The following is a 57671-nucleotide window of genomic DNA, read 5'->3' on the forward strand; positions in this document are numbered from 1 at the left end:
GGTGATGACCTGCTCTACGGTGGCAGCGGTAACGACATTCACGACGGTGGTGCGGGCAATGACACGCATTGGGAGAGCCTGGGTGATGACGTGTACCTGTTTGGCCGGGGTGATGGTCAGGATGTGATCACGCAGTACTACAACAGCGGCGGGACGGATGTGATCCGGCTGAAAGCTGGGGTGGCTCCAGAGGATGTGAAGTTGTATCGGTCGAGCACGGTGAACGGGGGCTACGATCTGATCTTGAGCATTGTCGGGACGACGGACAGCATCCGGGTTCAGAACTGGGTGAATAATCTGAGCGTACGGATTGAGCGGGTCGAGTTTGCTGACGGGACGGTGTGGGATACGGATGTGCTGTGGGCGGCGCCGTTCGAAGGTGGTGAAGGCGCCGATACGATCAGTGCTGCCGCGACGGGAAGTGTCTTGCGCGGGTTGGGGGGCAACGACACCTTGAAGGGTGGTGTCGGTTACGACATCCTGGAAGGCGGCGAAGGTAATGACATCTTGAGTGATACCTCCGGCAAGGGCTTGTATAACGGTGGCGCCGGCAATGATCACTTGACCGGCGGCTTGGCGGCTGAGATATACCTTGGCGGACAAGGCAACGATACGCTGGTCATTGGTGCTGGCGATGATGTCATCCTGTTCAACAAGGGCGATGGTCAGGACATCCTTGCCGCCGGCAGTAGCGGGAACGGAACGCTTTCGCTTGGTGGTGGTACGGCTTATGAGGATCTTTCCTTTGTTCGGGATAGTGATGATCTCGTCTTGAAGATCGGCGAGTCTGATCAGATCACTTTCAGCAATTGGTACGCTTCGACATCGTCGCGCCCGGTTGCCAGTTTGCAGGTGATCGCCGAAGCGATGGATGGGTTCTCTGCCGGCGGTAGCGATCCACTTCGCGATCAGAAGGTTGAAACCTTCGATTTTTCCGGTCTTGCCGACGCTTTCGATAGCGCGAGAACCGCCAATCCGGGGGTTACCTCCTGGGCTTTGAGCAACGCCTTGAGCGAATTCCATCTTGGTGGCTCGGATGCGGCCGCGATCGGCGGTGATCTGGCTTACCACTATGGCCGGAATGGTTCGCTTGCCGGCATCGGGGTGGATGCTGCGCTGGCGACGTTGGCAGACAGCAAACTGGGTACTTCTGCTCAGGTGCTGAATGCGCCGGCAAGTTTGCAAACTGGCGTTTTCCGCTTGTCCTAATCGGTGCGCTTCGGGAGGCGGCATTGAGCCGCTTCCCGGAATTTTCTGAGGCGGAAAATGTCTTTTTTGTTGCCAAAATCCGAGATTGACCCGGTTGAGTTTCGGGAGCCCTTGCTCCGCTTGCAGGAAACAGCACCGTCGCCGCTTGGTCGGAAAGTTCTCTGGGGTTTGTTGTTGTTTTTAGCTGCCTTGCTGCTCTGGGCGCTGATCGGGCGGCTCGACATCGTGGCGGTGGCTGAGGGCAAGTTGGTGCCCGAGAGTTACCTGAAGATCGTTCAGCCGGCCGAGGCCGGGATCGTCAAGGAAATTCTCGTGCGCGAGGGGGAAAGTGTCCGGGCTGGACAGGTGCTGATGCGGATGGATGCGCTCTTTTCGGATGCGGATGTACGTTCGATCGAGGCGGAACATCAGCGCAAGCGCTTGAATCTGCGGCGCATCGAGGCCGAATTGTCGGGGGCTGAATTCAAGGTTGAGGAGGGCGATCCGGCGGGTTTGGCTGAGGAGATCGCAGCGCAGTTTCTGGCCAACCGCAGTGCATTGGCCGCTGCCCTGGCCGAGGAGCGTTCGCGGATGATCAAGGCCGGTCAGGAAATGGCTGCCGCCGAACAGGTGAGGAAACGGCTGGAGGAAAGCCTGCCGTATTACCGCGAGCAGGACAAGGCCTACGAAAAATTGGTCAAGGATGGCTTTGCCGGGAGCCTGATGGGCAGCGACAAGCGCCGGGAGCGCCAGGAGAAGGAGCAGGAGTTGCAAACCCAGCGCTTCGTCATTGAGTCGGCAAGGGCAAGTATTTCGCAATCAGAGAAGCGGCTGGCGCAGATCGATGCCGACTACAGGCGACAACTGCATGCTGAACGTAACGAAACCCAGAGCGAATTTGACCAGTTGACCCAGGAATTGGCGAAACAGACCCATCGCCGGCAATTGCTCGAGTTGAAGGCATCGCAGGATGGTGTGGTCAAGGACCTAGCCACACACAGTAGTGGTACTGTCGTTCAGCCGGGCACGGTACTGCTATCGCTGGTACCCAAGGGGGAAATTCTGCGCGCCCAGGTGTGGGTCAGCAATGCTGATATCGGTTTTGTTCGGGTGGGTCAGCCGGTTAAGCTCAAGTTCGCCGCTTTTCCGTTTCAGAAATATGGGATGGTGACGGGGAAGGTTCTCCACGTCAGTGCGGATGCTGCCGATGCCGAAGCACAAGGGGAGCGCCTTGGTAACGGTTCACCGCTGGTCTACAAGGCCTTGATTGGCTTGGAACGGATGGCGCTGGGGATGGACGGCCAACATTTTGATTTGTCAGCGGGGATGCAGACAAATGCCGAAATCTGGCTGGGTGATCGTACGGTGATGGAGTATCTGTTGTCACCGGTGCGCAAGGCTTGGCATGAGGCAGGGCGGGAGCGCTGATTGGCACTGCCTGATAGGTCTGTATATATCTTATCGATATAACGAAAACATTTTTCATTCTTTCTGTGTGAGTCGGCGAGCGCTAATCTGTCGGCCTTGTTGCCTGGATCGCTCCCGATGTCTTTGCCCGAACACCTGCACGCCGCTGTCGTCGGCCTTGTCCTGATCGGTCTGTTCGCCGCCTTCGTGCGCGAATGGCTGAAGCCGGACGTGGCCGTCATGCTGGCCGTGGCCGTGCTGCTGGCGCTGGGGCTATTGTCGGCCAAGGATGTGACCGGTGTGTTCGGCAACAGCGCGCCGATCACCATTGCCTGCCTGTTCATCATCAGCGGTGCGCTGTCGAAAACCGGCTGCGTCGACCGGCTGGGCGACTGGCTGGGGCATCTGGCCGGGCAGAGCGAGTTTCGCTTGTTGCTGGCCTTGCTGGTGGTAGGTTTGCTGGTATCGCCGTTCATCAACAATACGCCGGTGGTGATGGTGATGATTCCGGCGGTGATCGCCATGGCCGGGCGCTTCAATATCGCGCCGTCGCGGCTGCTGATCCCGCTTTCGTACGCGACCATCCTCGGCGGTCTGATCACCATGGTCGGCACCTCGACCAACATCCTCGTCGATGGCGTCGCCCGGGCGCACGGGCTGGCACCGTTCACCATGTTCGAGATCAGCGCGCCGGCGATCGTCATGGCGCTCGTTGGTTGTGCCTTCATGGCGCTATTCGCGCAGCGCCTGTTGCCGGTGCGCGAGACGCTGACGCAGCAATTCACCGGCAGCGGCGACCGGCTGTTCATGACCGAACTGTTCGTGCCGGCCGATTCGCACCTGATCGGCAAGACGCTCAAGGAAACCAAGCTGGCCAACGGCGTCATCCAGGTACTCAACCTGTGCCGGGGTGAAGAAGAGATTGCCAACCCGGACCCGGCGACGCGCATCGAGGCCGGCGACCGCATCGTCGTGCATAGCCGCAGCAGCGACATGATGGCGCTGCGCAGCACCGACCTGGTCGGTCTGCAGGTGCAGGCCGGGCAGCACGACCTGGAGACGCTGCGCCGGCGCGACGTGGTCATGGTCGAAGCCATCGTCGGCCAGACCTCGCGTTATGTGCTGCGCCCGATCCGCGACCTCGACCTGCTCGCCCGTTACGGCATCCACCTGATCGCCGTGCATCGGCGCGATGCGTCGTTTTCGCAGATCGGCGACGATTTCCAGTTGCAGGTTGGCGACGTGCTGCTGGTCGAAGGTACGCCAGCGCAGATCAAGCGTTTCTGCGACAACGGCGACCTGTTCGCCATCACCGAAGGCCGGCAGGTGACCAACCGCACCGCCAAGGCGCCGATTGCGCTGGCCACCATCGCTGGCGTCATGCTGCTGGCGGCGTTCAACGTGATGCCGATCGAGGGGCTGGCGATCATCGGCGCGGCCATCGTCGTCGCCACCGGCTGCATCCGCGCCGACGAAGCTTACAAGTCGATCGAATGGCCGATCCTGATCCTGATCTTCGGCATGCTGGCGATCAGCATCGCGATGCGCAATTCCGGTCTGGCTGATCTGCTGGCCACGCAACTGGTGGTACTCGGCGACGGCTTGTCGCCCTGGCTGATGCTGTCGCTGGTCATCCTGCTGACATCGATTGCCACCGAATTCATCAGCAACAATGCGATTGCCGTGCTGTTCACGCCGGTGGTCATCGGTGTTGCCGAACAACTCGGCGTCGACCCGCGTCCCTTCGTCGTCGGCGTGATGTTCGCCGCCAGTTGCAGCTTCGCCACGCCGATCGGCTACCAGACCAACACCCTGGTCTATAGCGCCGGCAATTACCGCTTCGCCGATTTCGCGCGCATGGGCATTCCGATGAATCTCATCTGCTGGGCCATGGCCAGCGTGCTGATCCCGCTGTTCTGGCCGCTGCACGGCTGAGCTTGTGGCATCATCCGGTTGAACCGACCGGAGGATGAAGTTTGGCCGACCTCGATGCCCTGACTGCGGAACTGCTGGCTTTCCGCGATGCCCGCGACTGGCGCCAGTTCCACACGCTGCGCCAGTTGATCGTCTCGCTCAACCTGGAAGCCAGCGAACTGCTCGAACTGACGCAATGGCAGAGCGACGCCGAAATCGACGCCTTGCCGGCCGATCCGCTGTCCGCCGAAGCCCTGCGCGACGAGTGTGCCGATGTGCTGCTCTACCTGTTGCTGATCGCCGACAAGACGGGGATCGACCTGCTCGCTGCGGCGCGCAGCAAACTGCGCAAGAACGCCGAAAAATACCCGGTGGACAAGGCGCGCGGTTCGCGGGCCAAGTACACGGAACTGAAATAGGCCGCCATGCCCAACACCGGTTTTTATCGTGACCTGACGCCGTTGCCCAGTTTCGAGGCGGCGATGGATACCCAGGCCCACGTCGATCTTCCGGACGACTGGTGGGTGGTGATCGCCGATGTCGTCAATTCGACGCAGGCGATTGCCGAGGGTGCCTACAAGAAGGTCAATACCGTCGGCGTGGCCTGCATTGCGGCGATTGCCAACATCGACCGGCGCCTGGAACTGCCCTTCATTTTCGGTGGCGACGGGGCGACCTGCGCGATTCCGGACAGCCTGCGCGAGCCGGCCATCGTCGCCCTGCGCGGCGCCCAGCGCCTGGCTGCCGACAGCTTCGGTTTGAAACTACGTGCCGGGCTGGTGCGTGTCAGCGACTTGCGCGCCGACGGGCAGTGGACGCGGGTGGCGCGGATCGCCTTGTCGCCGCTGGTGATGCTGCCGGTGTTTTCCGGGCGCGGCTGGGAAGCGGCCGAGTCGCGGGTCAAGGCCGGGCAGGGCGCGCTCATGGTCGATCCTGACGGGGGCCCGGCTGCAGCCAGTTTCGAGGGCTTCGAATGCCGTTGGCAGAACGTGCCGAGCTTCCGCGACGTCAAGCTGTCGCTGATCGTGGTCGCCACCTCGGCCGACGCGGCGAGCAACCAGCAGACCTACCAGCAGGTGCTGGCGACCATACACGAGATATTCGGCGATCCCGGCGCGCATCATCCGCTGCGCCTGGACGGTATGCGCCTTGCCTTCTCGCCAATGAGCCTGGCCGGCGAAACGATGGTGCGTACCTATGGCCGGAGTCTGCTGACGAAATTCGGCTACGCCCTGCGCATGCTGCTGCAGAATGCCGCCGGCTGGTGGCTGTTCGCGCGCAACATCGATACCAGGGCTGTGCGCTGGAGCCGTTACCGCGACGACATGGTGCGCAATACCGACGTGCGCAAGTTCGACGGTGCGCTGCGCATGGTGCTCGACGCCAGCGAAGCGCAGGCGGACGAACTCGAACGGCGGCTGGCGGCGGCACATGCCGCCGGGCAACTGGCCTGGGGCGTGCACAAGTCGCGCGAGGCGCTGATCACCTGCCTGATCGAGTCGCACGAAGGTCGGCACATGCATTTCATCGACGGCAGCGACGGCGGCTACGCGCTGGCGGCGCGTCAGCTCAAGGCTCGGCTGGCCGAGCGCGACTGAGCAATCAGCTCGACTGGCTTTCCAGTGTGTATCGGGCGCCCGGCCCCTGGGCCAGCAGCGCGGCCAGCGGCGGCAGGGTCTCGTGGAGGGTCTTTTCCAGCGTCCACGGCGGGTTGATGATGAACATGCCGCTGCCGTACATGCCGAAACCGTCGCGCGGCGCGGCCTTGACCTCGAGCGTGGCGTTCAGCCAGTTGGCGGCGCCCAGGCGCTTGAGCCGATCCGGCAGCTGGCGAGACTCCGGCTTGATCAGCATCGGGTACCACAGCGCGTAGGTGCCGGTCGGGAAACGTTTCATCGCTTCCTGCAGCCCCTTGATCACGTTGGCGTAGTCGTCGCGCGTTTCGTACGACGGGTCGATCAGCACCAGCGCGCGGCGCGGCGGCGGGGGCAGCAGCGCCTTCAGGCCGGCGAAGCCGTCGCCCTCGGTGATGCTGACTTGACGGCCGGCGCCACGGAAGCACTCCTGCAGCAGCTTGCCGTCACTGCTGTGCATCTCGTACAGGCGCAGGCGGTCGGATTCGCGCAGCAGCTGGCGGGCCAGCCAGGGCGAGCCCGGGTAGTGCTTCAACTGGCCGTCCGGGTTGAGCATGCGCACGAAGTCGAGGTAGTCGGCGGCGGCCGGCGGCAGGCCGGTGGCGTCCCACAGGCGGCCGACGCCGTCGCGCCATTCGGCCAGCTTGCTGGCGTGGGCGGAGTCGAGCGCGTAGCGGCCGGCACCGGCGTGGGTGTCGATGATCCAGAAGGGCGCAGGTTTTTCGCCCATGTACTGGGCGATCTGCAGCAGGATCAGATGTTTGAGTACGTCGGCGTGGTTGCCGGCGTGATAGGCATGGCGGTAACTGAGCATGGCAGGCAGTATACTTCGCCGCCATGCCCATATACGAAAGCATTTTCATCCTCGTCGTCGCGGCCTTGATCTGGTTCTGGCTGGATTCGCTGAAGGCCCGCGAGATCGGTACCCGCGCCGCGCAGGCGGCGTGTGCCGGCGAGGGGTTGCAACTCCTCGACGACACCGTGGTCGGCCGGTTGCGCGGCCTGGCCCGCAACGACGACGGCCACCTGCGCCTGCGCCGCAGTTTCGAGTTCGAATACAGCGACAACGGCGACAACCGCCGACGCGGCAGCGTCATCCTGCTCGGCCACGAAGTCGAGCTGCTGCACCTGCGTCCCAACCTCTACGAGATACCCAAGTCCAATGAAACCCGGCATTGAAGAAATCGAATTCCATGGCATTCCGGCCCTGCGCCTGATCGGTCCGCAAGGCAGCAGCGCCGTCATCAGCCGGCTCGGCGCCCAGGTCCTGTCGTGGATCACGCCCGACGGCCGCGAGCGCCTCTACCTTTCGCCGCAAGCCGTGTTCGACGGCAGCGTTGCCATCCGTGGCGGTGTTCCGGTCTGCTTCCCGCAATTTTCCGACCGTGGCGAACTGCCCAAACACGGCTTGGTCCGTACCCGCGAATGGCAGGTCAGTGCCCGCCGCAGCGGCGACGATTACGCCCTGGTCACGCTCGAAACCAGCGACGACGAGGCCACCCGTGCGCTGTGGCCGCATGCCTTCCGCCTTGAACTGACGCTGATGATCGAAGCCGACCGCATCGACCTCGAACTGTGCGTGGTCAATACCGGCGCGCGCGAGTTCGAATTCACCGCAGCCCTGCATACCTATCTGCGTGCGATCCAGGTCGAGGATGTCGCCCTTGAAGGCCTGCACGGCCACGATTACCGCGACGCGGCCAACGGCGACAAAGTCGTCCGCGAGACCGGCACCGAACTGCTGGTCGAAGCCGAAACCGACCGTGTCTATCGCCAGGTCCGCCGCCCGCAACTGCTGCGCGCCGGTAACCTCAGCCTGGGCATCCAGCAACAGGGCTTTCCCGATGTCGTCGTCTGGAACCCGTGGGTGGAAAAATGCGCAGCGCTCGCCGACATGCCGGCCGACGGCTGGCGCCACATGCTTTGTGTTGAGGCGGCGGCCGCCGATACGGTGCAACAACTGGCCGCCGGTGACGAGTGGTACGGAAGGCAGACGCTGGTCGCGGTGTAGGTCTTTGTCGTATTGCCGACCGCTTGTGCCTTTGCAGGTCATTGATTTCATGTGATTTGCCGGTGGTCCTGGTCTTGCTTTCCATGATCCATGGAGCTCGATCTGCCATCGGCCAGTGCCGACCCCGCTTTCCGCCGGATTCCACCGCATCTGCTCGACGGTTTCGTCGCGCACGATTTGCCGCGCGGGTGCCTGTTCGCGACCCCGGGCGATCTGCGCAACCAGGTACTGATCATCGAAAGCGGGCGCCTGCGGGTCTATCTGGCCGGTGAAAACCGCGAACTGAGTTTGAGTTTTCTCGAACCCGGCGACATCTACACGACGCACACGCCGACCTATGTAGAAGCCGTCGTGACGACCCGGGTCTGGCTCATGGAAACGGTGGCTTTTGCCCGCAAGCTGGCCAGCGATCCGTCGGTCACCCCGGTGATGATGCGCGTGCTCGGCCGGCTGCTGGTCAATGCCGTCAACCTGATCGAAGACCTGGCGTTCCGTGAAGTACCGGCACGCCTGGCGCGTTTCCTGACCGGCATGGCCGAACGGCGTGGGCGACCGCTCGACGGGGGCATCTGGCTGTTGCCGCTCGACCTCGGCACCGAGGACATCGCCAGCTTGCTCGGCTCGACCCGGCAAACGGTGTCGTCGCTGCTCAACCAGTGGGAACGTGAAGGCATCCTGCAACGCCAGGGGCGGCGCGTTTTCTACATCTACCAGCTCGATACCTTGCGTCGCCTGGGGACACCAATCTGAAAAACTGTCGGCCAGCCGACGGACCTCGTGCGCCTGCCGATTTACAGTGAGGGCGGTTTCACTCACGGAGGCATCCATGGAATCGACTCGGCAAATCCCCAGCCAGATAAGCACCGACCGCTACCTCACTTTCGACGGCATCGACTGCGCCGGCAACGCCCGGCGGGTGATGGGCTACATCGCCTGCAACGTGGCGGCGCAGGGCGGCGATCACCGTTTCTGGCATTACTTCATGGCCAAACGCACACCGAAAAGCGGTCCGGCACCGGACGATCTCTTCCTGGTGCATTCGCACATCAACCAGATTCGCGAATTCTTCGAGCAATGCGGTGACCGCGAAGCGCTCGAACTCCTGCTGCAGGTCGAGGAAGAGTGCTGCTGAGTCAGCCCAGCCAGCGGCTGGCAAAAGTTTCGGGGCTTTCCGGGCGGCCGAACTGGTAGCCCTGGCCTTCCTGGCAGCCGAGCTGGCGTAGCGCTGCCGCCTGAGCATCGCTCTCTATCCCTTCGGCGATGGTGCTCATGCCCAGCGTGCGGCCCATGGCGACGATGGTGGCAACGATGGCGTGGTCGTTCGGATGGTCCTGCATGTTGCGGACGAAGGACTGATCGATCTTCAGTTTGTCCGCCGGCAGTTGTTTGAGGTAGGCCAGCGACGAATAGCCGGTGCCGAAATCGTCGATTGCCAGCGTGAAGCCGGCGTCGCTAAGTTGCCCGGCGAGTTCGATGGCCAGGTCGATGTTGCGCATCATGCCGCTTTCGGTCAGTTCCAGTTCGAACAGTTCGGGTGACAGCCCGAAGCTGCGCACGCGTCTTTCGACCCATTGCGGGAAGGCGGCATCTTCCATTTGCTGGGCGGCGATGTTGATCGCCATGCGCCCCGGGAAACGTGCGCCGGCCGACTGCCAGGCCAGCAGTTGCCGGCAGGCGGCATCGATGACCCAGTGGCAGATCATCAGCATCATGCCGCGTTCCTCGGCAATCGGGATGAAGACGCCGGGGCTGATCGGGCCGTGTTGCGGATGTTGCCAGCGCATCAGCGCTTCGGCGCCGATCAGCGTCTGGGTGGCCAGGTCGAACTGCGGCTGGAAGACCAGCGACAACTGTCCGTCGTCGCTCTGCAGCGCGGCTTTCAGGTCGCGGGCGAGGGCGATGCGCTCGGCCAGACCGCTGCTCATGTCGGCGTTGTAGAACATGTAGCGCTGCGGGCTGCTCTTGGCCCGGTACATGGCGATGTCGGCATTGCGCAGCAATTCGTCGGGGGTCGCGCCGTCGTTCGGGAAGATGGCGATGCCGATGCTGACACCGAGCGAGAAGGTATGCCCGCTACTGGTCAGCGGCTCGTTCAGGGTCTGGCCCAGGCGTTCGGCGATGAAGGTTGCGCCGGCATGATCGGTGGCTGTCGACACCACGGCGAATTCGTCGCCGCCCAGGCGAGCCAGCAACTCGTTATGGCGCAGGACCAGGCGGAAACGGTTGGCGACTTCGCGCAGTACGGCGTCGCCGATTTCATGCCCCTGGGTGTCGTTCACTTCCTTGAAGCGGTCGAGATCGAGGAAGAGGACGGCGAGCCGGCTGTCGTTGCGCAGCGCCTGGCCGATCGACTGCTGCAGGCGGTCGAGGAAGAGGGCGCGGTTGGGCAGTTCGGTCAGCGGATCGTAGAGCGCCAGTTGTTCAAGGGCCTGTGCCGCCTGCTTGCGATCGGTGATGTCCTGCAGGCTGAATTGCAGCAGCAGATGGTCGCCGTGGTGGAAGGGCATGAGATGGACTTCGGCGTCCCAGTGTTCGCCGTCCGGGCGGCGGTGGCGCCATTCGAAGACCTGCGGGCCGCGCTCGATGACCTGACGGATCTTCTCCTCGCAGGCGAGATGGCTGAACGTGCCGTCAGGCTGATAGGGCGCCGAGACGTCGCGGACGCTCAGGCCGATGACGTTTTCCCGCTGGCCCAGCCGGTAGATGTCGGCCGCCGCCTGGTTGCAGTCGATGAAGCGGCCGTTTTGCGGATCGAGGACTACCAGCGGGATGCGCGAACCGAGGAAGAGCACCTTGTTGTAGGCCTCGCTGTCGCGGATCTTTTCCTCGGCATCGTGCAGGGCGGCGATCTTTTCCTGCAGCAGCCAGCGCATTTCCTCGTGGGCGTTGGCCAGTTGCCGGATTTCCTGGATCGGGCTGGCCAGCAGGGGTGGTGTGGCGAAGTCGAGCTGGCCGATGCGGCTGCTTGCCGTTGCCAGTTCTTCGAGCGGGCGGGCGATGCGCCGCGCCTGCTGGCGGACCACCCAGGTGGCGAGCACCAGCATGAACAGCAGGCCACCGCCGACGATGCTGCCGGCCGGCAGCCAGTCGGGGGAGAAGTCGCTGGACGGGGCCAGGGTGACCAGCAGCAGTCGGCTGTCGCCGAGGGGGTAGTCGGTAATGCGCGCGAACCAGTCGGTCCCGTTGACGGCAATCCGGTGGACGCGGGCATCCGGCTTGCGCAGCCATTCAGCAACGGCCCGGTCGAGTACCGGCAGGCCGAGCGCCGCATGCGGTTGCAGGGCATGTTTGAGCCATTCCCCGGTTTGCGTGCCGGACGGTGCGGCGGGCAGGGCCAGGGTGCGCAGATCGTCGGTCAGGACCAGGGCCAGACCGTTCTGTCCGACCTTCTCGTGCATCGTGGTCAGCGACAGGTCGCGCAGCATCAGGTCGATGCCGATAACCAGCGTCCGCTCGTCGTCGAGGCTGATCCGGCGGGTCGCGGTGATGCCCGGGTCGCCGGTGGTGTAGAAGGTGTAGGGCGCAGTCCAGCGGGTGCCGCTGCCGAGCATCGCCGCTTCGTACCAGCTGCGCCGGCGCGGGTCGTAGTCGAGGGTTTCCCAGTATTCGCGAACCTGGCCGCTGGCGTCGCGGTCGACGAAGCGATGCCGTTGCCCCCAGCGCGGCAGGTCGGTCAGCCGGTTGCGCCAGCCGCCGTCGGCGAGTTGCAGCAACATCCAGCCGTGGCCGTCGCTATCACCAGCGACGATGGAGGTGGCCTTGGGCTGCGCCTTCAGGATGGGTTCGAACAGACGGTTGAACGTCGCCAGATCGTCGATCCTGGGCGGGGCGTCGCTCAGCCAGCCGGCGGCCATTTCCAGCGCGTTCGCGGCCGGAGTCAGGCTTAGGTCGAGGCGGGCCTCAAGGCGCGTGCTGGCGCTGGCAAAATCGGTGGCGGCGACGCGTTCGGCCAGCGGGCCGAGCGCCAGAGCGAGAAAACCTGCTGCGACAAGCAACACCGCTCCCACAACCAGCAGGCCAACCCTGACCCGCAGGCTCTTGCGCAGTGGAACGGTCTTCTCGGCTGAGGGATTCACGGCATGCTGACTTCATCCGTATGCTTGTGAAAACAATATCACAAAGGTCATAGGCGGGTGATGACATTCGGGCGTGAAACTTTCTGTGGTTTCGTCCTGTCTGAATCTCGTCTATAGTTGCTGCCCATGTCCATGCTGCTTTCCCGCTTCCTCGTCCTGATCATGCTGCTGACCGTGCTCGCGCCCGGTTTCGGCTGGCAGGCGGCGGGTGGCATGCCGGCCGAGGTGGCCGCGGTCGACATGCACCACGGACATTCGGCCGACGGGCACGATGCGCACGCAATGCACGAAATGCCCTGCGAGGACTGCGCGACCCATACAACGGCTGATGAAGACTGCGCCGAGACGCTGCACCACTGCTGCCCCGGGCACATCCTCGGGCATCTTGCCGTACAGCACATCGCTCCGATGCCGGTGCTGTCGCCCGGCACCGCGTCGCTGCTCGAACGCGGCGACCGTGAATTCGCCTCGCGCGTCCCCGCCGGGCTCGAACGACCACCCAGACATTTCTCCGCCTGAGCGTCGGCGGCTGAACCTTCCGTTTCCGTAATCCGGTCCTGACCGGACTATCGCGGTGTGCCGCCGACTGATTATTCATCAGTCGGAGAAACCTGATGCGCATTTTCCCGCGCTTTCCCTTGTGGATACTTTGTTCCGTGGTCCTGGCCCCGCCGGTCCACGCCGAAAACCTGGCCCGCGCTTTTGCCGATGCCTGGGCGCGCCAGCCCGCTGCGGCGGCGCAGGCCGAACACCAGCAAGCCGTGGCCGCGCGCCGCGCTGCGGCCAGCGCGTGGACGCCCGAATCGGCGGCGATCGAGCTGGGCGGGCGTAGCGACCGCTTCAATCGCGACACCGGCGCCGCCGAAGTCGAACTCGGTCTGGCCATTCCCTTGTGGCTGCCCGGCGAGCGCCGTGCCAGCCAGGGGCTGGCCGGGGCCGAGGCCGCCTTGCTCGACGCCCGGCTGGCCAGTCAGCAATGGCAACTTGCCGGCAGCTTGCGCACGGCTTGGTGGGAGTGGCAGCAGGCCCGCGAGTCGCAGTTGCTGGCCGAAGGCCGGCTGGCGGCTGCCGAACGTCTGCGCGACGATGTCGGCCGGCGGGTCAAGGCTGGCGATTTGGCGCGCAGCGACCTGCATCAGGCCGAACTGGCAGTCGCCGTGGCCGAAGCCGAACTGGCCGAGGCCAGCGGGGCGCAGGCGCTGGCTGCCGGTGACTTGCAGGCGCTGACCGGCAAGGCCCCCGCCGATGTCGCAGCAGCCGGCGAAACGCCGCCGGCCGAGACGCCCGCCGACGACTGGCTCGACCGCCACCCGCAAGTGCGCTGGCTGCAGGCCGTCGCCGAGCAGGCGCGCCAGCAGCAGGTGTTGGCCCGGACCCGCAACCGACCGCCGCCGGAAATCACTGTCGCCACCCGCCAGGAGCGCGATGCCCGCGGTGCACAGCGCGATCAGAGCTGGGCGCTGGGCGTGCGCATTCCGCTGTCGGCCGGCGCCCGCCACGATCAGGCCGTGGCTGAAGCCAGTGCCGGCCGGACCGAGGCCGAGATCGCTGCCCAGCGCGAGCGCGAACGGCTGCAGCAGGCGGCCGCGCTGGCTGCCCGCCAGGTCGCCCTGGCGCAGACCCGGCTGGCCGCCGCCGAGAAAGGCTTCCGCCTGGCCAGCGAAAACCTGCGCCTGTTCGACAAATCCTTCCGCCTGGGCGAGACCGACCTGCCGACCCGCTTGCGCATCGAGCACGAGGCCTTCGTTGCCGAACGCAAGCTGCACCAGGCCCGCCTGCAACTGGCTGCCAGCCTGTCCGCCCGGCGCCAGGCGCTGGGCCTGCTCCCCGAATGAACGAGACGATCATGAAAAGACACTTATTTGCCCTGTTGCTTGCCTGTGCCGCCCTGCCGGCGATGGCGGCCGAAACCCCGGCGCCGCTGCCGGTCGTGGTCGCCGAGAGCGAACTGTTTGAAATCGTCGGCCGGCTCGATACCGCCGGCCTGATCCTGCATGTCGATACGGCCCCGGACAACGCGCCGGTGCTTGACGCCAGCCTGGGCCTCGAACTGGCCGGGCGCGAAATCCAGGCGGTCTTCCGCCCCGCCGAGGGCGATTACCTGATCGCCGACGCCGACTGGCTGACGCCGCTGCGCCAGCCCGGCGAACACCTCCTGTCCTTCACCCTGCTGGCCGGCGACGAGGCCGACCTGCTCAGCGGCGAGCTGATCGTCGATGCGGCGGCACCGATGCCGGCAGCCGGCTGGCAGCTTTCACCCTGGCTGGGGGGCGGCTTGCTGGCGGCCTTCGGTCTGATCGGCAGTGTCTGGTTTTACCGTCGTCGCCGGGGAGTACAAGCATGAAGCCGCATCTCTTTGCCCTTGCCCTGGCCGTGCTGGCCAGTTCTCCAGTCTTGGCCCACGAAGGCCACGATCATGGCGATGAAAAGGCGGCGCTGCCCAATCTCGGCAACACGCCGCAGCGCCAGCCGGACGGCGTGGTTTTCCTGCCCAAGGCGGCACAACGCCTGATCGGCGTGCGTACGCTGCCGGTCAGTGCCGGTGAGCATCCACGCGGGCTGGAACTGAACGGGCGGGTGATCGTCGATCCGCGTCATGGCGGTCAGGTGAACACCATGCAGGCCGGGCGCATCGACGCGCCGGCCGATGGCGTGCCTTTACCGGGCAGCAAGGTGCGCAAGGGCGCCGTGCTCGCCTGGCTGACGCCGGCCAGCGGCCAGATCGAGCGTGCCGGCCAGGCCGCCCAGCTGGCCGAGCTGAAGGCGGCGCACGCGCTGGCTGAACGGCGGCTGGCGCGTCTGCAGGAACTGGCCGACACGGTACCGGCGCGCGAGATCGACGCAGCGCAGAGCGAACTGGGCAGTCTCGCTGCGCGTATTGCCGCCATCGGCGGTGGCCTGTCCGGGCGCGAGGCGCTGCGGGCGCCGCTGAGCGGCGTCGTCGCCGCCGTGCATGCAGTGCCGGGGCAGATGGTGGCGGCCGGCGAGACGGTGTTCGAGATCGTCGATCCGGACAGCCTGCACGTCGAAGCCCTGAGTTATTCGGCGCTGCCGGCGGCCGACATCGTCGGCGCCAGCGTCGCGGCCGGCGGCGACAGCCTGGCGCTCGATTTCCTCGGTGCCGGCCAGCGGCTGCGCGAACAGGCCTTGCCGCTGTTGTTCGGTCGGCGCGGCGACGGCCTGGGCTTGCGCCTGCCGCTCGGTCAGACGCTCAGCGTGCAGGTCGAGTTGCGCGGCCAGGTCCGGGGCTGGGCCGTGCCCAGGCAGGCGGTGGTACGTAGCCCGGCCAACGAGGCCATGGTCTGGGTCAAGACGGCGCCCGAGCGCTTCACCCCGAAAGCGATCCGCAGCGAAGTGCTCGACGGCACCCGGGTGCTGGTCGTCGATGGCCTGGCCGATGGCGACCGCGTGGTCGTCGACGGTGCCAGCCTGATCAACCAGATTCGCTGAGGTCGCCATGTTCCAGTGGTTATTGAACAAAAGCCTCTCAGCCCGCCTGCCGGTGCTGGCGGTGGCGCTGATCCTGATGGCTTACGGCGCCTTCGAGGCGCAGCGCCTGCCGGTCGATGTCTTCCCCGACCTCAACAAGCCGACCGTGACGCTGATGACCGAGGCCGGCGGCATGGCCCCGGAAGAGGTCGAGCAACTGGTCAGCTTCCCGCTGGAGACGACGCTCAACGGGCTGCCCGGCGTGTCCGGTGTGCGTTCGGTGTCGGCGGCCGGTCTGTCCATTGTCTATATTTCCTTCGACTGGGATACCGAGCTGTATCGCGCCCGGCAGATGGTCGCCGAACGCCTGACCGCCTTGCAGGGCAGCCTGCCGCCGGGCGTCGTGCCGCACATGGGGCCGGTGTCGTCGATCATGGGCGAGGTGATGATGCTGGCGATCCCGCTCGATCCGGCGCAGGGCGATGCCATGCGCGCGCGCGAGTACGCCGACTGGGTGTTGCGCCCGCGCCTGATGGCCGAACCGGGCGTCGCCCAGGTCATTCCCATCGGCGGCGAGGTCAGGCAGTTCCAGGTTCAGCCTGACGGTGCGCGCATGGCCGAACTTGGCGTCAGCCTGGAAATGCTGGAAAACGCCTTGCGCGGCCACGCCGCGAATACCTCCGGCGGCTTCCTCGAAATCAACGGCCGCGAATACTTGATCCGCCATCTCGGCCGCTCGGCTAGCCTCGACCATCTGCAGAACCTGGCGGTGACGGTGCGTGCCGGCCAGCCGGTGCTGCTCCGCCAGGTGGCGCAGGTTGGCTTCGCGCCGGCCGTGAAACGCGGCGACGCCGGTTTCAACGGCGCACCGGCGGTCATCCTCAGCATCCAGAAACAGCCGACGGCCGATACCGTCGATCTGACGCGGCGCATCGAGGCGGCGCTCGACGGCATCACCCGCGGCATGCCGGCCGGTGTGCTGGCGCCGGAAGTGATTTTCCGCCAGGCCGATTTCATCCAGGCCTCGATCGACAACCTGCAGGCCAAGCTGTTGCTCGCTGCCTGTCTGGTGGCGGCGGTGCTGTTCTTCTTCCTCGGCAACCTGCGCGCCATGCTCATTTCGCTGACCGCGATCCCGCTGTCCATCCTGGTCGCCGTGCTGGTCTTCAAGTGGCTGGGACTGTCGATCAACACGATGACGCTGGGCGGGCTGGCGATTGCCATCGGCGAACTGGTCGACGACGCCGTGGTCGATGTCGAGAACATCCTCCGCCGCCTGCGTTCGGCAGTAGCGCGTGGTGAGGATTTCCAGTTGCGCGAACTGGTCATTGCCGCCTCGCTCGAAGTGCGCTCGGCCATCGTCTATGCGACGCTGATCATCGCCCTGGTCTTCGTCCCGCTGTTCGCTCTGCCGGGTATCGAGGGGCGGCTATTCGTGCCGCTCGGCATCGCCTACATCGTCTCCATCCTGGCCTCGCTGCTGGTCTCGGTGACGGTGACGCCGATCCTGTCCTACTACCTGCTGCCCAAACTGGCCGCCAGCCAGCATGGCGATACCCGCCTGGTGGCCTGGCTGAAGCGCCATTACGACAACCTGCTGCGCCGGGTGCTGGCGGCGCCCGGCCTGCCGCTGGGACTGACTGCGGCAGCGGTGATCGCGGCGGCGGCCAGCGTGCCGTTCTTCCCGACCACCTTCCTGCCACCGTTCAACGAGGGGTCGATGACGGTGACGGTTCGCCTGAATCCGGGTGTTACCCTGGCCGAGTCGGTCCGCGTCGCCAGTCAGGCCGAGCGCCTGCTGCTGGGGGTGCCGGAAATCGAGCACATCGGCCGTCGTTCCGGGCGGGCTGAGCTCGACGAGCATGCCGAAGGCGTCTATGTGTCCGAGCTGGAAATCCGCCTGAAGCCCGGCGGCCGTGACCGCGAGGCGATCAATGCCGAGATCCGGCAGCGGCTCAAGGATCTGCCCGGCAGTCTCAACCTCGGTCAGCCGATTTCGCACCGCATTGACCACATGCTGTCGGGCGTGCGCGCCCAGGTGGCGATCAAGATCTTCGGCGACGATCTGGATATCCTGCGTGCCAGTGCCGCCACGCTGCAGCGTCAGCTGGCGGGCATTCCCGGTGTCGCCGACCTGGAAATCGAGAAGCAGGTGCTGGCGCCGCAGGTCAAGGTGCAGGTCGATTTCGCCGCCGTCGCGCAGCACGGGCTGTCGCCGGGTGAATTGCTGCGCCGCCTGCAGATGCTGGTCGATGGTGAGAAAGTCACCCAGATCATCGATGGCAACCGCCGTTTCGACCTGCTGCTGCGCCTGCCCGAGCGCGAACGGGCGCCGGATGGACTGGCCAGCCTGCTGATCGAGACGCCGCTCGGCGCCGTGCCCCTGTCGCGACTGGCGAGCATCGAGGAAAGCGACGGGCCGAACCAGGTGGTGCGCGACGATGGCCGGCGGCGCATCGTCATATCGCTCAACGCCCAGGGGCGGGCACTGTCCGAGGTGGTCGCCGACATCCGCGCGGTGACCGGCGAACTGCCGCTGCCCGAAGGCTATTTCATCACCCTCGGCGGCCAGTTCCAGGCACAGGAGGAAGCTGCGCGGCTGATTGCCGTACTCGCCGTCGGCTCGGCCCTGCTCATCTTCATGGTCCTCTACGCCCGCTACCGTTCGGCGCTGCTGGCCGGCCTGATCATGGCCAACGTGCCGCTGGCGCTGGTCGGTGCGGTGTTCGGCCTGTGGCTGTCCGGGCAGCCGCTGTCGATTGCGGCGCTGATCGGCTTCATCACGCTGGCCGGCATCGCCACCCGCAACGGCATCCTCAAGGTCAGCCACTGGCTGAACCTGATGCGTTTCGAGGGCGAGCAGTTCGACCCGAAGATGATCGTCCGCGGTGCCCTGGAGCGCCTGACGCCGGTGCTGATGACCGCGCTGGTGGCGGCCTTTGCGCTGGCGCCGTTGCTGTTCGAGGCCGACCAGCCGGGCACCGAAATCCTGCATCCGGTCGCCGTGGTCATCTTTTCCGGGCTGGTCGGCGCGACCCTGCTCGACACCTTCATCACCCCCGCGCTGTTCTGGCGTTTCGGCCGCAAGGCAGCCGAACGCCTGCAGCGCGATTCCTTCAGCGAAGCACTCTGATTCATCAACCAGGAGATATTCCATGAAAACCCTGATTTCCACCCTCGGCCTGGCTGTACTCCTTGCCGCCTCGCCGGCCATCGCCCACGAAGACCACGGCAAGTCCATGCACGGCGGTTTCGTCCTCGACGCCGGTCATGCGCAATTCGAGATTGTCGGCAAAGGCGATACCGTGACCGTTCATGTCAGCGACCACGGCAAGCCGGTGGCCACCGCCGGCGCCGCCGGCAAGCTGACGATCCTGACCGGTTCGAGCAAGCGCGAGATCGAACTCAAGCCGGCCGGAACTGACCTGTTACAGGGCGCAGGCACGATCAACCCGGGCGACCGCGTGCTGCTCAACGTGAGCTGGCCCGGCCAGAAGCCGATGAGCGCGCGGACCACGGTGAAGAAGGAGAACGCTCATGCCGGCCACCACTGAGCGTCAATTGCGCCGCCGGCTGCTGCAGGCCGCCTTGCTGCTGCCGTTCGCGGCGCTGGCGGCGCCCACGCAGAAGCAGCGGATCGATGTCTGGAAAAGCCCGTACTGCGGTTGCTGCAAGGACTGGATCACGCATCTGGAAAACGAGGGTTTCGCGGTGATTGCCCACGAAGTCGACGATCTCGACGCGGCCCGGAAACGCCTGGGCATGCCGGCGCGCTACGCCTCGTGCCACACCGCGCGGGTCGGCGGCTACCTGCTCGAAGGTCATGTGCCAGCGCGCGAAATCCGCCGGCTGCTGGCGGAAAAGCCCAAGGCCATCGGTCTGGCCGTGCCCGGCATGCCGGTCGGTTCGCCGGGGATGGACGGCCCGGCCTATGGCGGCCGGCGCGATCCTTACGATGTGCTGCTGGTGCAGGGCGAACGCAACGCCCGGGTGTTTGCCGCCTACCGTTGATGCCGGCTGGCCTGTAGCCACTTGTGGATGGTGGCGAACAGGCGGTCGGGATCGACCGGCTTGGTCAGGTGCTCGTTCATGCCGACCGCCAGACACTGCTGGCGATCCTCGAGGAAGGCGTTGGCCGTCATCGCCAGGATCGGTGTCTTTGCGTAGGCGGGCAGAGCGCGGATGGCGCGAGTGGCGTCGATCCCGTTCATCTTCGGCATCTGCATGTCCATCAGGATCAGCGCGTAGTCGTTGCGGCTGGCCATCGCCACAGCCTGTTCGCCGTCCTCGGCGATATCGACCTTGAGGCCGACGTCTTCCAGCAGGCCGAGCGAAACTTCCTGATTGATCGGTTCGTCCTCGGCCAGCAGGATGCGCGTGCCGGCAAAGTCCTGCTGCAGTATCAGCGCGCTGTCGGCGTCGGCGGCCGGATTGGCCGGCGTCGCACATTTTTCCAGGCAGAGCCGGAACCAGAAGGTGCTGCCCTGGCCGAGTTCGCTGCGCATTCCGATCTCGCCGCCCATCAACTGCACCAGGTGCTTGCTGATCGCCAGTCCCAGACCGGTGCCACCGTACTTGCGGCTCATCGAGTTGTCGGCCTGTTCGAAGGCATTGAACAGGCGGCGCTGGTCGGCTTCGCTGATGCCGATGCCGCTGTCGCTGATCTCGAAACCCAGACAGATCGTCTGTTCGTCGGTGCGGATTTCGCTGATCTGCAGCGCCACCTTGCCTTGATCGGTGAACTTGATGGCGTTGATCATCAGGTTCAGCAGGATCTGCCCGAGCCGGACCGGGTCGCCGCATAGGCACAGCGACGACAGGCTGGGCGGCAGGTCGATCTCCAGTTTCAGGCCCTTTTCGCCGGCACGCTGGGCGAGCAGGCTGTGCAGGTTTTCGGTCACCGCCCCCAGGCGGAAATCGATGCGTTCCAGTTGCAGGTGGCCGGCTTCGATCTTGGAGATGTCCAGGATGTCGTTGATCACCGCCAGCAGGTGCTGCGAGGCCTGCTCGATCTTCTTCAACTGCTGTTGCAAGCTGGTCGGCGGCGACTGACGCAGGGCCAGGCCGGTCATGCCCATGATCGCGTTCATCGGCGTGCGTAGTTCGTGGCTCATGTTGGCCAGGAAGGTGCTTTTCGCGCGGCTGGCGCGTTCCGCGCCTTCTTTGGCTTCCGAGAGCGCGGTGGTGCGTTCCTCGACCAGTGCTTCCAGGTGCCCGGTGTGTCTGGCAACCTCGGCTTCGAGGCGCTTGCGTTTACGGATGTCGACCAGCAGGGCGATGGCGATGGCCGAGACGAGCAGGAAGGCGAGGCCGAGTACGCCGATGATCAGGCGGCTGCGCTGTTCGATGTGAGCCGTCTGCAGGTCGACCATTTCCTCCAGGCGTTGCTGGTAGTACCAGAGGTCCTGGCTGGCGTTGCGCCCCGGGGTGATGTCGTGAACGACCGAGAAGAGCAGGCGGCGACCGTCGAAAACGTAGGGCCGGCTGAAGACCTCGACGGTGCGGATAGTCTCGTCGGCCAGCCGATGCCGGAAGATGAAATAGTTGCGCCCTTCTGTTTCGGCCAGCCGGCGTTCCTCGGCCACCTGCTCGTCGGTGAAGGTGTTGATCTGCTGGATCGACATCTGCCGCAGCTTGTCGCGCTCGTAACCGTAGAAACGGCTGGCCGCCGGGTTGGCATCGACGATCTCGCCGCTTTTCGGATCAATGAGCAACATGACCGTCGCCTGCTGCTCGAAGATTTCCTGGAATGACGGGGTTTGAGCACGAGCCGGGGAGAGCAGGGCCAGGGTCAGTCCGAGGAGGGCGAAAAGGCGGAGCAGCAAGGAATTTCCAGTTTTTGGGTGACTTGAATCAATTATCCGATGTTCGGTATGGATATTACTTTAGTAATACAAAGTCCGTCCATGTTCGGGATCATCGATTCGGGGCACGATGGCGGGCAGGTATAATGCCGCCCTTTACCTGACGTATCCGGATACCCGTGAGCCAGCTCGACGAAGAAATCTCCCGCCGCCGCACTTTTGCGATCATTTCCCACCCCGACGCGGGTAAAACGACGCTGACCGAAAAGCTGCTGTGGTTCGGCGGCGCCATCCAGGTGGCCGGTGAAGTGCGGGCGCGCAAGGCGTCGCGCCACGCGACCTCGGACTGGATGGAACTGGAAAAGCAGCGCGGCATTTCGGTGACCTCGTCGGTGATGCAGTTCCCCTACCGCGAGTGCATGATCAACCTGCTCGACACGCCCGGCCACGAGGACTTCTCGGAAGACACCTACCGCACGCTGACCGCCGTCGACTCGGCGGTCATGGTGATCGACTCGGTCAACGGCGTCGAAGCGCAGACGATCAAGCTCCTGAACGTCTGCCGCATGCGCGACACGCCGATCCTGACCTTCATCAACAAGCTCGACCGCGAAGGCAAGGAGCCGATCGACCTGCTCGACGAAATCGAGTCGGTGCTCGGCATCCAGTGCGCGCCGATGACCTGGCCGATCGGCATGGGCAAGCGCTTCCGCGGCGTCTATCACCTTTACGACGACACCATCGCCTTCTTCGACCCGCAGGCCGAGAAGGGCACGGCCGAGATGATCAAGGGGCTGGACAATCCGCGCCTCGACGAACTGATCGGCAGCCAGGCCGACGAACTGCGCAGCGACATCGAACTGGTGCGCGGCGCGTCGCACCCCTTCGACGCCGAGGCCTACCTGTCGGGCAAGCAGTGCCCGGTGTTCTTCGGCTCGGCGGTCAATAATTTCGGCGTGCAGAGCCTGCTCGACGCCGTTGTCGACCTGTCGCCGGCACCCAAGGCGCGGCCGGCGGTGAGCCGCACGGTGGACGCCTTCGAGCCGAAGTTCTCCGGCTTCGTGTTCAAGATCCAGGCCAACATGGACCCCAAGCACCGCGACCGCATCGCCTTCCTGCGCGTCTGCTCCGGCCGCTTCGACCGGGGTATGAAGGTCAAGCAGGTGGCCACCGGCAAGACCCTGTCGATCAACAACGCCATCACCTTCATGGCGCGCGACCGGTCGACCGCCGACGAGGCCTGGTCGGGCGACATCATCGGCATCCCCAACCACGGCTCGATCCGCCTCGGCGAGACCTTCACCGAAGGCGAGGAGCTGCGCTTCACCGGCATCCCGTCGTTCGCGCCGGAACACTTCCGCCTCGCCCGCATCGCCAATCCGCTGAAGATCAAGCAACTGCAGAAGGGCCTGCAGCAACTGGCGGAAGAGGGCGCGACCCAGTTGTTCCGCCCGCTGTCCGGTACCGACCTGATTCTCGGGGCGGTCGGCACGCTGCAGTTCGACGTGGTCGCCAGCCGTCTGGAAAACGAATACGGCGTGCAGGTCATCTTCGAAAGCTACAATTGTTCGACGGCCCGCTGGATTCACGGCGACGCCGGCGAACTCAAGCAGTTGTCGGAACGCTATAGCGCCAACGTCGCGCTCGACGGCGCCGACGACCCGGTTTACCTGGCACCGAACAATGTCTACCTGAACATGGTCAAGGAAAAGTATCCCAAGCTTCGTTTCGAAGAAGCGCGCGAGGTCGCCTGAGCATGAACGTACGCGTCCAGCAAGCAGATTTCGACGTCGGTGCCGAACTGGCCGCCTTGCGGGCGGCCGACCCACGGGTCGGGGCGCTCGCCTCCTTCCTCGGTCTGGTGCGCGACATCAACGACGGGGCCAGCGTTTCGGAAATGACGCTCGAGCACTACCCGGGCATGACCGAAAAGGCGCTCGAGGAAATCGTCGTTGAAGCCAGGTCTCGTTGGGATATCTACGACGCGCTGGTGATCCATCGCGTCGGGCCGCTCAAGCCCTGCGACCAGATCGTGCTGGTGGCGGTTACCAGCGCGCATCGCGGCGAGGCTTTCGCCGCCTGTGAATTCATCATGGATTACCTGAAGACCAAGGCGCCGTTCTGGAAGAAGGAAGCGACGCCGGATGGCGGGCGTTGGGTCGACGCCCGGGAGACCGACGACAGCGCGGCAGCGCGCTGGCAGAAATGAAACAGGGGCGCCGCGGCGCCCCTGGTTTTTCCGGGTAAGGAAACCGCTCAGGTCTTGAAGCGGGCAACCGCCTCATGCAGTTCGCCGGATAGCTGATGCAGGCGACGCGCCGCATCGGCGGTGTGGCGCACGGCAATCGCGCTTTCCTCGGACATCTGGGCGATGGTTTCGAGCTTCTGGGCGATGTCGTTGCTGGCCTGACTCTGTTCGGAAATCGAGTCGGAAATGCCATTGACCACGAAAGTGACGCGCTGGGCACCGTCGCGGATACGCTCGATCGAATCGCCGGCCTGATTCGCCAGTTCTACGCCCTTGCCCACCTTGGCCACGCCGGACTGCATGCTGCCGACCGCGCTGCGGGTGCCGTTCTGGATCTTGCTGACCATTTCGGCGATTTCGGTGGTCGACAGGCTGGTCCGTTCGGCCAGTTTGCGCACCTCGTCGGCAACCACGGCAAAGCCGCGACCCTGTTCGCCGGCACGTGCCGCCTCGATGGCGGCATTGAGCGCCAGCAGGTTGGTCTGGTCGGCGATTTCGCGGATGGTATTGACGATGGAGGTGATCTGGTCGGATTGACGGCCCAGGTCTTCGACGATTTCCGACGAGGACTGAACGGCTTCGGAAATCTTGCGCATCTCGGTTGCTGCGCTGTGAATCACGGCTGCACCTTCTTCCGAAATGACGGCGGATTCCTGGGAAATGCCGTGCGCTTCGCCGGCGTTTTCCTTGACCTGATCGATACTGACCGCCATTTCCTCGACCGAGGCAGCCATCGACGAGGCGGCATCGCTCTGTTGGCGGGCGCGGTCTGCGACTTCCTCGGAAGCATGCAGCAGCTGATCGGCGGAACTGGCAACCTGCTCGGCATTGCTGACGATGGTGGTGATCATCGCGCGCAGCGTGTCCTGCATGGCGCGGATGTCGGCCAGCAGGTTTTCACCCGGCGGGCAGTCGACCGGCGTGGACAGGTCGCCGGCAGCGATGCGGCGGGTGATGACCGAGGCAGCAGCCGGGTCGCCACCGAGCGTGCGGATGATGCTGCGCGAAACCAGCAGCAGCGAGACGGCGATGAAGCCGCCGATGGCCAGACCCCAGAGCAGCAGTTTGATGGCGTCCCGGCGGAACTGGGCATCGACATCATCGACGTAGATGCCAGTGCCGATTACCCAACCCCAGGGCTGGAAACCCATGACATAGGAAACCTTGGGCACACCTTGCTCAGCACCCGGCTTGGGCCAGAGGTAATCGACGAAACCGGCACCCTTGCTCTTGACGACGCTGTTGAACTCGAGAAACAGCAATTTACCGTTCTTGTCCTTCAGCTGGTCGAGTTTCTTGCCTTCAAGATCCTTGCGGATAGGGTGCATGACCATGAGGTCGTTGAGGTCGTTGATCCAGAAATATTCGACTTGGTCGTACCGCATGTCGCGCAGGGTGTCAGCTGCCATTCTCTTGGCGTCGTCCTCGCTGATTTTTCCGGCCCTGGCCTGCGCTTCAAAATGCGCGACAGTGAGTTGAGCAACCTCGACCAGGTTGCGAACCTTGTTCTGCCGGTCTTCCATCATCCGTTGCTTGCCGTCGATGAGTAGCACGGCGAAAAGAATGATCAAGGCACCGATGGTCGCCAAGGTCATGGCAGTCAGTTTGCCGCGTAGTGTCATTGGCACCCCCCCATTTGCATTCTCCTGAAACTGTTTCTAAGGACTTTTATCATTCTTGTAGGTTACCCCAAAATCCTTCGTTGGCAATAGGGGATTCCGAGGGGCGTCACTTGAAAAAACAGTCAAAGGCCTTATCTGGTTGACATTCCAAGATTCCCGCCGGGAGCCAGCACATGCGTATCGACAAATTCACCACCAAGTTCCAGCAGGCCCTGGGCGACGCCCAGAGCCTGGCCAATGCCAACGATCAGCAATTCATCGAGCCGCAGCACCTGCTGCTGGCGCTGCTCGGCCAGGACGACGGCGGTACCGCCTCGTTGCTGGCGCGCGCCGGTGTCAATGTGCCTGCCTTGAAGCGCGATCTCGAAGGGGCGCTGACCCGCCTGCCCAAGGTCGAAGGCCACGGCGGCGACGTCCAGGTCGGCCGCGACCTGGGCAACCTCTTGAATCTCACCGACAAGGAAGCGCAGAAGCGCGGCGACCAGTTTATCGCCAGCGAGATGTTCCTGCTCGCCCTCTGTGACGACAAGGGCGAAACCGGCCGCATCGCTAGGCAGCATGGTCTGCAGAAGAAGGCGCTGGAAGCCGCGATCATGGCCGTGCGTGGCGGCCAGAATGTCGATTCGCAGGAAGCCGAGGGCCAGCGCGAATCGCTGAAGAAGTTCTGCATCGACCTGACCGAGCGCGCCGCCATGGGCAAGCTCGACCCGGTGATCGGCCGCGACGACGAAATCCGCCGCGCCATTCAAATCCTGCAACGGCGCACCAAGAACAACCCGGTGCTGATCGGCGAGCCGGGCGTCGGCAAGACCGCCATTGTCGAAGGTCTGGCGCAGCGCATCGTCAATGGCGAAGTGCCGGAAACCCTCAAGGGCAAGAAGGTGCTGGTGCTCGACATGGCCGGCCTGCTCGCCGGTGCCAAGTATCGCGGCGAGTTCGAGGAGCGCCTCAAGGCGGTGTTGAAGGAAGTGGCGCAGGACGAAGGCCGCATCATTCTGTTCATCGACGAAATCCACACCATGGTCGGCGCCGGCAAGGCCGAAGGCGCCATCGATGCCGGCAACATGTTGAAGCCCGCCCTGGCGCGTGGCGAACTGCACTGCATCGGCGCCACCACGCTCGACGAATACCGCAAATACATCGAGAAGGACGCCGCGCTCGAACGCCGCTTCCAGAAGGTGCTGGTGGACGAGCCTTCGGTCGAATCGACGATCGCCATCCTGCGCGGCCTGCAGGAGAAGTACGAGTTGCACCACGGCGTGGACATCACCGACCCGGCCATCGTCGCTGCTGCCGAGTTGAGCCATCGCTACATCACCGACCGCTTCCTGCCGGACAAGGCCATCGACCTGATCGACGAGGCCGCTGCACGCATCAAGATGGAAATCGACTCCAAGCCGGAAGTCATGGACAAGCTCGACCGCCGCATCATCCAGCTGAAGATCGAGCGCGAGGCGGTCAAGAAGGAGAAGGATGAAGCCTCGCAGAAGCGTCTCGGTCTGATCGAGGAAGAAATCGCCCGGCTGACCAAGGAATACTCCGACCTCGAGGAAATCTGGAAGGCCGAGAAATCGGCCGTCCTCGGTTCAGCCCAGATCAAGGAGGAAATCGACCACCTCAAGGCCGAAATCGCCCGCCTGCAACGCGAGGGCAAGCTGGAGAAGGTCGCCGAGCTGCAGTACGGCAAGCTGCCGCAGCTTGAAGCGCAGTTGAAGAAGGCGGAAGCCGAGGGCGACGGTGGCCAGCAGAAAAACAAGCTGCTGCGCACCCAGGTCGGCGCCGAGGAAATCGCCGAGGTGGTCAGCCGCGCGACCGGCATCCCGGTCAGCAAGATGATGCAGGGCGAGCGTGACAAGCTGCTGAAGATGGAAGACCGCCTGCACCACCGCGTCGTCGGTCAGGACGAAGCGGTGCGCCTGGTCGCCGATGCCATCCGTCGCTCGCGCGCCGGCCTCGCCGACCCGAACAAGCCCTATGGCTCCTTCCTCTTCCTCGGCCCGACCGGTGTCGGCAAGACCGAACTGTGCAAGGCGCTGGCCGAGTTCATGTTCGATTCCGAGGAACACCTGATCCGCATCGACATGAGCGAGTTCATGGAGAAGCACTCGGTTGCCCGCCTGATCGGCGCGCCGCCGGGCTACGTCGGCTACGAGGAAGGCGGTTACCTGACCGAAGCCGTGCGCCGCAAGCCGTACAGCGTGATCCTGCTTGATGAGGTCGAGAAGGCGCATCCGGACGTCTTCAACGTGCTCCTGCAGGTGCTTGACGACGGCCGTATGACCGACGGTCAGGGCCGCACCGTGGACTTCAAGAATACCGTCGTGGTGATGACTTCCAACCTCGGCAGCCAGATGATCCAGCAGATGCAGGGCGACGACTACCAGCTGATCAAGCTGGCCGTGATGGGCGAGGTGAAGACCTATTTCCGCCCGGAATTCATCAACCGCATCGACGAGGTGGTGGTCTTCCACGCGCTCGACGAAAAGCACATTGCCGGTATTGCGAAGATCCAGCTCGGCTACCTGGAAAAGCGCCTGGCGCAGCTGGAAATGGGCATCGTCGTCGACGAATCGGCGCTGCTCGAACTGGCCCAGGCCGGCTTCGATCCGATTTTTGGCGCCCGTCCGTTGAAGCGCGCGATCCAGCAGCAGATCGAGAATCCGCTGGCCAAGGCCATCCTCGAAGGCAGATTCGCCGCCAAGGATGTGATCCGCGTCAGTTGCGAAGGCGGCATCCTGCGCTTCGCCAAGGGCTGATGCGCCGACGGTGAATCACTGGGCGGGCCCTTGCGGCCCACCCCGTCGTTCAGCAGTTGCCTTTCTTGGCCTGGCCCGGCGGGCAGAAGCCGGGGCCCTGATGCGGCACGCCCTGCGGCCGGCCGGTATAGTATTTCTCGCCGCGCGGGCCGTGGTGCTTCTTCCAGTAACCGGGTTCGCGCCATTCGTATCCGTCCCAGTAGTAGCCGCGGTCGTTCCGGCTGCCGAAGGTGACGGTGACGCCGCCGGTCTGGACGCGGACGCTGCCGACATCGACGCGGATGTCGCTGGCACTGGCCAACAGTGGTGTGGTCGCAATCATTGCGGCTAGGAAGAATTTGCGCATTTCCTACTCCTTTGTTTTGATCATGGGCCTGGCTTTATTTAACGACCAAAGCCTGCCAAACGCTTACAGTGAAATTGTAAGATGATGTTGCGCCGTGCTTAGAACCCGCTTTCGCGCACCAATACCGAAATCACCTTGGTCATACCGGCGACCAGCAGGCTGCGTCCTTCCGCTTCAACGTGAACCGTGCCACGCAGGCGTACCGTTGGGGCGAGCGCTGGTTTGCAACCGGTCAGGCGGATGCGGTAAATCGGTGCGGCAGGTATGGGGTTACCGCTGCGATCAATCCTTGTTGGCAGTGGACCACCGTGAGTACTGGCCAGTTCGGGATCTTCGATAATGGCAGCATTTACGTTCTCGACTTCACCGACCTGACAAGTCCGCCGACCGCCTATGCCACTTTCGGGAACGAAGCGGGCCTGGCCGCCTGCATGCAGCCTGGGTAAATCGCTTTCGCCAATATAGGCGTCGACAATGCTGCTACGACGGTCAACGACGGTCAGTAATTTTTCCTTGGGCGTGACCCAGGTTCCGGGTGCGAGATCCTCTGCACGAAAGGCAATTTCGCCATCGCCGTGGGCGCGTAGTTCAAGCCGCTTGCTTTCTTCGTGCAGACCGCTGAGTCTGGCGTTGGCTTCCGACCACTGGTGGCGTAATACATCGCCACGACCGATCAGTGCGTCACTGAAAGCCTGCTGCTCCAGTTGCTGGCGCGCGTGGTTTTCCTGAACCGTGGCCTGCGTCAGTCGATGCATGAGTTCAGGCGCATCAAGGCGAATCAGAAGTTCGCCGTTACTGACGCCTTGCTTGTCTGCAGCAGGATATTCCGCGATCACGGCAGCCATGGGCGCATAGACATGCTGCTCTGCAGCGGGGGCAAGAATGCCCGGGGCCCGAATTTCCGTTTGCCATGGCAGCGCGAGCCAGATCAACAACAGGCTGAGGCCGATGCTGAGGCGCCGGGTGGCCGGATTCCAGACAATTTGCTCCTTGCGTTTCCTCCACGCTTCAATTTCGTTGGCAATCGGGCGCAGGATGAACCAGCCGATTTCGACCAGCATCAACAGAATGCCCAGGGCTTTGAAAAATGCGTGATAGACCAGCAGCGCGATCGAAAGGAAGAGCAGGAAACGGTACAGCCAGGTGGCGATCGCAAAAGCGATCATGAAGCTTTGGCGCGATCGTGAAAATGATTCGGGAGGCGCATCTCCCCAGCCAAACAGGCGCTCGCGCAACCACCAGCGACCGAGTGCGAAGGCTCGGGCATGCAGATTGGGGATGCCGAGGGTGTCGACCAGCAGGAAGTAACCATCGAAACGCATGAATGGACTGGCGTTCAGTGCCAAGGTCATCAGCCAGGAGGTCGTTGCCAGAAAAAGCGCCGCGGCTTTGGCGGGGCCTTCCGGCAGCAGAAGCCAGGCCCAGGTGGCAAGGATCGCCACCAGCGATTCCGCAGCCATGCCGGATAGTGCAATCTGAAAGCGGGCGCGATGTGAAGGCAGTTTCCAGGCTTCGTTGGTGTCGGTGTATAGCACCGGCCAAAGCACAAGAAAGGCGACACCCATCGTAGGTACCTTGCAGCCGTGATACTTGGCAACCAGTCCATGGCCGAATTCGTGGGCAACTTTGGCAACGGTCAGTGCCAGTCCGAAAGCGATCAGGGTTTCCGGTCCGGAATATTCAGTGAAGCCATGCAGGAGTTGTTCCCATTGCCTGATGACCAGGATGCCCGCAACCAGCGCGAGGATTCCGGCAGCCAGCCAGAAACGTTGGTCGAGAAATAGCGGGAGCCAGCGTTGACCTCGCGCCAGCAGCGTATCCGGGCGAAACAAGGGCAAGCGGAAGAACAGGTAGTTGTGCATCAACCACTTTGCCCAGTGCTGTTTCCTCGCTTTCAGGGCTGTCGTCAGGGTTGCCGTATGTCGTGCGTCGTTTCCTTCGAGCAAGTGATGGCGTTCGAGAAAGTCGACGACGGATTTGATCGTGTCGATGTCTATCTCTAAGGTGGTTTCCTGATGGATTGCATCGACAATTTGCGCGGGGTCGCCGAGCGACCAGCGCGAGAGGATCTCAAAGGCAGGCCAGCCAATCTGGTAGAAAACGTTGGCTGCGGGATCGTGGAGATGCCAACTCGGAGCACCGTCGAGCGTCGCCGGGGCAGCATGAATGCCAAGGTCCTGACGCAGCGGTGGCAGCCTGCCTGACAGGGGTGGGGTAGGCATGCTCACCAGCCGATCCACTGGCGAGCCGTGGCCAGCGGGCGGCGCATCACGTAGTAAACGAGGGGTGCCCAGCCCGCATGAATCTTGGCGGTGCCGGTCAGCCCGAGACGCGGAACGGCTTCGCCGTCGACAAATCCCGCCTTCAATTTGTAGGCAACCATGCCATCGGCGGTGACCTCAGGCTTGTAGGCCATGTAAGACAGGCGGGCGTCGTAACTGAACTGCGGCGCATTGTTCAGATACAGCGTTACCTTGGCATCTTCGGCAAAGTCGAGTACGTCGGCGACCGGCAAGCGGATCGTGATTTCCACCCGCTTGGGGTCGGCAATCTGCATCACGCGTTCGCCAATCACCACGGCACGGCCGATCCATTCGGTGGCATCGGTGAAAACGGCGACGCCGGCACGCGGGGCTTTGACCTGGACGCGATCAAGCAATTGCTCGGAATAGGCCAGTTCAGCAGCCTTTTCTTCCATCCGGCTACGTCGCTGGCTCATTTCCAGACGACCTTTGTCGTCATCGCTGACTGCGAGTTGGGCCGCTTGACGATATTCTTCGCTGGCGGCTTCGAAGGCCTTGCGGGCGACGGATAGACGGGTTCGCAAACCGGTTGTATCAAGGTCGAACAACGCCTGATTTTCCACAACCGGTTGATTGGGACGAACATGCACGGTATCGACCGCCCCTTCCAGTGGGGCGCGAACCGGGAATGCATCCTTGGGCGTGACATCGGCGGGCGCCATCACCGTGAGCCTGACCGGGAAGAGTAGGAATACAGCGATTGCGATGGCAACTTTCTGCTTGCGTTGTTTGCCTGCCGCCAGCCACTGCTGCAATCGGGGCCGCCAGCCTGGGGTGCGCCGGAAGAAGCGAAGGGCATGGGCAAAGATGGCAGCAAGTTCTTCGGCGATCTCGATTTCGCTTTCCGAAAAAGGCGTATCACGAGCCAGTAGCCACCAGCCGAGTTGTTTGCCATCCACGCCATCCGCTTGCAGGGGCAGCGCGAGCGCATGCTCGGGCCACCAGTCCTGCCAGTCGGTCAGAATCGAAGTGCTGAGGTCTGCAGGGGGGGCTGCCAGGTCGAGGATTTGCGTCCGAGGCAGGGGGGGGAGTTGATTGGCGAGTTGGTTGAGCCACTGTACGTAGGGGGCATCTCGTTCCGTCGCCGGGATGCCGGACAGTGCAACCGTCCCCCCGTCCTGCAGCCAAAGTGCCGACTGGCGAAAATCGATGAGCTGACGGCTTTCATTGACGATGATGAAGCCAAGTTCTGCCTGATTGCTGGCAGTTCTGACACGTCGTCCAAGGTGCAGCACTGCACTCGCGACATGCTCGTTCGCGTTTTCCATCCGGTCAGCGGCCTGGTGGCGAGAACTGGGCCCAGCCGCTCATGCCAGGCAGCAAGTTATCGATCCTTCCGTTAACTTCGGCGATTACCGGCACGGTCTGGTTGACCGGATCAATACGTGCACCGATCCTGACTACGCTGGCGGGAACGTCGCGGTTGAGTTCTTCGACGCGCACGGTGAAGCGGGTGCCCTTGTTGACCCATGCGAGCCAGCGGGAGGGAATCAGCAGCTTCACCTCAAGTTGCCGGGCATCGACGATGTCGAGCAGGGGTTTGCCCTGAGCGATGAATTGATGTGCGTCTACGTGCACCTTGGCGACCCTGCCGTCGTAGGGAGCGGTGATCGTGCATTTTGACAAGGTGGCGCGCATGGCAGCGGCTTCTGCTTCTGCTTCCTTGAGTTTTGCGGTGGCCTGGGTCAGTTCGAGAGTGCTGGCCGATCCCAATTCAACCAGTCGTCGATTCACCTGCAGGGTCTGGCGGGCCGCTTCGCTTGATGCTTCGGCTTTACCTAGCTGCGCCCGTTGTATCGTGCAATCAAAGGCGGCCAGTACCTGACCTGAACGGAAGGCATCCCCTTCGCGAACGGCGATCCGCGTCAATTTTGCGTTGATCTCTGCAGACAGTACAGTTTGCTGCTGGGCCGAGATTTGTACGCGAATCCGGTCTTCCGCCGGCTTTGTCGGGTCGTTGGACCATGCAAAGGGACTGGCAAGGCACAGCAGGGCGCCGACGAATTGCTTTTTTGTGAACGGCATCAACGATTTCCGCTAGTGCTGCCCACCTGCGTCAGCAATTTGGCCAGCTCGGCTACCGGCTTGTCGCTCAGTCCCGCCAGAGGCAGCGGGTCGCTGCCGAGCGTTGCGATCAATTGGCCGTAAGAAGACTGCATGGCCGCGTAGCTCTGATAGCGGCGATATTCCGACATCAATGCCGTGACGCCACTGCGAATCTGATTCAGCTTGTTTTGTGCGTTGATGTCCACTGCTGCTTTGGTATGTCCGTGAATTTTTTCGTCGATTGTAAATATTTCCTGGGAGAGCGCGTACTGACGCTCCCGCGCATTGTAATCCTGCCAGGCGACATGAACCTGCGTCAGGATGGCGACATTGAGTGCCAGTCGCTGCATGCGGCTGACTTCAGTCTGGTCCTCTGCCAACTGTATCTGTTTAGGTCCCGACAGCAGATTGAGTAGATTCCAGGTGACCCGCAAGCCGGCATCGGTCCAGTTGTTGTTGGCCAGAAAACGGTTGCTGTCGTAATGCGGTCCAGCAAAAATCTCGATGCCGGGAAGCATGCGAACCAGTGCCTTGCGCGTTTCGAGAATGCCGATACGTTCCTGAAGGTCTGCCTCGATCAGTTCCGGTCGTTGTAGCAGCGCCTGCTCTTCCATTTGTTCCAGTGTCATCTGCAGCTTGGGACTGAGCAAAGGGCCGGTGGGCAAGTCGAGTTTGAATTGCGTTGCCGGCGGCAGATTCATCAGGTTGGCCAGTTTCGGTTTGGCCTGGCGCAATTCGTCACGCATGGCTTCCAGTTGGCGGACGATGTCTAGCATGGCCTTGCGGTAATTCAGGGTTTCCAGCGGCGGACGAAGCTGTTCGCGCTCAACCGCTTCGGCATTGCTCAGCGCTTCGCGTACTTCGAACAGGAGTGGCGCAACCTGAGACTCAAGGGCTTCGGCACCAACTGCCAGCCAGTAAGCCTGGCGAACCTGATGCATCAACTGATGCACCGTCTTGCGCTGGCGTTCAGCAAGGATCAATGAGCGATTGGCTTGCTGGTGGGCCTGGAAATAACTGACGCCGAAATCGAGTGCGTTCCAGGTGAAATTCAGGTCGGCGGTGTTTCTCTCGCGTTCCTGCGAGGTGGTTCGGCGAGTTGAGGGAACGATCTCTCCAGTGTCGACATACATGCTGTCGGACACCAGATAATTGTTCCGCGTGACATAACCCGCATTGGCTACCAGGCGGGGCAACATGTCGAATCTCGCGACATCTGCCTGTCCAAGGGCCATCGCCTGTTCCAGCATCTTCACTCGGTGATCAAGGTTGTACTTGATCGTTCTGGCCATGGCTTCTTCCAGTGTGATGGGGCCGGTAACCGCCTCTTGATTGGTGAATAGCTGAAGCCGATCTGCTTTCAGCGTTTCGCTGCGTTCGGCTTGAGTAATCGGGTTTGGAATGACAGCGCAACCCGTGAGCAGAGCAGAGATGGCCAGTGCGACAATGGAGGTGGACCGGCGAATGAAGGGGCGGGCAGGAGACATGTTGATATTGGTCATTTTCAGGAGATGTTTTTCTGGATGATGCGCTGATCGGCAATGCGTTGCAGCTTGTTAGCGATGAGGCTGCGTTCGCTATCCGATCCTTGGCGGCCAAAACGGGCGAGTTGCTCGTTCAGGCTTGCTTTGCCCCGGGGGATTAGCTGAGCTGACTTGGCGGCCACCGGAGTCTCGGTACGGTCAGGTGGCGTGTTGCTTTCCTGGCCGTCGGTACCGCTTTCTTTTTCCGCGATTTCGGTCTCATCGGCTGTGATCCGCAAGCGGAATTCGGCTTCAACGATCTGCCCGGAATCGTCTCGGGCGACGATGCGGATGTCCAGTGTGACTGACGTGCCAACGGGCGGAGTACCTGAGAATTTTCCGGTTTTTGGATCGAAAGTTAGCCAGTCGGGCAGCGCTTGACCATCAGCCATTCGTGCTTCAACACTGACTCGTGCCGAAGCATCCGAATGCGAAAACATACCCGAGGGTAGCAGGAATTCATTTGGCCGACCGATGATTGCGATTTGCTCAGCGGGGGCTGCAACCAGTAGTAACTCACGGGCTTGGCCAGTGGTGCTTGGGCCAAAGCTGATCAGGCTTGTCGTGCCCGAAGTGAACTGATTCCCCGAGTTTGTCGTGGTCTGGGCGGGGTTTTCCGACGGATTGGCCGTGCCGGATGCCGGATTTTCGCTGCTGTCGGAAATTCTCAGTGTGAAATCGGCGCGAGCCGTGTTGCCACGATTATCCGTTGCCAGCAAACGAATCTCCAGGGTGCCGGATGTGCCTGCTGGCGGCGTGCCCGTGAATTGACCGTTAGCCTTGTTGAACGACAGCCACGTCGGCAATGGCTGGCCATCGGAGAGTTCTGCCTCCACCGAGGTTTTTGCCGAGGTGTCCGAGTTTGCAAAAACCCCGGAAGGCAATTGGACGACAGCCGTTTGATTGGCTTCCATCGATTGCGCGCCTGGCTGGACGTTCACGAAAAGCTGGGCGTCACCTGAGTTCGAATTGTCCTGCTGCTGGATGAGGAAGGAGTTTTCGCTCAGCGTTGTGACAGGCAGTTCGGGAATATCAAATACCAACGGGCTGTCGCCTGTGGCTTCAACAATAGGTGGTGGCGACAGCGTCGGTGGTACAAAAGGCTCCGGCGCCGGCGGGGGCGGCGGGGCAACAGGGGGTGGCGGCGGTGGTGCTGGTGGTGGGGGCGGTGGTGGTGGGGGCGATACCGGTGTGTCGTTGGATTTGGCGCCGCTTGTGTTCTCGGTGCCATTCGCATTGTAGAGGGTGCCGGTACCATCATCCTTGATGGTTGCAGTACCGATGACGGCGGTACCGCCGGCGGGGGTGGCGGTGAGGGTGAAGGTTTCGTTGTTGTCCTGAAGGCTGTCCTCGATGACCGGGGTACGGACGAGGAAGCTGCCGCCGGCGGGGATGGTGACGGCGGCGCTGTAGTTGGACCAGGAGCTTCCGCCATCGGTGGAGATCTGCAGATTGCTTGCGTCGGTCGCTCCGAAGTCGACGGCACCACCGGTGGCGGTGCCGGCAGCGAGGCTCAGGGTCACGCTCTGGCCGCTGGTGCCGGTGATGGAGAAGACGGCATACGGGGAAGCCTCATTGACGGTGGGGCTGGTGACTGTGACGGGGGGTACGATTGCGCTGTCGTCATCCAGGCCTGTCAGGCTGGTAATGGGCGTGCCGCCTGTGATGGCTCCATCATACTTGCTGCCGCTGCCATCATCGACGATGGTGCTGACTGCCGCACGACTGAGATTTCCCGGGTTGCTGCCTCCGATGCTGGCGCGAAGTTCGAAGGTTTCGGCAACCTCGTAAACATCATCCTGTTCGCTGCGGATATCCACCCGCACATAAACTTCGCCAGAATCCTGTCCGGTCGGAATCACAGGCTTGTTGCTCGGGGAGTAGGTGCTCCAGGTACTGCCGTCATAGGAAAATTCGAAGGTGAAGCCGCTGATCGTCGCGTCCCGATCGCCGCTTGTGGCGGTGTTTGCCAGTGACAGGTCAAGCGTTTCACCGGCGCTGCCGGTCACCGTGAAGATGGCATAGGTAGAACCCTCGTTGACTGGTCCTTCGGCAGTAATCGAAAGCATGTAATCTTTTTCGATACCGCTGCTGCTTTCGTTGGGTACGCCGCCAGTCAGATTTCCGTCATAACGTTTTCCGCTGCCGTCGTCGACGATGGTAGCCGTACCAACCGTACTGCGGCCGCTGAGGTTGGTAGCGACCAGTGCGTAGGTTTCCTCGCCTTCATAGACGGCCGGATTGTCGTTAATGATGGTGTTGCGGACAAACAAGGTTCCGCCAGCAGGCAAGGTGAATGGGCCGCTGTAGTTCACCCAGTCGTTTCCGTCGTGATACTGCAACGATGCGCCATAATCCGTGCCTGCCGTGGCGGAGCCGGCAATCAGCGCCAGCGAGATGGTCTGCCCGGCGGTGCCGCTGACGGTAAATACGGCATACGGGGAAGCCTCGTTGACGCGGATGCTGTTGATGGTGAGCGGACGATCATCGTCAAGGGTGTTGGCGGCCGGTGTCGTGTCTGGAGTCAGGTCGAGATCGGTTGCAGTAAATACTTCACCAGCACCGTCATCGCGGATGCCGCCTGTTCCTGCAGCACTGCTGCCCGCGGTGTTGGTTGCAGTCAGTTCGAGTGTCTCGGTCCCTTCATAAGCAGCATCCTGATAGACGGCGACGCGTACCATCAGCGAGGCGTTACCCGTGGTTCCGGGAATTCGCACAGTGCCGCCTGTATACGCAACCCAGGTGTTGCCATCGTGATATTCAAGGGCAGTCGCGTGATCGATGCCGGCGGTCGCATGGCCGCTACCCACCCCGGTCGCTCCCAATGAGAGCGTCACCAGTTGCTGAGCCTGACCATCGACCTTGAACAGCAGGTAAGGCGAGGCTTCGTTGACTGTTGTGCCGGTTACATTCAGGGGGCGATTGTCGGGGTTGACCGTGATCGCCATGAAGTCGGTGTCGCTGTTCCCGTCGGCATCCAGCGTCTGCATGCGCAAGGTGTCGGCGCCGGAAAATCCGGTATTTGGCGAATACTTCAGTGTTCCCAGCAAAACGTTGATTTGATCTCTGGTCCCGGTCAGTACCAGCGGGTTGCTGGCCGTGCCGGTGCCACTGACTCCAGCACCAGTCGCAGAGAGCGTGCCATTGGCGACAATCAGGCTTGTGCTGGTGATGTTGTTGTCGGCATCGGCAACACTGATGCCGGAGAAGGTCAGTGTTTCATAGTCTCCCAGCGATGCCGTCGCCGGCAGGGTGTTGACCGGGGGTTGGCCTGGTGCCGCTGGTCCGGCATCGGTGACATGCACTGTCAGCGTGTAAGTGCTGCTGCTCAGGCTAGGCGTCCCTGTGATGTTATCGGATACCTGAAAGCCGATGGTCGTATAGCTACTGCCCGACTCGTTGCTGGAGGGCGTGAAAACGAGTTTCCCGTCATTGATGTCAGCGATCGCGATGATGTCACCGGCTGAGACCGCGACACCATTCAGCGTCAGGCTGCCTTTTGAGGGCAGGCTTGTGATCTTGACGCCAGCGAGGGCGTCGCCATCGATGTCGTTGTAGTTGCCGAAATCGTCAGCACGCAAGGTGACGGACGTGTTCTTCGCGGTCGTTACCGCATCGTTGTCACTGGTTGGCAGATCGTTCGATGCCGAGATACTGATGCTGACCTGAGCCGAGAACCGTTCGCTACCGCCTTCCGATGCCGTGTAGGTGACCGTCGGCACGGGACCGTTGTAGTTTGAATATGGCGTGAAGGTCAGCGTACCATCGCTGGCAATCGACAGATCGCCGATGCCATTCAGTGTCAGCGTGGTTCCTGGTGTCGTCGTACTTTGATTTCCCCAGCTGTAAGCTGTGACGGTCTTGGTGCCGCTACTGGTATCGTTGTCCAGTACGTTGACTGTTCCCTGAGTGTCTTCCTGAACGTTCAGGCTATCGTTGGCTGCAGTGAACGAATAAGCACCGCTGGTGCCATCAATGCGAATCCGTAGCGTGGCGGTATTGCTCTCGGCATGACTGTCGGAAGTTTTGTAGGTGAAAGTCTCCGTGTAGCTTTGTCCAGCATTCAGTGCGTTGCTGGTCAGGGTGTAGGTATAACTGCCATCGCGGCTGAGGCGAAGGTAGCCATGCAGTCCCGCCATCAGCATCTCGCCTGGCCCGGCGGTCGGTGCCGAAGCGCTGTTTGGGTCAGCGAAGGTCACCTGCTTGTTGGCAATCGAAACGGCCTGGCTGAGGGTGATGGTATCGGTTCCGATCGCTGTTACGGTGATGGTTTGACCGGTCGGCATGCCATCCCAGGTTGCGATATCACCAACAGCGATACTGCCTAAGCTTCCTCCGGTAAGCGTCAATGTATTGGAGGACGAGACGGTGGTGCCAGTCACTGCAATTTTTACTCGGACATTTGGATCCTGGCCCTGCGCGCTACCAAGTACCTCAAATTCGGTGTTGTCCGGGTAACGCAGTACAGCAGCCGGGTCGCTGAAGATCAGGTATGACGAGCCGCCAGAGCCTGCTCGCTGCACGGTGAGCGGTGTCGTGCCGTCGATATGGGTAGGGTCCTGCCAACTACCGTTGAGATAAACCTTGAGTGAGTAATTGACGTTGTTACTCAGTCGGGAGGTGTAGCCACCGCCTGCTGTCTGAGTGACCGTGTAGGTACTTGAGGTAACCGGCGAGGTTGCGGTAACCACAACACTGTCGCCGGGCATGGTGATTACATCGGAGGTGCCAATACTGACCTCAAGTTGAATGCTGTCGACGTCGGTATCATTGTCAAGAACGTTTCCACTGATCGATCCGTAATTACCTGCTGTTCCCGGTGAGACTTCCTTAATGGAATTGGCGTCGTCCACTGCTACGGGGGTATCGTTTGTGCCGTTGATCTTGACTGTCAGCGTGCTTGTCGCAGCATTACCGTTGGCGTCGGTGATCGTGTAAGTGAAGGTCTCTGTCTTGGAAGCGCCAGCGTTGAGTTGATCGACGACCGAGTCGAACGTCGAATCGGGGGCGTAGGTGTAGGCGCCATCCGCATCGATGGTCAGCGTGCCGAATTGTCCCTTGATCGTGGTGGTGCCACTGGCGGCGACAGCGCTGTTGAACACGGATGTGACTTTGATGCCAGTTCCGCTGTCGTTGCTGAGCACATTCCCGACAGCGTTGCTGCCTGCTTCGTTGTAGCCAGCTTCCTTGGCTTCAAAGGCTGAGCCGGTGCCAGTGTCGGCGTTTGCTGTCGGCGGCGCAGGCGTGCTGGGGACGGTGATTGCCAAGGTGTAGCTGGCGGCGCTTGCTGCGCTGCCATCGGAAACCTTGAAGCCGATCGTGGTATCCGCCGTGGTCGTGTTCAGGCGTAATTTCCCTGCGTTGATGTCGGCGGCGGAAAATTCCGTATCGGTGGAACCATTCAGGGCGATGGTGACCCAGCTGCTTCCATCGAGATATTCGAGTGTACCGTTGGCAGGCAGGCTGGTGATGATGATCTTGGCCAGGGGGTCGCCATCGATATCCTGATAGTTACCGAAATCGGTCAGACCAAGATAAACGGTGCTATTGGGATTGACCGTCAAGCTGTCGTTGGAAGAAGTCGGTGCGTCGTTTACCGGGGTGACGGTGATCGACAGGACCGCGTTGGCCGTGCCGCCATTGTCATCGGTTGCCGTATAGGTCACGGAGGGGACGGCGCCGTTGTAATTGGGGGTGGGGGTAAAGGTGTAGTCGCCGTTGCTGTGGACAGTCAGATTGCCAACGCCGGCGATGCTTGCCGTGGTTGATGGATTTGCCGTGCCGGCAGATGGTGCGGCAACAGTGTAGGTGGTGTTGCCGATGACAAATTGGGTGACACGCAGGTTGTGACCGTCCGGGTCGCTGTCATTCGTCAACAGATTGCCCGTGTTGTTGCTCGTTGCATCTTCGGTAACGGTGAGGCTGTCATTGCTGAGCAGGGGGGGCGTGTTGATTGGAATGAGCGAATTCATTGACGAATCGACGCGATCCGAGGATGAACCAATATTCTTGATGCTGCCGTTTTCAACACCGAAAGTGCTGGCAAAGTAGGCTGTGTCCACGACCAGAATGAACCCGCGGTTGTCTGCCACATTGCGGTCGCCATCGGTGTTGCCGTCAGCCTGGGCTGCAGCCAGGGTGTTGAAATCGACGTCAGTCCAGAAATAGAAGCCTTTGACCTGGCCTCCAACCTTGATTGGCCGGCTGATCCAGCCATAGAAGGTTTCTGTATTTCCTGTGGTCGTATCCAGAATGTTCAGGCCGATGGCGGACACGTCGTTGCCGCTGAAATAGCGGCTGTTTGTATCGTCGCTGAAAGTCGGGGCGCCCAGGTCGGTATAGATGAAGTCGTGACTGTTAGACTCTTTCCCGGCGGGCGTGGTGGCTTTGTTGACCTCGTAGACCTTGAAGAAATTGAAGCTGGCCTGCTCGACCTGATAGGCCTCGCCGTCGAGCCAAATCGTGCCGGCATCATTTTCCACGGCGATTCTGGCTGCATCAAGGAAGTTGGGTGTCTGGCCAAGTACGGCGTTGGCAAACGCCTCGCCTTCGTCGCCAGGGGTGTCATCGTCCCCGTTGAGCCAGCGATCGATATGGTGACCGATTTCTTCGATCATCACGGCGCTTCTGGTATGGCTGGTCTGTTCCGACCACCATTGTTCGTTGATGAAAATGGTGGCGACTTGGTTAGGGCCTTCGGCCGAATATGCGGCGTAAGCGCCTTGCAGAACCTCTGCGGGGACCCCAGTCATTTCAAGCCGAATTTCGCCATTGATCAGGGCGGCGCGCAGGCTGTCGGCTCTTTCCTGCCAGTTGGCGTCAGGCGATGTCTTGCCGCCATTGAAAATGGCGAACAGGGTTTCGTTATCGGTGTTGTCAAGGAAAGCAAGAATGGCATCGCGAGCATCTTGTTGGGCTTGCGTCAGATTGCCCGTATTTTCATTTGTGCCGAATGCCGGGGTATCCTGCTCTACGGTCGTGTTGTCCGTCGCCGTGGAATGTGTAGGCTGAGTTTCAGTGTTTTGATCGATTCCGTCCGCTGTGGCAACCGCAGCCGCATCGAACATGATCCGCGGTTCAAGGCTGCTCAGCAAATTGCTGGTCGGGATGCGTTTTGCCAGGCGGCGAGAGGTGGGTTTCATCAACTCAATCCATCAAAAATGACAACAAAAACCAAGTTTGGCTTTCACGCGATTTTAATTGCAAAAATTCTTTAATGTTCAATTAGATATGCTTTGTTTAAAATTTGACATTGTGTCTGTTTTATGGGGTTTTCGGCTATTTTGAGTGACTTTGTGAACTGGCGTGCTTCGCGCCACGCCGAACTCGCCGGGCCGGATAGCTGGCTCGGACTGGTTGGGCTATTCTGGCTCGACGATGAAAACAGCAAGGTCGGTAGCGGCGACGATAGCGTCGTCCGCTTGCCGTCCGGGCCGGCCCATCTCGGCGATCTGATTCGCCGTGATGGTTGTGTCTTCTGGCAACCGGCCGGCGGCGAGGCGAGGGCGTTGCAGACCGATCGCGACGGCAAGCCCGATACCGTTGACCATGACAGCCTGTCGTTTTTCATCGTTGACCGTGAGGGCCGCTTCGCCGCCCGCGTGCGCGACCGCGCCTGGGCGACGCGCCAGCCGTTCGTCGGTGTCGACTATTTTCCGGAAAACGCTGCCTGGTCCATCGAGGCCGACTGGTTGCCGCTCGATCCGCCGCTGACCATGGAAGTGCCCAACGTGACCGGCGAACTGAAACCAGTGACGGTCGCCTTCAAGGCGGTGTTCACGGTTGAGGGGCAGCAGGTCGAACTGTTGCCGATGTCGGTCGGCGAGCGCGAGGTCTTCTTCGTTTTTCGCGACCGGACAAGCGGTCGGGAGACCTACGGTGCCGGGCGTTTCCTGAAGGCTGAACCGGCGGTTGACGGCAAGATCCGGCTCGATTTCAACCGCGCCTTCAATCCGCCTTGTGCATTCACGCCCTTCGCCACCTGTCCGCTGCCGCCGCCGGAGAACTGGTTGCCGTTTCCCGTGACGGCCGGCGAGAAGCGATGGCTTGGCGGGCATTGAGCATAGTCATAAAAAGCTTGCATGCTGCAACACATCAATTTAATATAAGCATCTAATTATATTTGGATGGAGTCAGCCATGCTGCGTTTCGACATTGCCCCGGTGTGTTCCAACGCCTATCGCTTCCAGGCGACGATGAGCTTTGCCATCGCCGCCATTTACCTGTTCACCCCGTACAAATGGGTGTCCCTCCTGCTGGCCGTCGGCGGTTTCATCCGCGGTTTCGTTACCCCGCACAAATGCCTGTCGTACAAGCTGTTCGCCGGTGTCACCGACAAGCTGGGCATCCCCAAGATGCAGAATGCCGGCTCCAAGATGTTCGCCGACAAGATCGCCGCCATCGCCGGTACCGCCATGTTCGTGACCTGGCTGCTCGGTTCCCCGGTCGGCATGATCCCGGGCTGGGCCATCCTGATCTTTGCCTTCATCGATCTGGCGACCGGTTTCTGTGCCGCTTGCTGGGCTTACGGTGCCTACTACAAGTTCAAGCAGGCCTGATCGCAACGCCCCGGTCTTTCATCCCCCCAAAAACCGATGCTTGTGCATCGGTTTTTTGTTTTCTGAAACCTTGTTTCAAAATATTTCATTAATTTTAAAATTGACAAAAATATCCACAGAGAGGATGATGATTTAGAAAAGAACATCGAATGGACCGGCGTCGTAGATGCAGATCAACAACTCGACCAACACCGACCCCGCAATACGCAATGAAGCGCCGGAGGACATCAGCGAACTCAAGCAGTACGAGGCGCGCTACCGGGCCGAGGCCGAGAGAAACCGGCAGTTGCTGGCGATTGCCACCGACGGCATCCACGTGCTCGATGCCGACGCGCGTCTGGTCATGGTCAATGCATCGTTTGCCCGCATGCTCGGGTACGAAGTCGACGAGATGATCGGCATGCGCCTCGATCAGTGGGATGCCGGCGATTACCCCGATGGATTGATGAAAGCCTATCGCGAGAATTTCGAGCGAGCCGCCTTTCCCATCGTCCATACGCGGCATCGACGCAAGAATGGCAGTTTGATCGACGTGGAGATTTCCACGTCACCGGTTGAGCTCGAAGGGCAACGGCTGCTGTTCGCATCGGCCCGGGATGTCAGCGAACGGGTGAGGATCGAGCAGCAACTTGAAGCCCACCGTCACTCCCTGGAGCAGATGGTCGAGGAACGAACCCGGGAAATTCGCCGGATCAATCAGCAACTGGCCGATACGCAGTTCGCCATGCAGATGGTCGGGATCGGTATTCACTGGGTGGATTTCGCTAGTGGCAGGTTGCTTTACGCCAACGATGCCGCCGCCCGCATGCTCGGCTACACCGTCGACGAGTTGCTGGCGCTCAGTGTGCCCGATCTCGATGCCAAGTTGGGTCCAACCGGTTACGACCAAGTCAAGTCGTCGGTGCGTGAGCGTGGCAGCATCCAGATCGAGAGTCTGCAGCGCAGGAAAGACGGTTCCTTGCTACCGGTCGAGGTCAGCATCTACCATCATCGGGATAATGAAGGCAATGAGCGCTTCATTGCCTTTGTTACCGATATCACTCAGCGCAAGCAGCAGGAAGATGCGCTGCTGCAGGCCAGGGACGATGCAGAGGCGGCCAATATCGCCAAGAGCGCCTTCCTGGCCAACATGTCGCACGAAATCCGCACTCCGCTCAATGCCGTGGTCGGCATGGCCCATCTGCTGCGCCGCTCGGGCTTGAATCCCTTGCAACTCGAACGGCTGGACAAGCTCGATACGGCCGGGCACCACCTGCTTGAGATCATCAATGCCATCCTCGATCTGTCCAAGATTGAGGCCGGTAAATTCCAGCTCGAGGCCGTGGCATTCAATCTCCGGGCGGTGGTCGGTAACGTCGCCTCCATCCTCGCGCCCCGCTTGCAGGAAAAGGGGTTGCACCTCTTTACCGAGGTTGCCCATCTGCCACATCTGCTGCTCGGCGACAGGACGCGGCTGCAGCAGGCCTTGTTGAACTTTGCCGGCAACGCGATCAAGTTTACCGACCACGGGCGAATCACCATCCGGGTTGCGCCGGTTGCTGAAGACGAAGAGAGCGTGCTGCTGCGTTTCGAGGTGGCAGATACCGGCATCGGGATTGAAGCCGATGTCCAGGACCGCCTGTTCAACGCCTTCGAGCAGGCCGATGCCAGCACCACCCGGCGTTACGGTGGTACCGGCCTGGGTTTGGCGATCACCCGCCGGATTGCCAACTTGATGGGGGGCGAGGTTGGGGTGAGCAGTACGCCGGGGCAGGGCAGTCAGTTCTGGTTCACCGCGCGCTTGCTGAAGGTGCGGGATGAGCCGCTTGCCCGGCCGGTGGAGCGGACGATGAATGTGGAGCGCAGGCTGCAGCAGGAGTTTTCCGGCAGCCGGGTATTGCTTGCCGAGGATGAGCCGATCAATGCCGAAATCGCCCGCATGTTGCTCGAAGATGCCGGCCTGCTGGTCGATATTGCCGAGGATGGCAATGTGGCTTGCGACATGGCGGCCCGGGGCGACTATGCCTTGATCCTGATGGACATGCAGATGCCCAACATGGACGGTCTCGACGCGACCCGGCGGTTGCGCGAGATTCACGCCATGGCCCGCTTACCGATCATCGCGATGACCGCCAACGCCTTCTCCGAGGACAGAGCGCGGTGTTTTGCCGCCGGGATGAACGATTTCATCGGCAAGCCCATCGATCCCCAGCACTTCTTCTCAACCGTGCTTTACTGGCTCGGCGAGGGGGCGGCAGGGCGGGTCTGAGGCCTCAGTGAATCTGATTGGCCACCGCCCACACCGCCGCTTCCACGCGTGAGCGGAATTTCAGTTTCTTGAGCAGGTTGCGGATGTGTACCTTGACCGTGCTTTCCATGATGTCGAGTTCGCGGGCGATCAGCTTGTTCGACATGCCACCGGCCAGGCATTTCAGGATGGCCGTTTCACGTTCGGTCAGGCTGGCCTGACTGCGTTGCTCGACCACGCTTTCCTCGCGTAGCGCCGTTGCCAGCAGGCTGGTCAGTTCCGGGCTGATGGCCGTCTTGCCATGCATGGCGCTGTCGATCAGCTTGAGGATGTCGTCCGGGTCGTTGTCCTTGAGAATGTAGCCGTCGGCACCGCTGCGGATGGCGGCAATCAGGTCTTCCGGGGCGTCGGAAACGGTGACCAGGATGATGCGCGCATCGATTTCCAGGTCGCGCATGGTGCGCAGGGTTTCCAGGCCGTTCATGCCTTTCATGTTGAGGTCGAGCAGGATCAGGTCGGGGTCGAGGCGTTTGGCCAGTTCGATGCCTTCCTGGCCGCTGGCGGCTTCGCCAATGATTTCGAAGCCGTCGGCCAGGCCGAGCAACTGGCTGACGCCACGGCGGAACAGCGGGTGGTCGTCGATGATCAGGACGCGGGTGGTGGTGGGCATGCTGGGTCTCTCAGGGGTCGGTCTGCCGGTATTTCTGTGGCAGGAAGTGCAGGCTGATCGTGGTACCGCCGCCGAAGGCCGTCTCGACATCGATGTTGCCTTCGAGGATGTGCGCGCGGTCGCGCATGATGCTGGTGCCGAAATGGTTTTCAGGAATCTCGGCCGGGTTGAAGCCCCGCCCGTTATCGCGAACGCAGATGGTCACGGTGTGGTCCGGCGCCACGAAGATTTCGACCGAGGCCCGGCTCGCCTGGGCGTGACGCTCGATGTTGGAGAGCGCCTCGCGGATGATGCGGATGACGTGCATTTCCTCGTTGCCGGAAAGCACGATGCCGGAGAGGGTGTTGTGCAGTTGTACCGGGAAGCCGAGCTTTTCGGAGAATTCGGCAATGGTTTCCTGAAGGGCGACGCCGAAGCCGCGCTCGTCGATGCGCAGGCGGAAGGTGGTGATCAGTTCGCGCAGTTCGCGGTAGGCCGAGCTCAATCCATCCTTCAGTTCTTCGGCTATGGTGCGGGCATCGCAACCCTGTGCGATGCATTTTTCCAGGCGCGTGACCTGAATGCGCAGGTAGCTCAGCGACTGGGCAATCGAGTCGTGCAACTCGCGGGCGATCACCGAGCGCTCCTCAAGTACCGCCAGCCGATGTTTTTCCTCGGTGCGGCGCATGTTGAGCAGGGCGTTCGAGACATGGTGGCCGACGGTTTCGATCAACCGGGCCTTGTCGGCGGGTAGCGGCTCGCGGGAACGCAGCAGGATCGGCAGCGTACCGCGCATGCCGCTGGCGTCGCCAATCGGCAGGACGACAGTGGTGCCGGCGGCCGCCTGTTCGCCCAGGGGGTGAGCGGCACGGTCGAAACATTGGGCGCAATCCTGCTTGCCGCACCAGCGTTCGATTTCCTCCGGCGTCAGGTCGCCGACCACCGGATGGGCCGGCAGGTGACCGTTGTCGCTGACGCAGATCATGCTGTGGCCGAGCTCCAGCGCGTCCTCGACTTCGCGCAGGATGCCCTGCAGTTGATCCAGCGTCAGGTCGCTGGCCGACAGCTTCTGGCTGACGCGGTAGAGCAGTTCCAGCGACTGGTTGGTGCGGGTCAGTTCCTGGGTTTTTTCCTCGACCTTTTCCTCGAGGTGGGCATACATGTTGGCGATTTCTTCAACCATGGTGTTGAAGGCGCGGCCCAACTGGCCGAGTTCGTCGCCGCCGACATGACTGACCCGGGTCGAGAACGAACCGCGCGAAACCGTCTTGGCTGCCTTGAGCAACTGCGCCAACGGCTGGACCAGTTGCTGGCGCAACATCCAGCTGGTCACCAGGCTGACCATGATGATCAGCGTCAGCAGGCCGAACTGGGTGGCACGCAGCCAACGGACCTTCTGTTCCAGATCTTCCTCGATCAGCACGACGACCCGGTCGATCTGCTCGACGAAGCTGGGGATGTCCTGGGCCATGATCGTCAGCGCATCGACATTGCCTTCGGCGGCGAGCCGGGCCAGGGGGCGGATGTGTTCGACCCAGCGCCGGTTGACCACGTTGATTGCTTCCTTTGACGGCGAGTTGCCGACGGTCTTGTCCTGGATGAAGCGGTCCAGTCCGTGCAGCCGGCGTTCGAATTGCTCCAGAGTCTGCTGCGCCTGGGCACGCTTTTCCGGTTGCAGCACTTCGCTCAGGCTGCGGAAACTCATCATGCGCAGCGAGCCGGAAACGTTGATGGCGCTGGCCTGGCCGCTGATGTTCTCGGCAATCACTGTCGAGGTGACGATGGAGGCAAAGGAGAGCAGGGCGAGGATACCCATGGCCAAGCCCAGCCGAACCAGCACCGAATCCTGCAGGGCATCCGAAATGGAAGAAAAGAAACGCTTCATGGCCGGTATTGCGGATTACCTCTTTTTTGCCTGGGGGTATTCGGTTTGCCCGGGCAGGGTTGTGCTCTCGGATTCATGCGCTTGATTCTACGGGAAAAACCTTTGTCGATTGCGGCAAAAGCACTACCTCTTAAGGCGTAGATCGCGGCTTTTCAAGCCATTTTCCCGGGGTGTTGATTGCCATTTTACGGGCGTAGCATCCGTTCCAGATCAACTTTCAGGCCAGTCCAACATGCTCAGTCGCCGCGCTTTTCTCGGTGTCGCCCGCCCCTCCCGGGGGAATCCGGTGCGTCCGCCGTGGGCGCTGGCCGAAAGCGCGTTTGTCGATGCCTGCACCCGCTGCTCCGCCTGCATTGAGGCCTGTCCGACCGGCTTGCTGCTGCGCGGCGACGGCGGTTACCCGGAAGCCGATTTCACGCCGGGCCGCGCCCCGGACGGTTGCACCTTCTGCGGCGACTGCCGCACGGCATGCACCCCGGGCGCCTTGAAGGCCGATGAAAGCTGGTCGCTCAAGGCAGTCTTTTCCGACGATTGCCTGGCTGAGCAGAAGGTTGTCTGCCGGACCTGCGGCGAAAGCTGCGAGGCCCGTGCCATCCATTTCCCTCCCCGGCTGGGCGGTGTCGCCGGGCCGCAACTCGATGCCCTGGCCTGTACCGGCTGCGGCGCTTGTCTCGCCGATTGCCCGACCCGGGCGATTCGCATCCTTTCCCTGAATACCACTGCCAACCGAGGTGTCGCATGAAGATCGTCAGTCTCGTTCTCAAATACCTGCCCGAGCACACGCGTGCCGTGCAGCTTGGCGTCGAGGCCGTGCCCGGCGCCTCAGTCGCCCACGATCACGGCGACGGCCGGATGCTTGTCCTGATCGAAGACGGTGAAGGCTATGCCGTTTCCGATTCCATCATCGGGGTCCATCACGTACCGCACGTGATGTCGGTGACCCTGGCTTACGAATACTGCGACGACGCGCTTGAACCCGAGGAGGCTTGACCATGACCATGAATCGCCGTGAATTTCTGAAGACCCAGGCTGTTGCCGCTGCTGCGGCGACTGCCGGGATTCCGCTGGCTGCCAGCGCCCAGACCGCCCGTGCCGGCGGGCCGACCGAAGTCCGCTGGGACAAGGGCGCCTGCCGCTTCTGCGGCACCGGTTGCGCCGTGCTGGTCGGCGTCCAGAACGGTCGCATCGTCGCCACCCAGGGCGACCCGGACTCCCCGGTCAATCGTGGCCTGAACTGCATCAAGGGCTATTTCCTGTCCAAGATCCAGTACGGTGAAGATCGCCTGACCAAGCCGCTGCTGCGCATGAAGAACGGCAAGTTCGACAAGAACGGCGATTTCCAGCCGATCTCGTGGAAGCAGGCCTTCGACATCATGGAAGAAAAGTGGAAGGAAGCGCTCAAGGCCGACATGCAGGCCAATGCCGGCAAGCCGGTCAATGAGATGACCTCGTCGATCGGCATGTTCGGCTCCGGTCAATGGACGATCTGGGAAGGCTACGCCGCCGCCAAGCTGTGGAAGGCCGGTTTCCGCTCCAATAACCTTGACCCCAACGCCCGCCACTGCATGGCCTCGGCCGTTGCCGGCTTCATGCGCACCTTCGGTATCGACGAGCCGATGGGTTGCTACGACGACATCGAGAACGCCGACGCCTTCGTGCTGTGGGGCTCGAACATGGCCGAGATGCACCCGATCCTGTGGTCGCGCATCACTGACCGTCGCCTGACCCATACCGGCGCCGAAGTCCATGTGTTGTCCACCTTCGAGCATCGCAGCTACGAGCTGGCCGACAACCCGATGATCTTCTCGCCGCAGACCGATCTGGCCATCCTCAACTACATCTGCCACCACATCATCCAGAGCGGCAAGGTCAACCAGGACTTCGTCAAGAAGCACGTCAATTTCAAGATGGGCGAAACCGACATCGGTTACGGCCTGCGTCCGGCGCACGCGCTGGAAAAGGATGCCAAGTCGAACGGTTATCCGGGCGCCGACGGCAAGCCCAAGGGCGATACCGGCGCATCCAAGCCGATCACCTTCGAGGAATTCGCCAAGTTCGTTTCCGAATACACCCTGGAAAAGACCGCCAAGCTGTCCGGCGTACCGGCCGACCGCCTCAAGCGCATGGCTGAACTCTATGCCGACCCGAAGAAGAAGATCGTCAGCTTCTGGACCATGGGCTTCAACCAGCACACCCGCGGCACCTGGGTGAACAACATGATCTACAACGTGCACCTGCTGACCGGCAAGATCTCGACGCCGGGCAGCGGTCCGTTCTCGCTGACCGGCCAGCCGTCCGCCTGCGGCACGGCGCGCGAAGTCGGCACCTTTGCCCACCGCCTGCCGGCCGACATGGTCGTGATGAACCCGGATCACCGCAAGTACTCGGAAAAGATCTGGCAACTGCCGGAAGGCACGCTCAACGCCCGCATCGGCTTCCACGCCGTGCTGCAGAGCCGCATGCTCAAGGACGGCAAGCTCAAGTGCTACTGGACGACGACCACCAACAACATGCAGGCCGGGCCGAACATCAATGACGAGATGTACCCGGGCTGGCGCAATCCGGCCGCTTTCGTGGTCGTTTCCGATGCCTACCCGACCGTGTCGGCGATGGCCGCCGACCTGATCCTGCCGTCGGCCATGTGGATGGAGAAGGAAGGCGCCTACGGCAATGCCGAACGCCGCACCCAGTTCTGGCGCCAGCAGGTGTCGGCACCGGGCGAGGCCAAGTCCGACCTGTGGCAGTACATCGAGTTCTCCAAGCGCTTCAAGGTCGAGGACGTGTGGCCGGCCGACCTGATCGCCAAGAAGCCCGAGTACCGTGGCAAGACCCTGTTCGACATCCTCTACAAGAACGGCGCGGTCAACAAGTTCCCGCTGGCCGATCTGGAAAAGGCCAACGGTCACGCGATCAAGGGCTACATGAACGACGAGTCGAAGGAACTCGGCTACTACCTGCAGAAAGGCCTGTTCGAGGAATACGCCGCCTTCGGTCGTGGCAAGGCCCACGATCTGGCCGACTTCGACGTCTATCACAAGGCCCGTGGCCTGCGTTGGCCGGTGGTCGATGGCAAGGAAACGCTGTGGCGCTTCCGCGAGGGCTACGATCCGTACGTCCAGAAGGGCGAGGATTTCAGCTTCTACGGTCACAAGGACAAGAAGGCCGTGATCTTCGCGCTGCCCTACCAGCAGCCGCCGGAAATGCCGGACAAGGAATTCGACCTGTGGATGTCCACCGGCCGCGTGCTCGAACACTGGCACACCGGCACGATGACCCGTCGCGTTCCCGAACTGCACCGTTCGGTGCCGGAAGCCGTGGTCTTCATGCACCCGGAAGATGCCAAGAAGCGCGGCATCCAGCGCGGCATGAAGGTCAAGGTGGCGTCGAAGCGCGGCGAGATCCAGTTGCGCGTCGAAACCAAGGGCCGCAACAAGCCGCCGGTCGGCCTGGTGTTCATCCCCTTCTTCGACGAAGGCAAGCTGGTCAACAAATTGATCCTCGATGCGACTTGTCCGATTTCCAAGGAAACGGATTTCAAGAAGTGTCCGGTCAAGATCACCCGCGCCTGAGATCGCAGCGAGCCTGAATCGTGAGCACGAATCCCACCGCCAAGCCTGAAGGAAAACCCGGCGTGTCGCCTGCCTCCCTGGCACGCCGGAAATTCCTCAACGGCATCGCCGCTGCGGCCGGTGGTGGGGCTTTGCTCAGCCTGGTTCCGCTGCTCGCCGCCCGGCCGGCCGGGGCAAACCCGGCGCAGGCCTTGCGCCCGCCCGGTGCACTCAACGAGCCGGATTTCCTGGCTGCCTGCGTGCGTTGCGGCCTGTGCGTTCGCGATTGTCCCTACGACACCCTGGTGCTGGCCCCGGTCGGCGGCGAGGTGACCGGCGGGACGCCATATTTCAAGGCGCGCAGCATCCCCTGCGAGATGTGCGAGGACATTCCCTGCGTCAAGGCCTGTCCGACCGGTGCACTCAATCCCAAACTCACCGACATCCACGACGCCCGCATGGGGCTGGCGGTGCTTTCCGACCATGAAACCTGCCTCAATTACCTGGGTCTGCGCTGCGATGTCTGCTACCGCGTCTGCCCGGTGATCGACAAGGCGATCACGCTGGAGAGCATCCACAACCCGCGTTCCGACCGCCATGCCTTGCTGCTGCCGACGGTTCATTCCGACCATTGCACCGGCTGCGGCAAGTGCGAGGCAGCCTGCGTGCTGCCGGAAGCGGCGATCAAGGTAATGCCGGTGGCGCTGGCCAAGGGCGCCTTGCCCGACCACTACCGCAAGGGCTGGGAAGAAAAGGCCAGGCACGGTAGTTCGCTGATCGGCGATCAGGTCGAGATGCCGGTACGCGGTCTTGAAGACAAAGCCTACGGCGATGTGCGCGTCGATCGTGATGCGCCGCCGCCCGCCGGCATCAATTCGGGATGGAAGCCATGAGCGCCACCCGCAATCCCCTGCATCCGGGCCGCGATGCCGTCCGCGACAAGGGTTGGCTGGCGGCGCACCGCTACCTGATCCTGCGCCGGGTTTCGCAACTCGGCATCCTGCTGCTGTTCATGACCGGACCCTGGTTCGGGCTGTGGATCGCCAAGGGCAATCTGGCCTCGTCGCTGACGCTGGACATCCTGCCGCTGACCGATCCCTACCTGTTCGTGCAAAGCCTGGCCGCCGGTTTCATGCCGGCCTCGGCCGCGCTGATCGGGGCGGCCATCGTCATCGCTTTCTACGCGCTGTTCGGCGGTCGTCTGTACTGTGCCTGGGTCTGCCCGGTCAATGTCGTCACCGACGCCGCCGCCTGGCTGCGCCGGCGTCTGGGCCTTAAGTCGGGGCGGGCGCCCGACGGCAATACCCGTTACTGGGTGCTGGCCGGTTCGCTATTGCTGGCGGCCTTCACCGGCACCCTGATGTGGGAGGTGGTCAATCCGGTCAGCATCCTGCAGCGCAGCCTGATTTTCGGCCTCTCCGGCAGTCTGGCCGTGGTCCTGGCGATCTTCGCCTACGACCTGCTGGTCGCCAGTCGCGGCTGGTGCGGTCACCTCTGTCCGATGGGCGCCTTTTACGGCCTGCTCGGCCAGAAGTCGCTGGTCCGCATCACTGCCGACCAGCGCGGCAAGTGCGACGACTGCATGGACTGCTTCGCGGTCTGTCCGGAACCCCAGGTCATCCGTCCGGCGCTCAAGAAGGCCGGTCAGGACAGCCCGCTCATCCTCGATGCCGATTGCACCAATTGCGGTCGCTGCATCGATGTCTGCAACAAACACGTTTTCCACTTTACTCATCGGTTCGATCAAAGGAGCGATTCATGAAAAACAAGAGCCGCCTGTTCACTGCTGCTTTGGCCGCGGCACTCATGGTTTCCACACTGTCGTGGGGGCCGGTCCATGCGTCTGAGGGTGGGCTCAAGAGCCTGCGCGGGGCCTCCATCCAGGCCCCGGAGACCGAATCTGCCGATCCGTTCAAGGTGATGAAGGACAGCCCGCCGATCGAACGCGACTACGTTCAGCAACCGCCGCTGGTGCCGCACAAGGTCGATGGCTACAACGTCACGATGAAGTACAACAAGTGCATGGATTGCCACTCCTGGAGCCGCTACAAGGAAACCGGCGCGACCAAGGTCTCGCTGACCCACTTCAAGACGCGTGACGGCCAGGAATTGTCGAACATCTCGCCGCGTCGTTACTTCTGCCTGCAGTGTCACGTCCCGCAGGTCGATGCCAAGCCCTTGGTGGCCAACAAATTCAAGCCGGCCGAAGGCATTCGCTGAACCCGGCTGACGGAGAAGAATCATGGAAAATAACAAGCCTGCAGGGCTGATTGGCAGGGTTCGTGGCTGGGTTGCCGGTATCGGCGTGGTCACGGTGCTCGGTCTGTTCGGTGCCGGCATCATCTTCTGGGGCGGCTTCAATACCGCCATGGAATACACCAATACCGAGAAGTTCTGTATCTCGTGTCACGAAATGAAGGACAACGTGTACGCGGAATACCAGAACACCATCCATTACTCGAACCGCTCCGGGGTCCGGGCCGTTTGCTCCGATTGCCACGTGCCCAAGGAATGGGTGCCCAAGATGATCCGCAAGATCCAGGCGAGCAAGGAGGTCTGGGGCAAGATCACCGGTGTTGTCGATACGCCGGAGAAGTTCGAAGCGCATCGGCTGACCATGGCAACCCGCGAATGGGAACGGATGAAGGCGAACAATTCGCAGGAATGCCGTAACTGCCATAACTTCGAGTATTTCGACTACGGTGTTCAGGGGCGTCGCGGTGCCAATACCCACCAGCAGGCGTTCAACGAAGGCAAGACCTGTATCGACTGCCACAAGGGCATCGCCCACAAGCTGCCCGAGGTTGATCAGGCAATCACCGTGATCAACGCCGACGGCGCGCCGCCGCAGGTGTTCCACCCGCCAGTGAGCGGCAGCAAGGACTAGGTCTTTTCAAACCACCTCTCGAGCGCGTCCGGTTCCTGCGAACCGGCGCGCTTTTTTTCGTCCTTCAGGCCTGGAAAAACGCTTCCAGGTCGGTAAACACCGCGTGGTCGGCATGATGCCGGCGCACCGCGCTGACGTCCTCCAGTTTTTCGACCTGCCGGATCATCTGCGGCAGCCGCTGGTCTTCGTTGACCAGCAGCCAGATCCGGCTTTGTCGGCCGTCGCCGACCGGCAGGCAGAGGATGCCTTCGACGTTGTAGGCGCGGCGCGAGAACAGGCCGACCACATGCGACATCACGCCGGGGTGGTTGGCGACGTCGATTTCCAGCACGGCGCGGGACAGCGCCTGGTTTTCGTTACGGCTGACAGCGTTCATGCCTGGGCTCCGATCATGTCACGGTTGGCGGCGCCGGGCGGCACCATGGGATAGACCTTCTGTTCGGCGTCGATGCCGGCGTGGATCAGGCACGGGCCGGGGCGGGCGAAGGCATCGGCGAGCGCGGCGCAGGGATTCGCTGCCTGGTCGAGATCGACGGCGGCGATGCCGAGCGCGCGGGCGGCGGCGACGAAATCGGGCATGGCCTGGAATTCCGAGGCGAACAAGCGCTGGCCGTAGAACAGCGTCTGCTGCTGGTGCACCAGGCCGAGGACGGCGTTGTTCATCAGCACGATCTTGACGTTGGCGCGTTGCTCGGCGGCGGTGACCAGTTCCTGGATGTTCATCAGGATCGAGCCGTCGCCGGTGAAGCAGACCACGGTGCGTTCCGGCGCGGCGAGGGCGGCGCCGATGGCGGCCGGGACGCCGAAGCCCATCGTGCCGAGACCGCCGGAGGTCAGCCACTGGCGCGGCCGGCGCAGCGGGTAGGCCTGGGCGACCCACATCTGGTGCTGACCGACGTCGGTGGCGACGATGGCATCATCGTCGAGGCAGGCGGCCACCGCTTGGATCAGGCCGAAGTGCGAGCGCGGGTCGTGGACGCCGGGCAGCGGTTGCGGATGTTCGGCCTTCAGCGCGTCGATCCGGGCATTCCATTCGGCGCGCGGATTTGCCGGCACCAGCGGCAGCAGGCGGCTCAGCGCCTCGCCGACATCGGCAACGATGCCGACGTGGGCGGTCTTGATCTTGTCGAGTTCGGCCGCATCGATGTCGATGTGGATGATCTTCGCCTGCGGGCAGAAAGCCGCGACCTTGCCGGTGGCGCGGTCGTCGAAGCGGGCACCGACGGCGATCAGCAGGTCGCATTCGTCGAGCGCCAGGTTGGTGTAGGGGGCGCCGTGCATGCCGAGCATGCCCAGCGACAGCGGGTGGTCGACCGGCATCGCGCCGAGTGCCATCAAGGTCATCACCGTTGGTAGCGTCGACTTTTCGGCGAGTTCCAGCGCAAGTTCCGAAGCGCCGGCGTGAATGACGCCGCCACCGAGATAGAGCAGAGGGCGTTTGGCTGCGGCGATCAGCGAGGCGGCTTCGGCCAGCGCCATGCCATCGGCGGCCGCAGGCAGCTTGCGGCGACCGGGTTCGGGCCAGGCGGCAACCTCGATGGCGCGGCTCTGCACGTCCTTGGGGATGTCGATCAGCACCGGCCCAGGGCGGCCGGAAGCGGCGATGGCGAAGGCGCGTGGGATGACATCGAGCAGTTCCTCGGTCGAGGAGACCAGGAAATTGTGTTTGGTGATGGGGACCGACAGGCCGTAGGTATCGACTTCCTGGAAGGCGTCGGTGCCGATCATCGCCTTCGGCACCTGGCCGGTGATGGCGACCAGCGGGATCGAATCGAGCTTGGCGTCGGCAATCGCGGTCAGCAGGTTGGTCGCGCCGGGGCCGGAGGAGGCCATGCAGACGGCGACTTCGCCGGAGACACGAGCCATGCCCTGGGCGATGAAGCCGGCGCCCTGTTCGTGGCGGGCGAGGACGTGGCGGATCGCGGTCGACTGACCGAGGGCGTCGTAGATCGGCAGGATCGCGCCGCCGGGATAACCGGTGAGCAGGCGCACGCCCTGGCGTTCGAGCAGGCGTACGGTGATCTGGGCACCGGTCAGGGTTTCGTTGGGGGTATCACTCATCTGAGGCTCCTTGGGTTCTGGCGGTTCCGGGAGGCTCAAACAAAAACCCCGCCGGTTGCGCCGGCGGGGTTTGGGGAAACTGTCTGCTGCTTCTGCTTACCCGATCCGCGACGGCGCGTGCGTAACGACGCCTACGCTAATGACGCGTACGACGACCAGCAGCGAGACTGCGCGGGCAGCAACGGAGCGGAAGGCGGTGGAAGCGTTCATCGGATCGGTGGGTTCAAAGTTCAGCTAAAGCGCACTATCGCCGAAGTTTCAGGAAAAAACAACAACGGGATGAGTAGGGTTTTTGTGATGAGGCAAACGGATAAAAGCAGGCTATGCTGGAGGTGAAACTATTGGCTAGATGCTAGCGCGTTGGGATAAGCGAATTTCCTTGACCTTGCTATTAATAAAACTCAAAATATGACGTAAATAACAAACAGAATACATTTGTGACAATCATGAAACAGCGTTTGCGTTATCTCCCGTTGAACGAGCTTGTCGAAGGCATGGTGCTCGGTGCTTCGCTGACCATCGCCGAGCATGGTGTCACCAACTTCGCCTTGCCGGCCGGCCATGTGCTCACCGAAGACAATCTCTGCCAGATCGCCCGTCGCGGTGGGGAGTTTGCCTGCGTTGCCGAGGAAGATCAGCGCAGCGAGGAAGACCGGGCAGCCGAGCAGGTGGCACACGCGGCGCAGCTGCAGCGCATCTTCGCCAACGCCGACAAGGAACGGCCCGCGGTGGCCGGACTGTACGCAGCCGTCCTGGCCTACCGGAGCCTCTGATGCCACTGCATCTCAAGGAAAGCGAGATCATCGAACGGGCGGCCCTGTTGCCGGCCTTTCCCACCGTCGTCAATGAAATTCTCGAAACCCTGGACGACGAGAATGCAGCGATGGGCGCTCTGATCAATCTGGTCGAACGCGATCCGGTGATCACTGCGCGTGTCCTGTCGATCGCCAACGCGGCCGTCATGGCTGGGCGGACCCAGCGTGACCTGCGCGACATGCAGGTCGCCGTCTCGCTGATCGGCTTGTCGAAACTCCGGGAAATCGTGCTCGCCGTCAGCCTGGCAAAGTTCTCCCGCGAAAGCGGCATGGGCAGCCATTTCTGGGAGCACAGCATTGCCGTGGGCGTGGCCGCCCAGGAATTGTCGCGGATCGGTCACTGTTCCCGCGATTTCGCGCTGGTCTGCGGGTTGCTGCACGATATCGGCCAATTGTGGATGGCGCGTTGCCATCCGCTGGAATTCCAGATGGTGCGGATGAGCATGGAGCAGGCGCCGGACCTCGACATCCTCGACGCCGAAATCTGGCACTTCGGCCTCGATCACTGCACCATCGGTCGGTTGCTAGCGACTGCCTGGCATCTGCCGGCGTCGGTCATCTCCGCCATTCAGCATCACCACGATGCGCATCCGCCGGCCGACAAGCTGATCGCGGTGACGCATCTGGGCGAAGCGGTGGTCAATGCGCTGAACATCGAGCGCCACAATCACGCCAGCGTTCGCCATGTTTCGGCAACCGCCTGCGACGTGCTGGGCATCGACTGGCGCGACGAT

At 62.4% G+C, this 57671-nt stretch carries 45 protein-coding genes (1 of these 45 running past the window's edge); 31 read left to right on the forward strand and 14 right to left on the reverse strand.

Annotation, left to right across the window (positions count from 1 at the left end):
- The 5 genes from G471_RS17095 to G471_RS0108370 all read left to right on the forward strand — a co-directional run.
- Positions 1 to 1209 (forward strand): calcium-binding protein (locus G471_RS17095; protein ID WP_028994957.1); only part of this gene is annotated, 1209 nt, incomplete at its 5' end.
- Between the two features lie 57 nt (positions 1210 to 1266).
- A complete protein-coding gene (locus tag G471_RS0108355; RefSeq protein WP_028994958.1) occupies positions 1267 to 2616 on the forward strand; it encodes an HlyD family type I secretion periplasmic adaptor subunit in 1350 nt (449 codons plus the stop codon).
- Positions 2617 to 2733: 117 nt separating this feature from the next.
- Positions 2734 to 4530: an SLC13 family permease gene (locus G471_RS0108360; RefSeq protein WP_028994959.1), complete on the forward strand. Its 1797-nt coding sequence runs from the start codon at positions 2734 to 2736 to the stop codon at positions 4528 to 4530.
- A gap of 41 nt (positions 4531 to 4571) precedes the next feature.
- A complete protein-coding gene (locus G471_RS0108365) occupies positions 4572 to 4928 on the forward strand; it encodes a nucleotide pyrophosphohydrolase (protein WP_028994960.1) in 357 nt (118 codons plus the stop codon).
- Positions 4929 to 4934: 6 nt separating this feature from the next.
- Positions 4935 to 6107 carry a DUF3095 domain-containing protein gene (locus G471_RS0108370; protein WP_028994961.1) on the forward strand — a complete coding sequence of 391 codons (1173 nt, stop codon included), beginning with the start codon at positions 4935 to 4937 and terminating at the stop codon, positions 6105 to 6107.
- 4 nt (positions 6108 to 6111) lie between these two features.
- On the opposite strand, the gene G471_RS0108375 is transcribed toward G471_RS0108370, so the two are convergent.
- Complete coding sequence (locus tag G471_RS0108375; RefSeq protein WP_028994962.1) at positions 6112 to 6957, reverse strand: 23S rRNA (adenine(2030)-N(6))-methyltransferase RlmJ; 846 nt, start codon at positions 6955 to 6957, stop codon at positions 6112 to 6114.
- 23 nt (positions 6958 to 6980) lie between these two features.
- Here G471_RS0108375 and G471_RS0108380 point away from each other — a divergent pair, with 23 nt between their 5' ends.
- The 4 genes from G471_RS0108380 (at position 6981) to cowN (ending at position 9286) form a co-directional block, all read left to right on the forward strand.
- A complete protein-coding gene (locus tag G471_RS0108380; RefSeq protein WP_028994963.1) occupies positions 6981 to 7322 on the forward strand; it encodes a DUF3301 domain-containing protein in 342 nt (113 codons plus the stop codon).
- Positions 7306 to 8154 (forward strand): D-hexose-6-phosphate mutarotase, encoded by an 849-nt coding sequence (locus G471_RS0108385; RefSeq protein WP_028994964.1) that lies wholly within the window; start codon positions 7306 to 7308, stop codon positions 8152 to 8154. Before G471_RS0108380 ends, G471_RS0108385 begins: the two co-directional genes overlap by 17 nt.
- Positions 8155 to 8244: 90 nt before the next feature.
- Positions 8245 to 8904, forward strand: a complete 660-nt coding sequence (locus G471_RS17100; protein WP_051295370.1) for a Crp/Fnr family transcriptional regulator — start codon at positions 8245 to 8247, stop codon at positions 8902 to 8904.
- A 76-nt stretch (positions 8905 to 8980) separates the two neighbouring features.
- Positions 8981 to 9286, forward strand: coding sequence for a N(2)-fixation sustaining protein CowN (gene cowN / locus G471_RS0108395; protein WP_051295371.1), 306 nt, complete (start codon positions 8981 to 8983; stop codon positions 9284 to 9286).
- A 1-nt stretch (position 9287) separates the two neighbouring features.
- On the opposite strand, the gene G471_RS18305 is transcribed toward cowN, so the two are convergent.
- Positions 9288 to 12230, reverse strand: a complete 2943-nt coding sequence (locus tag G471_RS18305; RefSeq protein WP_051295372.1) for a bifunctional diguanylate cyclase/phosphodiesterase — start codon at positions 12228 to 12230, stop codon at positions 9288 to 9290.
- 126 nt (positions 12231 to 12356) lie between these two features.
- Between G471_RS18305 and G471_RS0108405 the strand changes: the two genes are divergently transcribed.
- The 7 genes from G471_RS0108405 to G471_RS0108435 all read left to right on the forward strand — a co-directional run bounded on the left by G471_RS0108405 (position 12357) and on the right by G471_RS0108435 (position 19670).
- Complete coding sequence (locus tag G471_RS0108405) at positions 12357 to 12749, forward strand: hypothetical protein (protein ID WP_028994966.1); 393 nt, start codon at positions 12357 to 12359, stop codon at positions 12747 to 12749.
- A 95-nt stretch (positions 12750 to 12844) separates the two neighbouring features.
- Positions 12845 to 14065 (forward strand): TolC family protein, encoded by a 1221-nt coding sequence (locus G471_RS0108410; protein WP_081700172.1) that lies wholly within the window; start codon positions 12845 to 12847, stop codon positions 14063 to 14065.
- A gap of 11 nt (positions 14066 to 14076) precedes the next feature.
- Positions 14077 to 14574: a hypothetical protein gene (locus G471_RS18310; RefSeq protein WP_157272469.1), complete on the forward strand. Its 498-nt coding sequence runs from the start codon at positions 14077 to 14079 to the stop codon at positions 14572 to 14574.
- Entirely contained in the window at positions 14571 to 15680 is a 1110-nt protein-coding gene (locus G471_RS0108420) for an efflux RND transporter periplasmic adaptor subunit (RefSeq protein ID WP_028994968.1), read from the forward strand. The genes G471_RS18310 and G471_RS0108420 overlap by 4 nt, the downstream gene beginning before the upstream one ends.
- 7 nt (positions 15681 to 15687) lie before the next feature.
- Positions 15688 to 18792: an efflux RND transporter permease subunit gene (locus G471_RS0108425; RefSeq protein WP_028994969.1), complete on the forward strand. Its 3105-nt coding sequence runs from the start codon at positions 15688 to 15690 to the stop codon at positions 18790 to 18792.
- 22 nt (positions 18793 to 18814) lie between these two features.
- Entirely contained in the window at positions 18815 to 19213 is a 399-nt protein-coding gene (locus G471_RS0108430) for a hypothetical protein (RefSeq protein WP_028994970.1), read from the forward strand.
- Entirely contained in the window at positions 19197 to 19670 is a 474-nt protein-coding gene (locus G471_RS0108435; protein ID WP_028994971.1) for a DUF411 domain-containing protein, read from the forward strand. Before G471_RS0108430 ends, G471_RS0108435 begins: the two co-directional genes overlap by 17 nt.
- Here G471_RS0108435 and G471_RS17115 read toward each other — a convergent pair.
- A complete protein-coding gene (locus G471_RS17115; RefSeq protein WP_051295374.1) occupies positions 19661 to 21484 on the reverse strand; it encodes an ATP-binding protein in 1824 nt (607 codons plus the stop codon). The two genes, G471_RS0108435 and G471_RS17115, sit on opposite strands and share 10 nt — an antisense overlap.
- A gap of 158 nt (positions 21485 to 21642) precedes the next feature.
- On the opposite strand from G471_RS17115, the gene G471_RS0108450 reads away from it, so the two are divergent.
- Entirely contained in the window at positions 21643 to 23217 is a 1575-nt protein-coding gene (locus G471_RS0108450; RefSeq protein WP_028994972.1) for a peptide chain release factor 3, read from the forward strand.
- A gap of 2 nt (positions 23218 to 23219) precedes the next feature.
- The gene (gene moaE / locus G471_RS0108455) at positions 23220 to 23672 is read left to right on the forward strand and encodes a molybdopterin synthase catalytic subunit MoaE (RefSeq protein ID WP_028994973.1); all 453 of its coding nucleotides are present in this window, start codon (positions 23220 to 23222) and stop codon (positions 23670 to 23672) included.
- 47 nt (positions 23673 to 23719) lie between these two features.
- Here moaE and G471_RS0108460 read toward each other — a convergent pair whose 3' ends face one another.
- Positions 23720 to 25333 (reverse strand): methyl-accepting chemotaxis protein, encoded by a 1614-nt coding sequence (locus G471_RS0108460; RefSeq protein WP_028994974.1) that lies wholly within the window; start codon positions 25331 to 25333, stop codon positions 23720 to 23722.
- Between the two features lie 173 nt (positions 25334 to 25506).
- On the opposite strand from G471_RS0108460, the gene clpB reads away from it, so the two are divergent.
- Entirely contained in the window at positions 25507 to 28089 is a 2583-nt protein-coding gene (gene clpB, locus G471_RS0108465) for an ATP-dependent chaperone ClpB (protein WP_028994975.1), read from the forward strand.
- Between the two features lie 49 nt (positions 28090 to 28138).
- Here the strand turns inward: clpB and G471_RS0108470 are convergent, their stop codons facing one another.
- From G471_RS0108470 to G471_RS0108495, 6 genes are all read right to left on the reverse strand, one after another.
- On the reverse strand, positions 28139 to 28435 hold the full coding sequence (locus tag G471_RS0108470) for a DUF2502 domain-containing protein (RefSeq protein WP_028994976.1): 297 nt from the start codon (positions 28433 to 28435) through the stop codon (positions 28139 to 28141).
- Between the two features lie 98 nt (positions 28436 to 28533).
- Positions 28534 to 30657 (reverse strand): site-2 protease family protein, encoded by a 2124-nt coding sequence (locus tag G471_RS0108475; protein ID WP_245580540.1) that lies wholly within the window; start codon positions 30655 to 30657, stop codon positions 28534 to 28536.
- A 2-nt stretch (positions 30658 to 30659) separates the two neighbouring features.
- Positions 30660 to 32006 (reverse strand): efflux RND transporter periplasmic adaptor subunit, encoded by a 1347-nt coding sequence (locus tag G471_RS0108480; protein ID WP_028994978.1) that lies wholly within the window; start codon positions 32004 to 32006, stop codon positions 30660 to 30662.
- Between the two features lie 4 nt (positions 32007 to 32010).
- Positions 32011 to 32763: an efflux RND transporter periplasmic adaptor subunit gene (locus G471_RS17120; protein ID WP_043421244.1), complete on the reverse strand. Its 753-nt coding sequence runs from the start codon at positions 32761 to 32763 to the stop codon at positions 32011 to 32013.
- Positions 32763 to 34286, reverse strand: a complete 1524-nt coding sequence (locus G471_RS17125; protein ID WP_088177966.1) for a TolC family protein — start codon at positions 34284 to 34286, stop codon at positions 32763 to 32765. Before G471_RS17125 ends, G471_RS17120 begins: the two co-directional genes overlap by 1 nt.
- A gap of 2 nt (positions 34287 to 34288) precedes the next feature.
- Positions 34289 to 41449 carry a tandem-95 repeat protein gene (locus tag G471_RS0108495; RefSeq protein WP_028994979.1) on the reverse strand — a complete coding sequence of 2387 codons (7161 nt, stop codon included), beginning with the start codon at positions 41447 to 41449 and terminating at the stop codon, positions 34289 to 34291.
- A gap of 153 nt (positions 41450 to 41602) precedes the next feature.
- Here G471_RS0108495 and G471_RS0108500 point away from each other — a divergent pair, with 153 nt between their 5' ends.
- The 3 genes from G471_RS0108500 (at position 41603) to G471_RS18320 (ending at position 45113) form a co-directional block, all read left to right on the forward strand.
- Positions 41603 to 42367, forward strand: coding sequence for a DUF1684 domain-containing protein (locus G471_RS0108500; RefSeq protein ID WP_245580533.1), 765 nt, complete (start codon positions 41603 to 41605; stop codon positions 42365 to 42367).
- A gap of 78 nt (positions 42368 to 42445) precedes the next feature.
- Positions 42446 to 42865 (forward strand): DUF4395 family protein, encoded by a 420-nt coding sequence (locus G471_RS0108505; protein ID WP_028994981.1) that lies wholly within the window; start codon positions 42446 to 42448, stop codon positions 42863 to 42865.
- Positions 42866 to 43031: 166 nt separating this feature from the next.
- Positions 43032 to 45113, forward strand: coding sequence for a PAS domain S-box protein (locus G471_RS18320; RefSeq protein ID WP_051295378.1), 2082 nt, complete (start codon positions 43032 to 43034; stop codon positions 45111 to 45113).
- Positions 45114 to 45117: 4 nt separating this feature from the next.
- Here G471_RS18320 and narL read toward each other — a convergent pair whose 3' ends face one another.
- Positions 45118 to 45762: a two-component system response regulator NarL gene (gene narL / locus G471_RS0108515; RefSeq protein WP_028994982.1), complete on the reverse strand. Its 645-nt coding sequence runs from the start codon at positions 45760 to 45762 to the stop codon at positions 45118 to 45120.
- A 10-nt stretch (positions 45763 to 45772) separates the two neighbouring features.
- Positions 45773 to 47626, reverse strand: coding sequence for a HAMP domain-containing protein (locus G471_RS0108520; protein ID WP_028994983.1), 1854 nt, complete (start codon positions 47624 to 47626; stop codon positions 45773 to 45775).
- 232 nt (positions 47627 to 47858) lie between these two features.
- Between G471_RS0108520 and napF the strand changes: the two genes are divergently transcribed.
- The 7 genes from napF to G471_RS0108555 all read left to right on the forward strand — a co-directional run bounded on the left by napF (position 47859) and on the right by G471_RS0108555 (position 54061).
- Positions 47859 to 48368, forward strand: a complete 510-nt coding sequence (napF, locus tag G471_RS0108525) for a ferredoxin-type protein NapF (protein ID WP_051295379.1) — start codon at positions 47859 to 47861, stop codon at positions 48366 to 48368.
- On the forward strand, positions 48365 to 48616 hold the full coding sequence (locus G471_RS0108530; RefSeq protein WP_028994985.1) for a chaperone NapD: 252 nt from the start codon (positions 48365 to 48367) through the stop codon (positions 48614 to 48616). The genes napF and G471_RS0108530 overlap by 4 nt, the downstream gene beginning before the upstream one ends.
- A gap of 2 nt (positions 48617 to 48618) precedes the next feature.
- Complete coding sequence (gene napA, locus G471_RS0108535) at positions 48619 to 51195, forward strand: nitrate reductase catalytic subunit NapA (protein WP_028994986.1); 2577 nt, start codon at positions 48619 to 48621, stop codon at positions 51193 to 51195.
- A gap of 62 nt (positions 51196 to 51257) precedes the next feature.
- Positions 51258 to 52067: a ferredoxin-type protein NapG gene (napG, locus tag G471_RS0108540; RefSeq protein ID WP_043421245.1), complete on the forward strand. Its 810-nt coding sequence runs from the start codon at positions 51258 to 51260 to the stop codon at positions 52065 to 52067.
- Positions 52064 to 52936 carry a quinol dehydrogenase ferredoxin subunit NapH gene (napH, locus tag G471_RS0108545; protein WP_424243811.1) on the forward strand — a complete coding sequence of 291 codons (873 nt, stop codon included), beginning with the start codon at positions 52064 to 52066 and terminating at the stop codon, positions 52934 to 52936. The genes napG and napH overlap by 4 nt, the downstream gene beginning before the upstream one ends.
- Positions 52933 to 53394, forward strand: coding sequence for a nitrate reductase cytochrome c-type subunit (locus G471_RS0108550; RefSeq protein ID WP_028994989.1), 462 nt, complete (start codon positions 52933 to 52935; stop codon positions 53392 to 53394). The genes napH and G471_RS0108550 overlap by 4 nt, the downstream gene beginning before the upstream one ends.
- A gap of 22 nt (positions 53395 to 53416) precedes the next feature.
- Positions 53417 to 54061, forward strand: coding sequence for a NapC/NirT family cytochrome c (locus G471_RS0108555; protein ID WP_043421248.1), 645 nt, complete (start codon positions 53417 to 53419; stop codon positions 54059 to 54061).
- Between the two features lie 64 nt (positions 54062 to 54125).
- Here the strand turns inward: G471_RS0108555 and ilvN are convergent, their stop codons facing one another.
- Positions 54126 to 54437 carry an acetolactate synthase small subunit gene (gene ilvN / locus G471_RS0108560; RefSeq protein ID WP_028994991.1) on the reverse strand — a complete coding sequence of 104 codons (312 nt, stop codon included), beginning with the start codon at positions 54435 to 54437 and terminating at the stop codon, positions 54126 to 54128.
- Positions 54434 to 56122, reverse strand: coding sequence for an acetolactate synthase large subunit (gene ilvB / locus G471_RS0108565; protein WP_028994992.1), 1689 nt, complete (start codon positions 56120 to 56122; stop codon positions 54434 to 54436). The genes ilvN and ilvB overlap by 4 nt, the downstream gene beginning before the upstream one ends.
- A gap of 446 nt (positions 56123 to 56568) precedes the next feature.
- On the opposite strand from ilvB, the gene G471_RS0108570 reads away from it, so the two are divergent.
- A complete protein-coding gene (locus G471_RS0108570) occupies positions 56569 to 56895 on the forward strand; it encodes a molybdopterin-binding domain-containing protein (protein ID WP_028994993.1) in 327 nt (108 codons plus the stop codon).
- Positions 56895 to 57671, forward strand: the 5' portion of a protein-coding gene (locus G471_RS0108575) for an HDOD domain-containing protein (protein ID WP_028994994.1). 63 nt of this gene lie beyond the right edge of the window; the window shows 777 of its 840 coding nt (coding positions 1-777); it begins with the start codon at positions 56895 to 56897; its stop codon lies off the right edge, out of view. Before G471_RS0108570 ends, G471_RS0108575 begins: the two co-directional genes overlap by 1 nt.

The sequence above is a fragment of the Azonexus hydrophilus DSM 23864 genome, assembly GCF_000429605.1.
Classification (GTDB): Bacteria; Pseudomonadota; Gammaproteobacteria; order Burkholderiales; family Rhodocyclaceae; genus Azonexus; species Azonexus hydrophilus.

What these genes read in the sequence shown, in the direction of transcription:
- G471_RS0108495 (WP_028994979.1), bottom strand. Translation starts at nt 41,449, where the DNA reads ATGAAACCCACCTCTCGCCGCCTGGCAAAACGCATCCCGACCAGCAAT.
- napA (WP_028994986.1), top strand. Translation starts at nt 48,619, where the DNA reads ATGACCATGAATCGCCGTGAATTTCTGAAGACCCAGGCTGTTGCCGCT.
- napH (WP_424243811.1), top strand. Translation starts at nt 52,064, where the DNA reads ATGAGCGCCACCCGCAATCCCCTGCATCCGGGCCGCGATGCCGTCCGC.
- G471_RS17100 (WP_051295370.1), top strand. Translation starts at nt 8,245, where the DNA reads ATGGAGCTCGATCTGCCATCGGCCAGTGCCGACCCCGCTTTCCGCCGG.
- G471_RS18320 (WP_051295378.1), top strand. Translation starts at nt 43,032, where the DNA reads ATGCAGATCAACAACTCGACCAACACCGACCCCGCAATACGCAATGAA.
- ilvN (WP_028994991.1), bottom strand. Translation starts at nt 54,437, where the DNA reads ATGAACGCTGTCAGCCGTAACGAAAACCAGGCGCTGTCCCGCGCCGTG.
- G471_RS0108380 (WP_028994963.1), top strand. Translation starts at nt 6,981, where the DNA reads ATGCCCATATACGAAAGCATTTTCATCCTCGTCGTCGCGGCCTTGATC.
- G471_RS0108505 (WP_028994981.1), top strand. Translation starts at nt 42,446, where the DNA reads ATGCTGCGTTTCGACATTGCCCCGGTGTGTTCCAACGCCTATCGCTTC.
- G471_RS0108570 (WP_028994993.1), top strand. Translation starts at nt 56,569, where the DNA reads ATGAAACAGCGTTTGCGTTATCTCCCGTTGAACGAGCTTGTCGAAGGC.
- clpB (WP_028994975.1), top strand. Translation starts at nt 25,507, where the DNA reads ATGCGTATCGACAAATTCACCACCAAGTTCCAGCAGGCCCTGGGCGAC.
- G471_RS0108555 (WP_043421248.1), top strand. Translation starts at nt 53,417, where the DNA reads ATGGAAAATAACAAGCCTGCAGGGCTGATTGGCAGGGTTCGTGGCTGG.
- G471_RS0108385 (WP_028994964.1), top strand. Translation starts at nt 7,306, where the DNA reads ATGAAACCCGGCATTGAAGAAATCGAATTCCATGGCATTCCGGCCCTG.
- G471_RS0108470 (WP_028994976.1), bottom strand. Translation starts at nt 28,435, where the DNA reads ATGCGCAAATTCTTCCTAGCCGCAATGATTGCGACCACACCACTGTTG.
- G471_RS0108405 (WP_028994966.1), top strand. Translation starts at nt 12,357, where the DNA reads ATGTCCATGCTGCTTTCCCGCTTCCTCGTCCTGATCATGCTGCTGACC.
- G471_RS0108430 (WP_028994970.1), top strand. Translation starts at nt 18,815, where the DNA reads ATGAAAACCCTGATTTCCACCCTCGGCCTGGCTGTACTCCTTGCCGCC.
- napF (WP_051295379.1), top strand. Translation starts at nt 47,859, where the DNA reads ATGCTCAGTCGCCGCGCTTTTCTCGGTGTCGCCCGCCCCTCCCGGGGG.
- G471_RS0108410 (WP_081700172.1), top strand. Translation starts at nt 12,845, where the DNA reads ATGCGCATTTTCCCGCGCTTTCCCTTGTGGATACTTTGTTCCGTGGTC.
- G471_RS17120 (WP_043421244.1), bottom strand. Translation starts at nt 32,763, where the DNA reads ATGCCGTTCACAAAAAAGCAATTCGTCGGCGCCCTGCTGTGCCTTGCC.
- narL (WP_028994982.1), bottom strand. Translation starts at nt 45,762, where the DNA reads ATGCCCACCACCACCCGCGTCCTGATCATCGACGACCACCCGCTGTTC.
- G471_RS18310 (WP_157272469.1), top strand. Translation starts at nt 14,077, where the DNA reads ATGAAAAGACACTTATTTGCCCTGTTGCTTGCCTGTGCCGCCCTGCCG.
- cowN (WP_051295371.1), top strand. Translation starts at nt 8,981, where the DNA reads ATGGAATCGACTCGGCAAATCCCCAGCCAGATAAGCACCGACCGCTAC.
- G471_RS0108425 (WP_028994969.1), top strand. Translation starts at nt 15,688, where the DNA reads ATGTTCCAGTGGTTATTGAACAAAAGCCTCTCAGCCCGCCTGCCGGTG.
- G471_RS0108375 (WP_028994962.1), bottom strand. Translation starts at nt 6,957, where the DNA reads ATGCTCAGTTACCGCCATGCCTATCACGCCGGCAACCACGCCGACGTA.
- G471_RS0108480 (WP_028994978.1), bottom strand. Translation starts at nt 32,006, where the DNA reads ATGGAAAACGCGAACGAGCATGTCGCGAGTGCAGTGCTGCACCTTGGA.
- G471_RS0108360 (WP_028994959.1), top strand. Translation starts at nt 2,734, where the DNA reads ATGTCTTTGCCCGAACACCTGCACGCCGCTGTCGTCGGCCTTGTCCTG.
- moaE (WP_028994973.1), top strand. Translation starts at nt 23,220, where the DNA reads ATGAACGTACGCGTCCAGCAAGCAGATTTCGACGTCGGTGCCGAACTG.
- G471_RS0108370 (WP_028994961.1), top strand. Translation starts at nt 4,935, where the DNA reads ATGCCCAACACCGGTTTTTATCGTGACCTGACGCCGTTGCCCAGTTTC.
- G471_RS0108355 (WP_028994958.1), top strand. Translation starts at nt 1,267, where the DNA reads ATGTCTTTTTTGTTGCCAAAATCCGAGATTGACCCGGTTGAGTTTCGG.
- G471_RS0108520 (WP_028994983.1), bottom strand. Translation starts at nt 47,626, where the DNA reads ATGAAGCGTTTCTTTTCTTCCATTTCGGATGCCCTGCAGGATTCGGTG.
- ilvB (WP_028994992.1), bottom strand. Translation starts at nt 56,122, where the DNA reads ATGAGTGATACCCCCAACGAAACCCTGACCGGTGCCCAGATCACCGTA.
- G471_RS0108435 (WP_028994971.1), top strand. Translation starts at nt 19,197, where the DNA reads ATGCCGGCCACCACTGAGCGTCAATTGCGCCGCCGGCTGCTGCAGGCC.
- G471_RS0108475 (WP_245580540.1), bottom strand. Translation starts at nt 30,657, where the DNA reads ATGCCTACCCCACCCCTGTCAGGCAGGCTGCCACCGCTGCGTCAGGAC.
- G471_RS0108550 (WP_028994989.1), top strand. Translation starts at nt 52,933, where the DNA reads ATGAAAAACAAGAGCCGCCTGTTCACTGCTGCTTTGGCCGCGGCACTC.
- G471_RS17125 (WP_088177966.1), bottom strand. Translation starts at nt 34,286, where the DNA reads ATGACCAATATCAACATGTCTCCTGCCCGCCCCTTCATTCGCCGGTCC.
- G471_RS0108460 (WP_028994974.1), bottom strand. Translation starts at nt 25,333, where the DNA reads ATGACACTACGCGGCAAACTGACTGCCATGACCTTGGCGACCATCGGT.
- G471_RS0108420 (WP_028994968.1), top strand. Translation starts at nt 14,571, where the DNA reads ATGAAGCCGCATCTCTTTGCCCTTGCCCTGGCCGTGCTGGCCAGTTCT.
- G471_RS0108530 (WP_028994985.1), top strand. Translation starts at nt 48,365, where the DNA reads ATGAAGATCGTCAGTCTCGTTCTCAAATACCTGCCCGAGCACACGCGT.